At 62.7% G+C, this 54553-nt stretch carries 55 protein-coding genes and 1 riboswitch (2 of these 56 cut by a window edge); of the genes, 33 read left to right on the forward strand and 22 right to left on the reverse strand.

Features of this window, described 5'->3' with window-relative positions:
- The 6 genes from BLL38_RS14505 to gshB form a co-directional block, all read right to left on the reverse strand.
- Positions 1–928 carry the 5' portion of an aspartate carbamoyltransferase catalytic subunit gene (locus tag BLL38_RS14505; protein WP_076963164.1) on the reverse strand. Its footprint begins 77 nt before the window's first position, so only the first 928 of its 1005 coding nucleotides appear in the window; it begins with the start codon at positions 926–928; its stop codon lies off the left edge, out of view.
- 24 nt (positions 929–952) lie between these two features.
- Positions 953–1459, reverse strand: coding sequence for a bifunctional pyr operon transcriptional regulator/uracil phosphoribosyltransferase PyrR (gene pyrR, locus BLL38_RS14510; RefSeq protein ID WP_076963165.1), 507 nt, complete (start codon positions 1457–1459; stop codon positions 953–955).
- Positions 1460–1541: 82 nt separating this feature from the next.
- Positions 1542–1979, reverse strand: coding sequence for a Holliday junction resolvase RuvX (gene ruvX, locus BLL38_RS14515; RefSeq protein ID WP_005792259.1), 438 nt, complete (start codon positions 1977–1979; stop codon positions 1542–1544).
- Positions 1979–2548, reverse strand: coding sequence for a YqgE/AlgH family protein (locus BLL38_RS14520; RefSeq protein WP_076963166.1), 570 nt, complete (start codon positions 2546–2548; stop codon positions 1979–1981). Before BLL38_RS14520 ends, ruvX begins: the two co-directional genes overlap by 1 nt.
- 98 nt (positions 2549–2646) lie before the next feature.
- Entirely contained in the window at positions 2647–3546 is a 900-nt protein-coding gene (locus tag BLL38_RS14525; protein WP_076963167.1) for an energy transducer TonB, read from the reverse strand.
- A 77-nt stretch (positions 3547–3623) separates the two neighbouring features.
- Positions 3624–4577: a glutathione synthase gene (gshB, locus tag BLL38_RS14530; RefSeq protein ID WP_076963168.1), complete on the reverse strand. Its 954-nt coding sequence runs from the start codon at positions 4575–4577 to the stop codon at positions 3624–3626.
- A gap of 238 nt (positions 4578–4815) precedes the next feature.
- Here gshB and pilG point away from each other — a divergent pair, with 238 nt between their 5' ends.
- The 6 genes from pilG (at position 4816) to BLL38_RS14560 (ending at position 14690) form a co-directional block, all read left to right on the forward strand.
- Positions 4816–5223 carry a twitching motility response regulator PilG gene (gene pilG / locus BLL38_RS14535; protein WP_076963169.1) on the forward strand — a complete coding sequence of 136 codons (408 nt, stop codon included), beginning with the start codon at positions 4816–4818 and terminating at the stop codon, positions 5221–5223.
- Positions 5224–5268: 45 nt separating this feature from the next.
- Entirely contained in the window at positions 5269–5634 is a 366-nt protein-coding gene (pilH, locus tag BLL38_RS14540) for a twitching motility response regulator PilH (protein ID WP_029300454.1), read from the forward strand.
- A gap of 12 nt (positions 5635–5646) precedes the next feature.
- The gene (locus tag BLL38_RS14545) at positions 5647–6183 is read left to right on the forward strand and encodes a chemotaxis protein CheW (RefSeq protein WP_076963170.1); all 537 of its coding nucleotides are present in this window, start codon (positions 5647–5649) and stop codon (positions 6181–6183) included.
- Positions 6180–8231 carry a methyl-accepting chemotaxis protein gene (locus BLL38_RS14550; RefSeq protein ID WP_076963171.1) on the forward strand — a complete coding sequence of 684 codons (2052 nt, stop codon included), beginning with the start codon at positions 6180–6182 and terminating at the stop codon, positions 8229–8231. Before BLL38_RS14545 ends, BLL38_RS14550 begins: the two co-directional genes overlap by 4 nt.
- 155 nt (positions 8232–8386) lie before the next feature.
- Entirely contained in the window at positions 8387–14242 is a 5856-nt protein-coding gene (locus BLL38_RS14555) for a hybrid sensor histidine kinase/response regulator (protein ID WP_076963172.1), read from the forward strand.
- Positions 14235–14690, forward strand: a complete 456-nt coding sequence (locus tag BLL38_RS14560; protein ID WP_057440365.1) for a chemotaxis protein CheW — start codon at positions 14235–14237, stop codon at positions 14688–14690. The genes BLL38_RS14555 and BLL38_RS14560 overlap by 8 nt, the downstream gene beginning before the upstream one ends.
- A gap of 158 nt (positions 14691–14848) precedes the next feature.
- Here BLL38_RS14560 and BLL38_RS14565 read toward each other — a convergent pair whose 3' ends face one another.
- Together BLL38_RS14565 and BLL38_RS14570 are read right to left on the reverse strand one after the other, a co-directional pair.
- Positions 14849–15136 (reverse strand): HigA family addiction module antitoxin, encoded by a 288-nt coding sequence (locus BLL38_RS14565; protein WP_029300442.1) that lies wholly within the window; start codon positions 15134–15136, stop codon positions 14849–14851.
- A gap of 14 nt (positions 15137–15150) precedes the next feature.
- A complete protein-coding gene (locus tag BLL38_RS14570; protein ID WP_076963173.1) occupies positions 15151–15429 on the reverse strand; it encodes a type II toxin-antitoxin system RelE/ParE family toxin in 279 nt (92 codons plus the stop codon).
- Positions 15430–15914: 485 nt separating this feature from the next.
- Between BLL38_RS14570 and BLL38_RS14575 the strand changes: the two genes are divergently transcribed.
- The 11 genes from BLL38_RS14575 (at position 15915) to madM (ending at position 24265) form a co-directional block, all read left to right on the forward strand.
- Positions 15915–16166 (forward strand): DUF6124 family protein, encoded by a 252-nt coding sequence (locus BLL38_RS14575; protein ID WP_076963214.1) that lies wholly within the window; start codon positions 15915–15917, stop codon positions 16164–16166.
- Between the two features lie 121 nt (positions 16167–16287).
- The gene (locus BLL38_RS14580; RefSeq protein ID WP_076963174.1) at positions 16288–17004 is read left to right on the forward strand and encodes a hypothetical protein; all 717 of its coding nucleotides are present in this window, start codon (positions 16288–16290) and stop codon (positions 17002–17004) included.
- A gap of 101 nt (positions 17005–17105) precedes the next feature.
- Complete coding sequence (mdcA, locus tag BLL38_RS14585) at positions 17106–18776, forward strand: malonate decarboxylase subunit alpha (RefSeq protein WP_076963175.1); 1671 nt, start codon at positions 17106–17108, stop codon at positions 18774–18776.
- On the forward strand, positions 18777–19634 hold the full coding sequence (locus BLL38_RS14590) for a triphosphoribosyl-dephospho-CoA synthase (RefSeq protein WP_076963176.1): 858 nt from the start codon (positions 18777–18779) through the stop codon (positions 19632–19634). It begins immediately after the preceding gene.
- Positions 19634–19933: a malonate decarboxylase subunit delta gene (locus tag BLL38_RS14595; protein ID WP_076963177.1), complete on the forward strand. Its 300-nt coding sequence runs from the start codon at positions 19634–19636 to the stop codon at positions 19931–19933. The genes BLL38_RS14590 and BLL38_RS14595 overlap by 1 nt, the downstream gene beginning before the upstream one ends.
- Entirely contained in the window at positions 19926–20768 is an 843-nt protein-coding gene (locus BLL38_RS14600; protein WP_076963178.1) for a biotin-independent malonate decarboxylase subunit beta, read from the forward strand. The genes BLL38_RS14595 and BLL38_RS14600 overlap by 8 nt, the downstream gene beginning before the upstream one ends.
- The gene (gene mdcE / locus BLL38_RS14605; RefSeq protein ID WP_076963179.1) at positions 20765–21544 is read left to right on the forward strand and encodes a biotin-independent malonate decarboxylase subunit gamma; all 780 of its coding nucleotides are present in this window, start codon (positions 20765–20767) and stop codon (positions 21542–21544) included. The genes BLL38_RS14600 and mdcE overlap by 4 nt, the downstream gene beginning before the upstream one ends.
- Complete coding sequence (locus BLL38_RS14610) at positions 21538–22134, forward strand: malonate decarboxylase holo-ACP synthase (RefSeq protein ID WP_076963180.1); 597 nt, start codon at positions 21538–21540, stop codon at positions 22132–22134. Before mdcE ends, BLL38_RS14610 begins: the two co-directional genes overlap by 7 nt.
- Positions 22131–23036 carry a malonate decarboxylase subunit epsilon gene (gene mdcH / locus BLL38_RS14615; RefSeq protein ID WP_076963181.1) on the forward strand — a complete coding sequence of 302 codons (906 nt, stop codon included), beginning with the start codon at positions 22131–22133 and terminating at the stop codon, positions 23034–23036. The genes BLL38_RS14610 and mdcH overlap by 4 nt, the downstream gene beginning before the upstream one ends.
- Positions 23037–23102: 66 nt before the next feature.
- Entirely contained in the window at positions 23103–23495 is a 393-nt protein-coding gene (madL, locus tag BLL38_RS14620) for a malonate transporter subunit MadL (RefSeq protein WP_076963182.1), read from the forward strand.
- Positions 23496–23500: 5 nt separating this feature from the next.
- The gene (madM, locus tag BLL38_RS14625) at positions 23501–24265 is read left to right on the forward strand and encodes a malonate transporter subunit MadM (RefSeq protein ID WP_076963183.1); all 765 of its coding nucleotides are present in this window, start codon (positions 23501–23503) and stop codon (positions 24263–24265) included.
- 646 nt (positions 24266–24911) lie between these two features.
- On the opposite strand, the gene BLL38_RS14630 is transcribed toward madM, so the two are convergent.
- Positions 24912–25826 (reverse strand): LysR family transcriptional regulator, encoded by a 915-nt coding sequence (locus tag BLL38_RS14630; RefSeq protein WP_076963184.1) that lies wholly within the window; start codon positions 25824–25826, stop codon positions 24912–24914.
- Positions 25827–25957: 131 nt separating this feature from the next.
- Between BLL38_RS14630 and trhA the strand changes: the two genes are divergently transcribed.
- Complete coding sequence (gene trhA / locus BLL38_RS14635; RefSeq protein WP_076963185.1) at positions 25958–26575, forward strand: PAQR family membrane homeostasis protein TrhA; 618 nt, start codon at positions 25958–25960, stop codon at positions 26573–26575.
- 140 nt (positions 26576–26715) lie between these two features.
- Here trhA and BLL38_RS14640 read toward each other — a convergent pair whose 3' ends face one another.
- Positions 26716–27618, reverse strand: coding sequence for a LysR family transcriptional regulator (locus BLL38_RS14640; RefSeq protein ID WP_057960866.1), 903 nt, complete (start codon positions 27616–27618; stop codon positions 26716–26718).
- A gap of 105 nt (positions 27619–27723) precedes the next feature.
- Here BLL38_RS14640 and BLL38_RS14645 point away from each other — a divergent pair, with 105 nt between their 5' ends.
- Genes BLL38_RS14645 through BLL38_RS14655 form a run of 3 tightly spaced genes read left to right on the forward strand, consistent with a single transcriptional unit; the run spans position 27724 to position 30255 of the window.
- Positions 27724–28965, forward strand: coding sequence for a D-amino acid dehydrogenase (locus BLL38_RS14645; RefSeq protein ID WP_076963186.1), 1242 nt, complete (start codon positions 27724–27726; stop codon positions 28963–28965).
- Positions 28966–28974: 9 nt separating this feature from the next.
- Entirely contained in the window at positions 28975–29328 is a 354-nt protein-coding gene (locus tag BLL38_RS14650; protein ID WP_076963187.1) for a RidA family protein, read from the forward strand.
- Between the two features lie 24 nt (positions 29329–29352).
- A complete protein-coding gene (locus BLL38_RS14655; protein ID WP_076963188.1) occupies positions 29353–30255 on the forward strand; it encodes a transporter substrate-binding domain-containing protein in 903 nt (300 codons plus the stop codon).
- A gap of 68 nt (positions 30256–30323) precedes the next feature.
- On the opposite strand, the gene BLL38_RS14660 is transcribed toward BLL38_RS14655, so the two are convergent.
- Positions 30324–31043, reverse strand: a complete 720-nt coding sequence (locus BLL38_RS14660; protein ID WP_076963189.1) for a 16S rRNA (uracil(1498)-N(3))-methyltransferase — start codon at positions 31041–31043, stop codon at positions 30324–30326.
- Between the two features lie 89 nt (positions 31044–31132).
- Positions 31133–32539, reverse strand: a complete 1407-nt coding sequence (locus tag BLL38_RS14665; RefSeq protein WP_076963190.1) for an adenosylmethionine--8-amino-7-oxononanoate transaminase — start codon at positions 32537–32539, stop codon at positions 31133–31135.
- A 284-nt stretch (positions 32540–32823) separates the two neighbouring features.
- On the opposite strand from BLL38_RS14665, the gene BLL38_RS14670 reads away from it, so the two are divergent.
- Together BLL38_RS14670 and BLL38_RS14675 are read left to right on the forward strand one after the other, a co-directional pair.
- On the forward strand, positions 32824–33375 hold the full coding sequence (locus BLL38_RS14670; protein ID WP_076963191.1) for a cytochrome b: 552 nt from the start codon (positions 32824–32826) through the stop codon (positions 33373–33375).
- 32 nt (positions 33376–33407) lie between these two features.
- Positions 33408–34007 (forward strand): YceI family protein, encoded by a 600-nt coding sequence (locus tag BLL38_RS14675; protein WP_076963192.1) that lies wholly within the window; start codon positions 33408–33410, stop codon positions 34005–34007.
- A gap of 102 nt (positions 34008–34109) precedes the next feature.
- On the opposite strand, the gene rhlE2 is transcribed toward BLL38_RS14675, so the two are convergent.
- The 4 genes from rhlE2 to ahcY all read right to left on the reverse strand — a co-directional run bounded on the left by rhlE2 (position 34110) and on the right by ahcY (position 39574).
- A complete protein-coding gene (rhlE2, locus tag BLL38_RS14680; RefSeq protein ID WP_076963193.1) occupies positions 34110–35984 on the reverse strand; it encodes an RNA helicase RhlE2 in 1875 nt (624 codons plus the stop codon).
- Positions 35985–36207: 223 nt separating this feature from the next.
- A complete protein-coding gene (locus BLL38_RS14685; protein ID WP_076963194.1) occupies positions 36208–37011 on the reverse strand; it encodes a substrate-binding periplasmic protein in 804 nt (267 codons plus the stop codon).
- Between the two features lie 129 nt (positions 37012–37140).
- On the reverse strand, positions 37141–37986 hold the full coding sequence (gene metF, locus BLL38_RS14690; protein ID WP_076963195.1) for a methylenetetrahydrofolate reductase [NAD(P)H]: 846 nt from the start codon (positions 37984–37986) through the stop codon (positions 37141–37143).
- A 178-nt stretch (positions 37987–38164) separates the two neighbouring features.
- Positions 38165–39574, reverse strand: coding sequence for an adenosylhomocysteinase (gene ahcY / locus BLL38_RS14700; protein ID WP_076963197.1), 1410 nt, complete (start codon positions 39572–39574; stop codon positions 38165–38167).
- A gap of 21 nt (positions 39575–39595) precedes the next feature.
- A riboswitch (S-adenosyl-L-homocysteine riboswitch) is annotated at positions 39596–39703 on the reverse strand.
- Positions 39704–39900: 197 nt separating this feature from the next.
- Here ahcY and BLL38_RS14705 point away from each other — a divergent pair.
- The 4 genes from BLL38_RS14705 to BLL38_RS14720 all read left to right on the forward strand — a co-directional run bounded on the left by BLL38_RS14705 (position 39901) and on the right by BLL38_RS14720 (position 42600).
- The gene (locus tag BLL38_RS14705) at positions 39901–40299 is read left to right on the forward strand and encodes an acyl-CoA thioesterase (protein ID WP_076963198.1); all 399 of its coding nucleotides are present in this window, start codon (positions 39901–39903) and stop codon (positions 40297–40299) included.
- An 87-nt stretch (positions 40300–40386) separates the two neighbouring features.
- Entirely contained in the window at positions 40387–41274 is an 888-nt protein-coding gene (locus tag BLL38_RS14710) for a formate/nitrite transporter family protein (protein ID WP_076963199.1), read from the forward strand.
- A gap of 74 nt (positions 41275–41348) precedes the next feature.
- Positions 41349–42182, forward strand: coding sequence for an EamA family transporter (locus BLL38_RS14715; protein WP_076963200.1), 834 nt, complete (start codon positions 41349–41351; stop codon positions 42180–42182).
- A 31-nt stretch (positions 42183–42213) separates the two neighbouring features.
- Positions 42214–42600, forward strand: coding sequence for an MAPEG family protein (locus tag BLL38_RS14720; RefSeq protein WP_076963201.1), 387 nt, complete (start codon positions 42214–42216; stop codon positions 42598–42600).
- Positions 42601–42731: 131 nt separating this feature from the next.
- Here the strand turns inward: BLL38_RS14720 and mltA are convergent, their stop codons facing one another.
- The gene (gene mltA, locus BLL38_RS14725; protein ID WP_076963202.1) at positions 42732–43919 is read right to left on the reverse strand and encodes a murein transglycosylase A; all 1188 of its coding nucleotides are present in this window, start codon (positions 43917–43919) and stop codon (positions 42732–42734) included.
- A 127-nt stretch (positions 43920–44046) separates the two neighbouring features.
- Here mltA and BLL38_RS14730 point away from each other — a divergent pair, with 127 nt between their 5' ends.
- Positions 44047–44496: a c-type cytochrome gene (locus tag BLL38_RS14730; RefSeq protein ID WP_076963203.1), complete on the forward strand. Its 450-nt coding sequence runs from the start codon at positions 44047–44049 to the stop codon at positions 44494–44496.
- Positions 44497–44514: 18 nt separating this feature from the next.
- On the opposite strand, the gene BLL38_RS14735 is transcribed toward BLL38_RS14730, so the two are convergent.
- The 5 genes from BLL38_RS14735 to BLL38_RS14755 form a co-directional block, all read right to left on the reverse strand.
- Complete coding sequence (locus BLL38_RS14735; RefSeq protein ID WP_076963204.1) at positions 44515–44910, reverse strand: DUF1090 domain-containing protein; 396 nt, start codon at positions 44908–44910, stop codon at positions 44515–44517.
- A gap of 80 nt (positions 44911–44990) precedes the next feature.
- On the reverse strand, positions 44991–46670 hold the full coding sequence (ligB, locus tag BLL38_RS14740) for an NAD-dependent DNA ligase LigB (protein WP_415640250.1): 1680 nt from the start codon (positions 46668–46670) through the stop codon (positions 44991–44993).
- A gap of 98 nt (positions 46671–46768) precedes the next feature.
- Positions 46769–47116, reverse strand: a complete 348-nt coding sequence (locus BLL38_RS14745; RefSeq protein ID WP_076963206.1) for a DUF1090 family protein — start codon at positions 47114–47116, stop codon at positions 46769–46771.
- 250 nt (positions 47117–47366) lie between these two features.
- Positions 47367–48557: a methionine adenosyltransferase gene (gene metK, locus BLL38_RS14750; RefSeq protein WP_029297363.1), complete on the reverse strand. Its 1191-nt coding sequence runs from the start codon at positions 48555–48557 to the stop codon at positions 47367–47369.
- A gap of 19 nt (positions 48558–48576) precedes the next feature.
- A complete protein-coding gene (locus tag BLL38_RS14755; protein ID WP_076963207.1) occupies positions 48577–49572 on the reverse strand; it encodes an ArsR/SmtB family transcription factor in 996 nt (331 codons plus the stop codon).
- Positions 49573–49832: 260 nt separating this feature from the next.
- Between BLL38_RS14755 and tkt the strand changes: the two genes are divergently transcribed.
- The 5 genes from tkt to BLL38_RS14780 all read left to right on the forward strand — a co-directional run.
- Entirely contained in the window at positions 49833–51830 is a 1998-nt protein-coding gene (tkt, locus tag BLL38_RS14760; protein ID WP_076963208.1) for a transketolase, read from the forward strand.
- A gap of 122 nt (positions 51831–51952) precedes the next feature.
- Positions 51953–53008, forward strand: coding sequence for an erythrose-4-phosphate dehydrogenase (epd, locus tag BLL38_RS14765; RefSeq protein WP_076963209.1), 1056 nt, complete (start codon positions 51953–51955; stop codon positions 53006–53008).
- Positions 53009–53025: 17 nt separating this feature from the next.
- Positions 53026–54189 carry a phosphoglycerate kinase gene (locus BLL38_RS14770; protein WP_076963210.1) on the forward strand — a complete coding sequence of 388 codons (1164 nt, stop codon included), beginning with the start codon at positions 53026–53028 and terminating at the stop codon, positions 54187–54189.
- 29 nt (positions 54190–54218) lie between these two features.
- A complete protein-coding gene (locus BLL38_RS14775) occupies positions 54219–54440 on the forward strand; it encodes a hypothetical protein (RefSeq protein WP_076963211.1) in 222 nt (73 codons plus the stop codon).
- 60 nt (positions 54441–54500) lie between these two features.
- A protein-coding gene (locus tag BLL38_RS14780; RefSeq protein WP_076963212.1) for an MliC family protein crosses the window boundary here: on the forward strand, positions 54501–54553 show its start. It continues 283 nt past the right edge of the window; the window shows 53 of its 336 coding nt (coding positions 1–53); its start codon is at positions 54501–54503; its stop codon lies off the right edge, out of view.

Below are 54553 nucleotides of genomic sequence, written 5' to 3' on the forward strand. Positions count from 1 at the left end.
CGGCGATACCGTAGGTGACCTGGTTGAGAATCACCGAATGCGGCCCGTCGGCCACCGCCGACTCAATCTCCACCCCCCGGTTGATCGGGCCTGGGTGCATGACAATCGCATCCGGCTTGGCGCCGGCCAGGCGCGCGGTGGTCAGGCCGAACAGGCGGTAGAACTCGCCTTCGCTGGGCAGCAGGCCACCGGCCATGCGCTCGCGTTGCAGGCGCAGCATGATCACCACGTCGACATCCTTCAGGCCTTGGGCCATGTCGGTGTAGACCTTCACCCCGTATTGCTCGATGCCCACCGGCAGCAGGGTTTTTGGCGCAATCACGCGGATATCCGGGCAGCCCAGGGTTTTCAGGGCCAGCATGTTCGAGCGCGCTACCCGCGAATGCAGGATATCGCCGACGATGGCCACCGAGAGGTTTTCAAAGCCACCCTTGTGCCGGCGGATGGTGAGCATGTCGAGCATGCCCTGGGTCGGGTGGGCGTGGCGGCCATCGCCGCCGTTGATGATCGCCACCTGCGGGCACACGTGCTCGGCGATAAAGTGCGCCGCGCCCGAGTCGCCATGGCGCACCACGAACATGTCGGCGGCCATGGCCTCCAGGTTGCGCAGGGTGTCGAGCAGGGTTTCGCCCTTGCTCGCCGATGAGGTGGAGACGTTCAGGGTGATCACGTCGGCTGACAGGCGCTGAGCCGCCAGCTCGAAGGTGGTGCGGGTGCGCGTCGAGTTCTCGAAGAACACGTTGCAAATGGTTTTGCCGCGCAGCAGCGGGACTTTTTTCACCGCCCGGCCGCCGACTTCAAGGAACGAGTCGGCCGTGTCGAGGATTTCGGTGAGCAATTCGCGGGGCAGGCCGTCGAGGGACAGGAAGTGTTGCAGCTGGCCCTGAGCGTTGAGCTGCAGCGGGCGCTTGGCATCTAGAGGCGTCATCGCGGGGACTCTTTACAAGGCGGTTTAAAGGGCGAGGTCTTGCAGTTCGAGTTCGAGCGGCGTGGGACCGGACAATTTTACCCGCTGTTGGGCTGAAAGCGACAGGGTGGCACCCACCACATCCGGGCTGATCGGCAGTTCGCCCGCCTCAAGGTCGAGCAAACAGACCAGGGTGATGCTGGCCGGGCGGCCGTAGTCGAACAGTTCGTTCATGGCGGCACGGATGGTGCGGCCGCTCATCAGCACGTCATCGATCAGCACCAGGTGCTGGCCTTCGATCTCGAAGGGCAGGGCAGATGGGCGAACTTGCGGGTGCAGGCCGTTCTGGCTGAAGTCATCGCGGTAGAAGGACACGTCCAGGGTGCCCAGGGGCGAGTCACTGCCCAGCTCTTGCAGCAACGCCTGGGCGACCCACACGCCACCGGTGCGGATGCCGATGAAACGCGGTTCGCTGATGGCGCGCTGTTGCAGGTGGGTCGTGAGGCTTGTCGCCATCTGACGGATCAGTTCGGCGGGATTGGGCAGGCTCATGGTGGCTCCTTCAGGGGCTTGGGCAGCGTGGTGCCGACAAAGTCCGGGCTCAAACGTAAGAAGACGCGGCAAGCCGCGTCAGTCAGGATTCAAATAAAGCGGTGTTTTCATCCAGCCAGCCCTGCAGCAGCAAGGCGGCGGCAATGGCGTCGACTGGGTTGTCGCGGTAGCTGCCTTTTTGCCCGCCACGGTCGCGACGCTCACCCTTGGCCTCGAAGGTGGTCAGGCGTTCATCGTGGGTATAGAAGGGCAGGTTGTAGCGGCCATTGAGGCGGCGGGCGAACTTTTCGGCGCGCAGGCACATGTCGCTGGGGGTGCCGTCCATGTTCAGCGGCAGGCCGACCACTACCGCGTCGGGCTTCCATTCCTTGATCAGGGCTTCGACCTGATTCCAGTCCGGGATGCCGTTCTGCGCCTTCAAGGTACACAGCTCGCGGGCCTGGCCGGTGATGACCTGGCCCACGGCCACGCCGATCTGTTTGGTGCCGTAGTCAAACCCGAGGATCAGTCGCAAGGCCATCAGGCGTGCCCCGCCTGGCTGGTCAGCAGGTTGAGGTTGACCCCCAACTGCTTGGCCGCGGCGTTAAGACGCAGCTCGCTGGCGGTATTGAACAGAATGTCGGCATCGAACGGGCAAGTCAGCCACGCGTTGTTGGCCAGCTCTTCTTCCAGTTGCCCGGCGTCCCAGCCCGCGTAGCCCAGGGTAATCAGGCTCTGCTGCGGGCCGACGCCATCGGCGATGGCAAATAGCACGTCCTGGGAGGTGGACAGGGACACGCCCTCCAGGTCGACAGTGGCCTGGAACGTCGGGCCGCTGGGATGCAGTACGAAGCCCCGGTCAGTCTGCACCGGGCCGCCGAAATAGATCGGCACCGCCTGGCAACTAGCCGGTGGCTCGATCTCCGGGCGCAGTTGCTCAAGGATATCCGCCAGGTTCAGGTCCTGCGGACGGTTGACCACCAGCCCCATGGCGCCATTGGCCGTGTGCTCGACGATATAGGTCAAGGTGTGCGCAAAGTTCGGGTCGGCCATATGGGGCATGGCGATCAGGAATTGGTGCTTTAGGTAAGTCGGGCTGACATTTTTCATGTCCGCTAGTGTGGCGTTGGAGGGGCGAACTGACAAGCTGGGGATGTGTAGGAATACGGTTAGCGGATATGTTCCCCATGTAGGAGCGAGGGCGCGGGTCAGTTGCTGGAAAGCCGGTCGCCCTTGGCAAAACGCCAGGTGCGGATGATTTCCAGGCGGTCGATATCGGCCAGGTCGCCAGTAAACGGGGCAAACGGGGCGGCCAGGCGCACGATGCGTTGCGCCGCCTGGTCCAGCAACGGCTGGCCGGACGACTCCAGCACCAACACTTCATACAGGGAACCGTCGCGGTTGATCGACACCAGCAGGCGCAAATTGCCGTAGATCTGCTGGCGCCGGGCCTCGTCCGGGTAGTTCAGGTTGCCGATGCGTTCGACCTTCTTGCGCCATTCGTCCTTATACCAGGCGCCTTTGTCGCGCATGGTGGAGGCGGCGTTGAGCCGGTAGATGCGCGGACGCTTGGCGTACAGCTGTTGCTCGTTGGCCAGTTCGGCCTCCAGGCTGGAGATTTCGCTGGAAAGCTGCGAGCTGTCAAATGTGGGGGCGGGTTTGCTTGGCGCAGGCTCAGTCTTCACGGCTTCGCGCTGGGTCACGGCCTTCTGGGGTTTTGGCGCGACGGTGGCGACGGCGGCCTTGGGCGCGGCCTGCTTGATCTCGGGCCTGGCCACTGGGGGCGGGGTGACCTTATTGATCTTGTTGTCCTGGAAGGGCGCCACTTCGGTGGTCTTGGGCACCGCCTTTTTATCCAGGGTGCCGCTGCCCTGCTGATTGTCCTGCGCCAGAAAGTCGGCCTTTTCGGGCTTTTTCTCACTTTTGAAGGTGGCGAGGGTGATTTCCAGGGTTTTGCTGATTTGCTGGGGTTCGACGAAGGTGAAGCCCAGGCCGAGGATCAACGCCAAGTGAATCAGCGCTGCCAGGAACAGGGTAAACCCGAGCCGATCAGCCGGGCGTACGCTGCTGTGGCGGAATTCGGGGGGCAGGTCGGACGGAAGCGTCATAACAGGAAAACCAACATCGCGCGTTTCACAGGTGGCGCATGATAGCGCAATGTTGGTTTACATCCGGCTGTTCTATGTCACTTGGCTTGTAGCTTGTCGGCAATCGCCGCCATGAGCATTTCGCCGATATTGGTGCCGAACGCGTTGTCTATTTCGCGGATACAGGTGGGACTGGTCACGTTGATTTCGGTCAGGTGCTCGCCAATTACGTCAAGGCCTACAAACAGCAGGCCTTTTTCCCGCAGGGTCGGGCCAACCTGGGCGGCGATCCAGCGGTCCTTGTCGCTCAGCGGGCGGGCTTCGCCACGGCCACCGGCCGCGAGGTTGCCACGGGTCTCGCCGGCCGCCGGGATACGCGCCAGGCAGTAGTCCACCGGCTCGCCGTCGATCATCAGGATGCGCTTGTCGCCGTCCTTGATCGCCGGCAAGTAGGCCTGGCCCATGATCTGCTGGGTGCCCAGGGCGGTCAGGGTCTCCAGGATCACCGACAGGTTCGGGTCGCCCGCACGGTGACGGAAGATCGAGGTGCCGCCCATGCCGTCCAGTGGCTTGAGGATCACATCGCCGTGCTTGGCGGCAAATTCACGCAGCACGTCGGCGCGGCGGCTGACCACGGTGGGCGGCGTGCACTGTGGGAACAGCGTGGCGAACAGCTTTTCGTTGCAGTCGCGCAGGCTCTGCGGCTTGTTGACGATCAGCACGCCGGCGCGCTCGGCCTGCTCCAGCAGGTAGGTGGAGTAGACGAACTCCATGTCGAACGGCGGATCCTTGCGCATCAGGATCACGTCCAGGTCGCTCAAGGGGCTGTCGACCTCGTCTTGCAGCTCGAACCACTTCTCTGGGTTGGCGAATACCTGCAAGGGGCGCATCCGCGCCCGCGCCTCGCCGTCGCCCTGGTACAGGTCGCGCTGTTCCATATAGAACAGGGTCCAGCCACGGGCCTGGGCGGCCAGCAGCATGGCCAGGGAGCTGTCCTTTTTATAGGAGATGCTGGCGATAGGGTCCATGACAATGCCGACGCGAACGCTCATGGGGAATTCCTCTAGCAAATAAGGGCGCATAAAAGTGGCGTCAGAGTGGCGCTGTGGCTGTTGTGGGTCAAGGAAAAACCACCTTGCCGGTCGGCCGATAGATTGCCTCCCCAGTCTGTGCTAAAAAGGCTGCCATGGCGTGTCGGCCCTTGCACGGCAAGGGTTTTGGCGCTCGTCCCAGGCAGTGCCCGGCAGTACACACCGAAAACCGATTCGCTGTGGCGATGGTAGAGCAGATATGGAACAGCATTCCAACGCCTTGAAAGTGATGGTGATCGACGACTCGAAGACGATTCGCCGCACCGCTGAAACGCTGTTGAAGAACGTAGGGTGCGACGTCATCACGGCCATCGACGGTTTTGATGCCCTGGCCAGGATCGTTGACCATCACCCGCACATTATCTTTGTCGACATCATGATGCCGCGCCTGGATGGCTATCAGACCTGCGCCCTGGTCAAGAACAACCCGGCGTTCAAGGCCATCCCGGTGATCATGCTGTCGTCCAGGGACGGTCTGTTCGACAAGGCCAAGGGGCGCATTGTCGGCGTCGATCAATTTTTGACCAAGCCTTTCAGCAAGGAAGAACTGCTGAGTGCGATCAAGGCCTATGTGCCGGGTTTCGCCGCAGTAGAACAAGCACATTGACCCAGCCCCCCGGGGCTTGCGTCGACCAATGTAGTGGGGAAAACCATGGCACGTGTTCTGATCGTCGACGATTCGCCGACTGAAATGTACAAACTGACCGGCATGCTGGAAAAGCACGGCCACCAGGTCCTCAAGGCCGAGAATGGCGCCGATGGCGTGGCCCTGGCCCGCCAGGAAAAGCCCGATGCCGTCCTGATGGATATCGTCATGCCCGGCCTCAATGGCTTCCAGGCCACGCGCCAGTTGTCCAAGGAGCCCGAAACCAACGGTATCCCGATCATCATCGTCACCACCAAGGACCAGGAAACCGACAAGATCTGGGGCGCACGCCAGGGCGCCAAGGCGTACCTGACCAAGCCGGTGGAAGAAGACAAGCTGATCGAAGTCCTGAACTCGGTGCTCAAGCCCTGACGGCACGTTCCCATGACCGAGTCGCAAACCGCCTTTGAGCTGCTGCTGGACATCGACCGCCGCTGCCGTCTGCTGGCCGCTGATTTGCCGTCCCAGGAAACCCGCTCGCACAGTTGGAGCGGCATCGGCTTTCGCCTGGGCGGGCATTGGTATGTGGCGCCCATGGGCGAAGTCGCCGAAGTGCTGCACGAGCCGCGCTGCACCCTGATGCCCGGGGTCAAGCCCTGGGTCAGGGGCGTGGCCAACCTGCGCGGGCGCTTGCTGCCAGTGATCAACCTGTGTGGGTTCTTCGGCTATGAGCTGTCGGCGGCGCGCAAGCAGCGCCGGGTGCTAGTGATCGAGCACGAAGACACCTTCGTCGGCTTGCTGGTGGATGAGGTGGTCGGCCTGCAGCACTTTGCCCAGGACCTGCTGCACCCGGTGTCCGCCAGCGTGCCCGCGGCCAGCGCCGCGTTTATCCAAGGCCAGTTCAGCGGCGACCCGCCGTGGCAGGTCTTCAGCCCTTTCGCCCTGGCCCAGGCCCCGGGCTTTCTGGATGTTGCCGCATGAGCACCGCCACCCCCGTCAAACCGCAGGAAGCCTCCCGTAGCCGTTCGCAGATCATCGTGCTGTTTATCGCGCTGATCATCTTCATCATGCTGCTGTTCGCCAACTTCGCGTACCTCAACACCCAGTCCACCTACGACAAGCAGTACATCGGCCACGCCGGCGAGCTGCGGGTGCTGTCCCAGCGCATTGCCAAGAACGCCACCGAGGCCGCCGCCGGCAAGGCCGCCGCGTTCAAGCTGCTGAGCGAGGCGCGCAATGATTTTGCCCAGCGCTGGAGCTACCTGAAAAAAGGCGACCCGGCCACCGGCCTGCCCGCCGCGCCCAGCGCGGTGCGTAGCGAAATGCGTGCGGTGCAGCATGACTGGGAAGCCTTGCTCAAGAACACCGACGTGATCCTGGCCAGCGAGCAGACGGTATTGTCCCTGCACCAAGTGGCGGCGACCCTGGCCGAAACCGTGCCGCAATTGCAGCTGGAGTCGGAGAAAGTCGTCGAGATCCTGCTGCAACGCGGCGCACCCGCCAGCCAGGTGGCAGTGGCCCAGCGTCAGTCGTTGTTGGCCGAGCGCATCCTGGGGGCGGTCAATACCGTGCTGGCGGGGGATGACACGGCGGTCAAGGCCGCCGACGCCTTTGGCCGCGATGCCAACCGCTTTGGCCAGGTCCTGGCCGGCATGCTCCAGGGCAGCGCTGGCTTGACGATCAGCGAGGTGCAAGACCCGGACGCCCGCGCGCGCCTGGCGGAGATTGCCGAGCTGTTCGAGTTTGTTTCCGGCTCCGTGGATGAGATTCTCGAAACCTCACCGCAACTGTTCCAGGTGCGCGCCTCGGCGAGCCATATCTTCAGCCTGTCGCAAACCCTGCTCGATGAAGCCTCGCACCTGGCCACTGGTTTTGAAAACCTGGCCGGCGGGCGCACCCTCGACACCATCGGCGGCTATGTCCTGGGCTTGCTGGCGCTGGCGTCAATCATCCTGATCGGCCTGGTGATGGTGCGCGAGACCAATCGCCAGTTGCGCGAAACCGCCGAGAAAAACGAACGCAACCAGAACGCGATCATGCGCTTGCTCGACGAGATCGAAGACCTGGCCGACGGCGACCTCACCGTGACCGCCTCGGTGACCGAAGACTTTACCGGCACCATCGCCGACTCCATCAACTATTCGGTGGACCAGTTGCGCGACCTGGTGGCGACCATCAACCTGACTGCCGGTGAAGTGGCCGGCGCCGTACAGGAGACCCAGGCCACCGCCATGCACCTGGCTCAGGCCTCGGAGCACCAGGCCCAGCAGATCGCCGAAGCCTCGACGGCGATCAACCAGATGGCGCAGTCCATCGACCAGGTTTCGGCCAACGCCGCCGAGTCTTCGGCGGTGGCCGAGCGCTCGGTGGAAATCGCCAACAAGGGCAACGAGGTGGTGCACAACACCATCCACGGCATGGATAACATCCGCGAGCAGATCCAGGACACTGCCAAGCGCATCAAGCGCCTGGGGGAGTCGTCCCAGGAAATTGGCGATATTGTCAGCCTGATCGACGACATTGCCGAGCAGACCAACATCCTCGCCCTCAACGCGGCGATCCAGGCGAGCATGGCCGGTGATGCCGGGCGCGGGTTTGCGGTGGTGGCCGACGAAGTGCAGCGCCTGGCCGAACGCTCATCGGCCGCCACCCGGCAGATCGAGAACCTGGTGCGGGCGATCCAGACCGACACCAACGAAGCCGTGATCTCCATGGAGCAGACCACCACCGAAGTGGTGCGTGGCGCACGCCTGGCCCAGGACGCCGGGGTGGCCCTGGAAGAAATCGAGGGGGTGTCCAAGACCCTGGCCGCGCTGATCCAGAGCATCTCCAACGCGGCGCAGCAGCAAACCTCGTCGGCGGGGCAGATCTCCCTGACCATGAACGTGATCCAGCAGATCACCAGCCAGACCTCATCGGGCTCCACGGCCACCGCCGAGAGCATTGGCAACCTGGCCAAAATGGCCAGCCAGTTGCGCCGCTCGGTATCGGGCTTCACCTTGCCGGCCGTGCGCAAGACCAATGAATGACATGCCCCCCCAAAACCTGCACAAACCCCCTGTGGGAGCTGGCTTGCCTGCGATAGCGGTGGGGCAGTCGCAATGTATATCGACTGACCCACCGCTATCGCAGGCAAGCCAGCTCCCACCTTTCCATTGCGGTGTTAACTCACTCGGGAGTCGTTATGGTTGACCGGCACGACTACGTCGCCCTCGAATGGGTCAAGGGCGAGATCGCCGAAACCCTGAAGCAGGCCCGTGCGGCGCTGGACGCCTTTGCCGACGACGCCCGCGAGCAAGCCCTGGCGCAGTGCCTGGAAGGCATTCACCAGGTCCATGGCGCCCTGCAAATGGTCGAATTCTACGGCGCGGCACTGCTCGCAGAAGAAATGGAGCACCTGGCCCAGGCCCTGCAGGCCGGGCAGGTCAGCCAGCGCGAAGAAGGCATCCGCCTGCTGCAACAGGCCCTCGGGCAACTGCCGTTGTACCTGGAGCGTGTGCACAGCGCGCGGCGCGACCTGCCCCTGGTGGTGTTGCCGCTGCTCAACGACCTGCGCAGCGTGCATGGCAAAAGCCTGCTCTCGGAAACCAGCCTGTTCAGCCCGCAACTGCTGGTGATCGCACCGCTGCCCGAGGACGCCCTGGCCCAACGAGCGCCGGCCGATTTTGCCGAGCAACTGCAGCAATGGCGGCAAATGCTGCAACAGGGCTTGGCCGGGCTACTGCGTGAAGACCACGGCCCGAGCAACCTCGAAGACATGGCGCGGGTCTTCGCGCAACTGGAAGCGCTGTGCCATGGCGCGCCGTTGCTGGCGTTGTGGCAAGTCACCTCGGCACTGGCCGAAGGCATGCTCACCGGCGTCATCGCCAATAGCCCGGCGTTACGCAGCCTGCTCAAGAGCTGCGACAAGGTGCTCAAGCGCCTGCAAATCCAGGGCATCGAGGGGATCAATACCCCGGCGCCGGACCAGTTGCTCAAGAGCCTGCTGTTCTACATCGCCAAAGTCACCCGGCCGACGCCGCGCATGCAAAGCCTCAAGGAACGCTACGGCCTGGATGAAGCCTTGCCCGACAGCACCGTGGTCGATGCCGAGCGCGCGCGCCTGGCCGGGCCGGACCGCAACGCCATGGGCTCGGTGCTCGGTGCGTTGTGTGAGGAGTTGGTGCGGGTCAAGGAGCGCCTGGACCTGTTTGTGCGCAGCGACCGCCAGCACATCGGCGGCCTGGACAGCCTGCTGGCGCCGTTGCGGCAGATCGCCGATACCCTGGCGGTATTGGGCTTTGGCCAGCCGCGCAAAGTGATCATCGACCAGTTGGCGGTGGTCCAGGGCCTGGCCCAGGGGCAGCGCGAGCCCAATGATGCGGTGTTGATGGATGTGGCCGGGGCGTTGCTGTATGTCGAAGCGACCCTGGCCGGGATGGTCGGCACCGTCGAACCGCAAAACCGTGAAGACAGCCGCCTGCCCACCACCGACCTGACCCAGATCCACCAGTTGGTGATCAAGGAGTCATGCCAGTGCCTCAAGCAGGCGCGGGAGCTGGTGATTGACTGCCTTGAGGCGCAATGGGATACGCAGCGCCTGGAGTCCCTGCCGCAATTGCTGACCCAGGTGCGTGGCGCCCTGGCGATGATCCCGCTGCCGCGCGCGGCGAGCCTGGTGCGGGGCTTCAAGATTTACGTCGATGAACAGTGGATGGGCCATGACACCGCGCCGCCGGCGGCGCAGCTGGAGCATTGCGCCGATGTGCTCACCAGCCTGGAACACTACCTGGAGCGCATGCTGCAGGACCCGGATGCACCGGGCGAGCGGGTGTTGGATATCGCTTTTGAAGGGCTCGCGGCGCTAGGTTATGCGCCAGTGCCCGCGCAGCAAGCCTGGCGCCAGGAACCCTCGGCACCGCACGATGAATTGCCGGTCGATTCCCAGACCCTGGCACAGGCCCTGGCCAGCCCGACCCCACGTCTCAACCCACCGGCCCTGCAACGCCCGGGCAGCCTGCTGCCGCCGCCAGCCGATGAAGAGTCGGTGGATGATGAACTGCGCGAAGTGTTCCTGGAGGAAACCGCCGAAGTGCTGGAAGTGTTGCAGCGCCTGGTGCCCCAAGGTGCCGCCAGCCTTGAAGATAAAGCCGCCCTGAGCGACATGCGCCGCGCCTTCCATACCCTCAAGGGCAGCGGGCGCATGGTGCGTGCCCTGGTGTTGGCGGAGCTGGCATGGGCCGTGGAAAACCTGCTCAACCGCGTGCTGGAGCGGGTGGTCGCGCCGGGCGCCGAGGTCCAGGCGGTGCTGGATGACGTGCTGGTGCTGCTGCCGGCCTTGATCGCCGAATTCGCCGCCGACACCCAGCGCCAGCGCGATGATGTCGACCACCTTGCCGCACGTGCCCATGCCCTGGCCAGTGGCGCGTCGTTACCGCCGGCCGCGGCCCAGGATGACAGCGCGCTTGACCCGCTGCTGCTGGAGATCTTCCGCAACGAAGCGCTGAGCCACCTGGACAGCCTCAATCGCTTTTTGCACCAGGCCACCGAACAGATACCGCTGCCGGTCAGCGATGAACTGCAACGTGCCCTGCATACCCTCAAGGGCAGTGCCTACATGGCGGGCGTCTTGCCCATCGCCGAACTGGCGCGGCCGCTGGACCACCTGACCCGCGAGTACAAGGCCCATCGCCTGGCCCTGGACCTGGAGGAAATCGACCTGCTGCTGGAGGGCGAAGCCCTGTTCCAGCGCGGCCTGCGCCAGTTGGACAATGACCCCCTGGCGCCCATCGACGGCGCGCCGTCCTTGATCGAGCGCACCCAGGCGCGTCTCGACAGCCAGCTCGAAGCCTTCCTCAATGCGCCGAGCACGGGTCTGCGGGTCAAGCGCGATCCACAGTTGATCAGCAACTTCCTGGCCCAGGGCATGGACATCCTGCTCGACGCCGAAAGCCTCTTGCGCCGCTGGCAGCAACACCCGGGCGAGCGCCAGGAACTCAGTGCGTTGCTGGATGAACTGACCACCCTGGGCGAGGACGCGCACCTGGCCGACCTGCACCCGATGGATGAGCTGTGCGAAGCCTTGCTTGACCTGTATGGCGCGGTGGAAGAGAGCAGCCTGGCGGTCGGCGAGCGGTTTTTCCAGGAGGCCGAACAGGCCCATGAAGCCCTGATCAACATGCTCGACCAACTGGCTGCCGGCCAGGAAGTCAGCCCGGCGCCGGCGCGCATGAGGGCCTTGCGCGAGTTGCTCGATGAAGGGCTCGACCCCAGCGCCACCGGCCTGATCAAGACCGATGGCAGCCGCGCCCTGAGCATTGGCGAACTGGGCGCGGCCACCACCCAGTTGCAACAGGACTGGGCGGTGGACGATGAGATTGTCGAGATCTTCCTTGAGGAAGCGGTGGATATCCTCGACAGCGCCGGGCAGGCCCTCAAGCGCTGGTTGCTGGAGCCCGACAGTGTGGCGCCACTGTCGTCCCTGCAACGCGACCTGCACACCCTGCGCGGGGGCGCGCGCATGGCCGAAATCGGCCCGGTGGGCGACCTGGCCCAGGAACTGGAAAACCTTTACGAAGGCCTGGTGGACCGACGCTACAGCTACTGCGCTGAAATCGCCCAAGTGTTGATGGACAGCCATGAACACCTGGCCCTGCAGTTGGAACAGTTGCAAGAGCAGCAACCGTTGAGCGACTCCAGCACCCTGATCAGCCGCTTGCGCGAAGTGCGCCAGAACGCCGTGCCCCTGGCGGCGCCTGCGCCGCCCGAGGTGCAGGGGGCCGGCAGTGATCCCGAGCTGCTGGATATCTTCCTTGAAGAAGCCGCCGACATCCTCGACAGCTCCGGCGCCGCGCTGTTGCGCTGGCAGGCCGAGCCCCAGGGCCGCCAGGAAGTCGAGACCCTGCTGCGCGACCTGCACACCCTCAAGGGCGGCGCGCGCATGGTCGAAATCGGCCCCATCGGCGACCTGGCCCATGAGCTGGAGTTTCTCTACGAAGGCTTGTCGGCGGGCTTGTTGGCGCCCACCAGCGAACTGTTTGCGCTGCTACAGGGCTGTCACGACCGCCTGGCGCAGATGGTCGAGGCGGTGGCGGCGGGGTTGCCGGTCGGTTCGGTGGAACGCCTGATCGAGCGCATCAAAAGCCTGGTCCAGCCTAGCGAAGAGCAGGCCGCACCGGTCGCCATGGCCACCGGCAAACCCGAAGCGCCGGCCGCCAGCGAGCCGGGCGCGGACATGGTGAAGATCTCTGCCGAGCTGCTGGATGACCTGGTCAACCTTGCCGGCGAAACCTCGATTTTCCGTGGGCGCATCGAGCAGCAGGTCAACGATGCCCGCGCCGCCCTCAGCGAGGTGGAAACCACCATCGAGCGCATGCGCGACCAACTGCGGCGCCTCGATACCGAAACCCAGGGGCGCATCCTCAGCCGCCAGCACGCCGAGACCGAGCGCCTGGGCTACGAAGAATTCGACCCGCTGGAAATGGATCGCCATTCCCAGTTGCAACAGCTGTCCCGCGCGTTGTCCGAGTCGGCCTCGGACCTGTTGGACCTCAAGGAAACCCTCGACCAGCGCAACCAGGACGCGCAAAACCTGTTGCAGCAACAGGCGCGAATCAACACCGAGCTGCAAGAAGGCCTGATGCGCACGCGCATGGTGCCCTTCGAGCGCATGCTGCCGCGCCTCAAGCGTATCGTGCGGCAAGTGGCCGGTGAGCTGGGCAAGGATGTGGAATTCGTGGTCGGCAATGCCGAGGGCGAGATGGACCGCAACGTGCTGGAGCGCATGGCCGCGCCCCTGGAACATATGCTGCGCAACGCCGTCGACCACGGCCTGGAATCGCGGGATGCACGGCTGTTGGCGGGCAAGCCGGAGAAAGGTCGGATCACCCTGGACCTGAGCCACGAAGGCGGCGACATCATCTTCGACATGCGCGACGACGGCGCCGGCGTGCCATTGGATGCGGTGCGGCGTAAGGCGATCAAGCGTGGCCTGTTGGACCCGGCTACGGAGATCAGCGACCGCGACGTGTTGCAGTTCATCTTGCAGCCGGGTTTTTCCACCGCCGAAAAAATCACCCAGATCTCCGGGCGCGGCGTGGGCATGGACGTGGTGCATGAAGAAGTGCGCCAGTTGGGCGGCAGCATGGTGATCGACTCCATGCCGGGGCTGGGCGTGCACTTTCGCATTCGCCTGCCGTTTACCGTGTCGGTCAACCGGGCATTGATGGTGCAGTGTTTTGATGACCAATACGCGATTCCGCTGAACACCATCCAGGGTCTGGTGCGCGTATTGCCCAACGAGCTGGAAGGGCATTACCAACTGGATCCGCCGGTGTATGAATACGCCGGTCAGCGCTACGAGTTGTATTACCTGGGCGAGCTGCTGCACACCGTGGCCCGGCCCAAGCTGCTGGGGCAGAACCAGCCGCTGCCGGTGCTGCTGATGCAGTGCAACGACCGGCATATTGCGGTGCAGGTGGATGACATGGCCGGCACCCGGGAAATCGTGGTCAAGGGCCTGGGCCCGCAGTTTGCGGCGGTGCAGGGGCTGTCGGGGGCGACCATCCTCGGCGATGGCCGCGTGGTGTTGATCATCGACCTGCTGGCGCAGATCCGCGCCCTGGCCCCGGCCTTGCCGGCCCAAGCGGCGGACACGGCATTGGCGGTCAACGAACCGCAGAAAAAACAGCGGTTGCTGGTGCTGGTGGTGGACGACTCGGTGACCGTGCGCAAAGTCACCAGCCGCCTGCTGGAACGCAACGGCATGAACGTGCTGACCGCCAAGGACGGCATCGACGCCATCACCTTGCTGGAAGAACACACCCCCGACCTGATGTTGCTGGATATCGAAATGCCGCGCATGGATGGCTTTGAAGTGGCGATCCAGGTGCGCAACGACCCACGGCTTGCGCGCCTGCCGATCATCATGATCACTTCGCGCACCGGCCAGAAACACCGCGACCGGGCCATGGCGATTGGCGTCAACGACTACCTTGGCAAGCCCTATCAAGAGTCGGTGTTGCTCGAAAGCATCGCCTACTGGAGCCCGAAACATGCTTGACCACCGCACCAGCCAACTCACCGGCTTGCTGCTGCCCTTGGCCGATCGTCACCTGCTGCTGCCCAACGTGGCGGTGGCCGAACTGATCGACTTCCAGCGCGGCGAACCGGCCAGCGACGCCCCGCCGTGGTACCTGCGGCCCGTGACCTGGCGCGACCAGCAACTGCCCCTGATCAGCTTTGAAGCCGCCTGCGGTGGCACCAGCGTTGTCAGCGAACGTGCACGGATCGTCGTGCTCAACGCCCTGGGCGGGCGGCCGACGTTGAAATTTATCGCGCTGGTGATCCAGGGCATTCCCCGCTCGTACAAACTCGACAGCCAGTTGAGCTATGTGGACGTCCCCCTATCACCGCTGGAACTGGCGGCGGTACAGGTCGGCGAGCATGTGGCGAAAGTGCCGGACCTGATGGGGCTGGAAGCGCTACTGGTCGAGGCTGGGTTGGCCTGAACACCCGTACTCAGCATCTCTGAAGACCCAATGTGGGAGCTGGCTTGTGTGGGAGCTGGCTTGCCTGCGATAGCATCCCCTCGGTTTAACTGACACACCGAAGCGTCTGCATCGCAGGCAAGCCAGCTCCCACATTGGATTGCGCTTGGCGCCAAACCTTACTCAATCTGCGCAAAACGCTCAATGACCGGTTGTTCACGGTGCTCTGCTTGCCAAAGATCGTAGGTACTTTGCATCGACAACCATAACCGCGCTTTGCTGATGCCTGCCCGCTCCAACCTCACGGCAAGGTCTGGGCTGACTGGCGCGTGACCATGCAGGATCCTGGAGAATGTTTCCCTGGCAAAGCCGAGCCGCCGGGCCATTTCGGTAATGGTGATGCCCAAGCTGGGCATCACATCCTCAAGCAGGATTTCGCCGGGATGTGGCGGGTTGTGCATACCCATGTACGTGCCCCTGTTCAATGGTAGTCAAGGTAATCAACCAGTTCGACGTGATCATCAAGCATACGAAAAATGATGCGCCAGTTACCGCTAATGCTGACGGAGCAGTAGTCGAGCAGATCGCCTTTGAGTCGATGAAAACGCCATCCTGGGAGATTCAATTCGCCCGGGTGTCCTGCGCTATCCAGAATCAGCAGCACACGACGCAAGCGTTTCGCATGACCCGCGTTGATGCCTTTGGTTGATCCTGTTTCATAAAAGCTCTGGAGCCCCTTGTGTTTCCAACTGACGATCATGGATGGATTGTGATGTGAGACATCACGCTCTGCAATGGCCTTGTATCGGGTTTTAGGGCCAGATTCATAATGTTCTGCTGGTGAGATGATTCAAATTCCAAAGGCTAGAGAGGTGCCATCCGAGCAACAACCCTAAAAATCTGTAGGAATGATCGTGCGGCATGATGCCTTCAGATTTTTCCCGCACGTTTTCGCGCCGCCCATGAACTTGTCGCTCGCCGCCTTCGCCCCTAGGCTTGGTCGGTCATCGCAAAAAACGGTGACACGGACGTGCAAGTCCGGTTACATATCGGCGCACCAACGCCCATAGCCATTCAACGGGCGTTTTTTATGCCTGCTGTGTTTGTTATGGCGGCTGTGCGTGGGAGACCTTCGGGTCTGCCGGGGTCCGATATGCCCGGTCTTGCACACCTGCGCACAGCTGCCACCCGATTTGCGTGCAAGCAAGCGGTGTCAGTCTCCTTCACATATCGGAGATGTTCACCATGATCAAACCCACCCCCAACCCGCCTACCTCATCCAGTATCTTCACCGTCAACCCGCACCAGAACACCGAAACCCTGCTGGTCAACGCCAGCGAAACCCTCGCCTCCCTCAACGCCCTGACCTGCGGCCTGGCCTTTGAGCTGAACGGCGCCCAGCGCGGTGTACTCCTGGCCATCCAACAAATGACCGAACTGGGCCAACTGCTGGTCGAACGCGCGCTGGAGCAGATATCGCCTGCGGTCGCTGCGTAAAACTTGATCAGTCCCAGAAAGGGACCGTTCGTTCCCTTTTTGGGACTGATGCCTGCTCGGGTAAAGCCTCACGTAAACCCGCCGATAACCCGAGGAGTCTTTCGGTGGAAGCAACAACCCAATGTGGCTATTTGACGTATTTGCCCGGCTGTATAACCTCAACCCGTTTACCTTCGCTTTAATGATGTGGTTTGTGGTGCTGGTAATCACCGCCAGCGTGACGATGCAATACCCGACCAGGCGCGGCAAGCTCGTGGGGTTCGGGATCACGTCGGTGGGCGCGATGCTGATTCTGGGGTTTCTGCAACTGCTGACGCTCAGCGACACCGGCAAGGAAATCAAAGAGATCGTGACCAATTTTGTGGTCATGACCCTGGGAGGCCTGGGCTCGGGCCTGCTTGCGGTGGCGATCTCGGAAGGTCCGACCAAGGACGAAAGCGAGCAGGCACGCAGCTTCGTCCGTGGCCTGGGCCTGACGATCTTTGAATATGTGTTTGTGTTTATTCTGGTGTGCGCCCTCAGCCTGTCGGTCGTCTGCCTGCCCTTGTGGTCTCTGGGCTGGCCGGTGATGACAGGATATGCAGTGACGAGCCTGCTGGTTGTGTTCCTGGGCGCCGCGTTGGGCTGTGCCATCGTCGCCTACCTGCGTAGGTTGAAGAAGTGGGAGCAGCGTGGTGCGTGCCTGTTGTTTGGATGGATGCTGCTGCTTGTGCCGATCTATGTGCAGGCGATTGCCGGGCTGGTGAGCTGGAGCCTGGCGGCGGTGCTGGGGTTTCATACTGTGGCAGGCATTGCCATGGGCTGGACCGTATGGCGCCAGCGTATGGAATGGTTGTAGGACCGTTACTCCAACCGTAACAGTCCACCACCGAGCTTGATTGATACCCCCCCGATTCACTCCTATGGTGAGCCCCACGACAGCGAACCCGTGGAGCGACCATGACAACAACCATAACCCCCGACTCGCGCTGGACGCGGCGCCGCGACGAGAAGCAGCGGCGGCTTGGGCTGGTCCAGGCGTTTGCCGACGGGGCCGTGCTGCCCAGCGACCGGATCGTCGAGGCCCTGCAAGCCCTGATCCTGCCCGGCGACCGTGTGGTGCTGGAAGGCAATAACCAGAAGCAGGCCGACTTTCTCTCGCGCTCCCTGGCCAAGGCCGACCCGGCCGTGCTCCACGACTTGCACATGATCATGCCCAGCGTCGGGCGCGCCGAGCACCTGGACCTGTTTGAAAAGGGCATCGCGCGCAAGCTCGATTTTTCGTTTGCTGGCACCCAATCCCTGCGCATCAGCCAGTTGCTCGAAGACGGCCTGCTGGAAGTCGGCGCGATCCACACCTACATCGAACTCTATGCACGGCTGGTGGTGGACCTGATCCCCAACGTGGTGCTGTCCGCCGGCTTTATGGCCGACCGCGCCGGCAATATCTACACCGGCCCCAGTACCGAAGACACCCCGGCGCTGATCGAGCCGGCGGCCTTCAGCGATGGCATCGTCATCGTGCAGGTCAACCAATTGGTGGACGACGTCAGCGACTTGCCCCGGGTGGATATCCCGGCCAGTTGGGTGGATTTCGTGGTGGTGGCTGATAAGCCTTTCTATATCGAGCCGCTGTTCACCCGCGACCCCCGGCATATCAAGCCGGTGCATGTGTTGATGGCGATGATGGCGATCCGTGGCATTTACGAAAAACACAACGTGCAGTCGCTGAACCATGGCATTGGTTTCAATACCGCCGCGATTGAACTGATCCTGCCGACCTACGGTGAGTCCCTGGGCCTTAAAGGCAAGATCTGCCGCAACTGGACCCTCAACCCGCACCCCACGCTGATCCCCGCCATCGAAAGCGGCTGGGTTGAAAGCGTGCATTGTTTCGGCACCGAACTGGGCATGGAAAACTACATCGCCGCGCGCCCGGATGTGTTCTTCACCGGCCGCGACGGCTCGTTGCGTTCCAACCGGATGTTCTGCCAACTGGCGGGGCAATACGCGGTGGACCTGTTTATCGGCGCCACGTTGCAGGTGGATGGCGACGGTCATTCGTCCACCGTGACCCGTGGCCGGCTCGCCGGGTTTGGCGGCGCGCCGAACATGGGCCACGACCCACGCGGGCGCCGCCACGGCACCCCGGCCTGGCTCGATATGCGCCATGACGATGCCCCCGAAGCCCTGCTGGAACGCGGTAAAAAACTCGTCGTGCAAATGGTCGAGACCTTCCAGGAGGGCGGCAAACCGACCTTCGTCGAGACCCTGGATGCGGTGGAAGTGGCGCGCAAAAGCGGGATGCCCCTGGCGCCGATCATGATCTACGGCGACGACGTGACCCACCTGCTCACCGAAGAAGGCATTGCCTACCTGTACAAGGCGCGCTCCCTGGAAGAGCGCCAGGCGATGATCGCCGCAGTGGCCGGGGTGACCGCCATCGGCCTGCGCCACAACCCCAAGGACACCGCGCGCATGCGCCGCGAAGGCCTGATCGCCTGGCCCGAAGACCTCGGGATCCGCCGCACCGACGCCACCCGCGAACTGCTGGCGGCCAAAAGCGTGGCCGACCTGGTGGACTGGTCCGGTGGCCTGTACAACCCGCCTGCCAAGTTCAGGAGCTGGTAAATGCACGCACTCAAACGGCACACACTGACCCTGGCCGAGCAACTGGCGGACCTGGCGGTCGATGCACTGATCGACGAAGCGGACCTGTCGCCCAAGCCGGCGCTGGTGGATCGGCGCGGCAATGGCGCCCATCAGGATTTGCACCTGGGCCTGATGCACGCCTCGGCGCTGTCCTTGTGGCCGGCCTTCAAGGAAATGGCCGAAGCGGCGATTGCCCTGGGCGAGATCGGCCTGCCGCTGCGCGAAGCCCTGGGCCGGATCGGCCGCGAAGGCGAGCAGGCGATGCTCGCCACTACCCAGGGCGTGAATACCCACCGTGGTGCGATCTGGGCCCTTGGCCTGCTGGTGGCCGCCGCCGCGCTGGCGCCTGCTTCGCGCACGGCCAATGCGCTGACTTTAAGGGCTGCGCGCCTGGCCCTGCTCAATGACCGTTTTGCCCCGCAACCGTTGAGCCATGGCGCGCAGGTCGCGCAACGCTATGGCGTACGTGGCGCCCGCGAAGAGGCGCAACTGGGCTTCCCCGCGGTGTTGCAACGGGGCCTGCCGCAACTGCGCGCAAGCCGTTTGCAACAACACGGCGAGCAGAACGCGCGCCTCGATGCGCTGCTGGCGATCATGACCCAACTGGCCGACACCTGCGTGCTCTACCGCGCCGGCACCGATGGCTTGCAGGCCATGCAACGGGGCGCCCAGGCCGTGCTGGATGCGGGCGGCAGCGCGAGCCTGGCCGGGCGGCGTCGCCTCAATGAGCTGGACCAGCAACTGCTGGCGCTGAATGCCTCCCCCGGTGGCGCCGCCGACCTGTTGGCCGCCTGCCTGTTTATCGACCGCATCGAGTCTTGCGACGGAGCGTTTTGATGGAAATCCTATCCTTTGAATTCCCCGCCGGGCAGCCGCCCAAAGGTCGTGCGCTGGTGGGTTGCGTCGGTTCCGGCGACCTTGAAGTGCTGCTGGAGCCGGGCATGGCGGGCACCTTGAGCATCCAGGTGCACACCTCGGTCAATGGCGCCGAGCAACGCTGGCAGCATCTGTTCCAGCGGCTCTTCCAGGAGCAGACGCCACCGGCGCTGAACATCCAGATCCACGATTTTGGCGCCACCCCCGGCGTGGTGCGTTTGCGCCTGGAGCAAGGTTTCGAGGAGCTTGGCCATGACTGATTTACTCAACCGGCACAGCTTCGTCGAACTCGGCGCCCGCCAGCGGGCCAAGGCCTTGCTCGATGCCGGCAGCTACCGCGAACTGATCGACCCGTTCCAGCGTGTGATGTCGCCGTGGTTGAGCCGCCAGGGCGTGGTGCCGCAGGCCGACGATGGGGTGGTGATTGCCAAGGGCACGCTCGACGGCCTGGCGCTGGTGATCGCCGCCATCGAAGGCAATTTCCAGGGCGGCAGCCTCGGTGAAGTGGGCGGGGCGAAAATCGCCGGTGCCCTGGAACTGGCCGCCGAGGACAACCGCAACGGCATCCCGACGCGTGCGGTGCTGCTGCTGGAAACCGGCGGCGTGCGCTTGCAGGAAGCCAACCTCGGGCTGGCGGCGATTGCCGATATCCACGCGGCGATTGTCGACCTGCGCCAGTACCAGCCGGTGATCGGCGTGGTGGCCGGTAGCGTTGGCTGTTTTGGCGGCATGTCGATTGCCGCAGGCCTGTGCAGCTACCTGTTGGTGACCCGCGAAGCGCGCCTGGGCCTGAACGGTCCGCAAGTGATCGAGCAGGAAGCCGGCCTGGAAGAATACGACTCCCGCGACCGGCCCTTTATCTGGAGCCTGACCGGCGGCGAGCAGCGCTTCAACACGGGTTTGGCCGACCGCTATGTGGCGGACGATGTGGCGCAGATCCGCCAGCAGATCAGTGAACTGTTGCAGCAAGGTTTGCCGGCCTCGCAACGCAGCCGCCAGGCCGACTATTACCTGGCGCGCCTGGCTGCGCTGGACACCGAGCCGCAGATCGAGCCGGCTACGGTTCGTGACCTGTATCAGGGAGAACGCCCATGAGAGGCTTGCAGTGGTTCAACGCATTAAGCGCCGGCACAGCGCCTGTGGCGGGTTTGCCGGCATCGTTGAAAGTCGCCGATGGCCTGCTCGGCGAGCAGGCCGTGCGCTTTATCGCGGTGGTGCCGGATGCCGCCAACCGCTTCCCCCGTGCTCGCCAGGGCGAAGTCGGCCTGCTGGAAGGCTGGGGCCTGGCCAAGGCGGTGGATGAAGCCATCGCCTGCGGCGATCAGCGCCCGATCATTGCCATCGTCGACGTGCCGAGCCAGGCCTATGGGCGCCGCGAAGAAGCCCTGGGCATTCATCAGGCCCTGGCGGCGGCGGCGGACAGTTATGCCCGTGCGCGCCTGGCCGGGCACCCGGTGATCGGGTTGCTGGTGGGCAAGGCCATGTCCGGGGCGTTTCTCGCCCATGGCTACCAGGCCAATCGCCTGATTGCCCTGCGCGACCCTGGGGTGATGGTGCACGCCATGGGCAAGGCCTCGGCGGCGCGAGTCACCCTGCGCAGCGTCGAAGAGCTGGAAGCCCTGGCCGCCAGCGTGCCGCCCATGGCCTATGACATCGACAGCTATGCCAGCCTCGGCTTGCTCTGGGAAACCCTGACGGTCAGCCAGATTGAACAACCAACCGCCGCCGACCTGGCGCAGGTCAGGGGTTGCCTGGTGCATGCGATCGAGGAGGTGCAGAACAGCGGCGTGCGGGATTTGCGCGGGCGCCTGGGCGCCGCCAACCGTGCCGCGTCCAGCCATGTACGCCAGCTGCTGCGGGAACAATGGTGAACGCCCACGACTTGCTCTGGGGCATGACCCTGGCGCACCTGCCGGCTGACGCACCGGTCTGGGTACGGGCGGTGATCGCTGCGGGACACCCGGTGGTGGTGCGCCGGGCGCTGGCCGAACCGGGCTATGTGGCGGTGGGTGTGCGCGGGCGTTTGCGTGAGCAGCGTTTTGCGGCCGTGATGCCCCAGGCGGCAGTGCAAAGGCGGGTGACGCCGGAGGCGCTGCGCGGGGTGATTTCGCCCCGGGATTTACCGGCATTGTGCGCCCTCGATCAATTGCGCCCGGTGCTGGCGTGCAAGGTTTGGGGGGTTACCGGCAGCGCGGGTTTCGAGTTGGCCACGGGCATTGAGGCACTGCATGCCCAGAGCGACCTGGATTTGCTGCTGCGCACTCCCGAGCGTCTTGAGCGTGGCGAGGCCGAGGCTCTGCTGGCGATTCTGGACACCGCGCCGTGTGCCGTGGACCTGCAATTGCAAACCCCTTACGGCGCGGTCGCCTTGCGTGAATGGGCCGGCCCAGCGCGGCGGGTGCTGCTGAAAACCGCCAGCGGTGCGCAACTGGTCAGCGACCCTTGGCAGGCCGTGGCATGAGCAGCCTCCTGGTGTTTCCGGGGCAGGGCGCCCAACGCCCGGGCATGCTCCAGCAACTGCCTGCGGGCGTTCTGGATGAGGCCAGTGACGCGTTGGCCGAAGATGTGCGCCAGCTCGATTCGGCGCAGGCCCTGGCCAGCACCCGCGCTGTGCAACTGTGCCTGCTGATCACCGGCGTGGCCCATGCCCGTCAGTTGCAACACACGCCGGACTACGTGGCGGGCCTGTCCATCGGCGCGTATCCGGCGGCGGTGATTGCCGGCGCCCTGGCGTTTGCCGATGCGCTGCGGCTGGTCAGCCTGCGCGGCGAGCTGATGCAGCGCGCTTATCCACAGGGCTATGGCATGACCGCGCTGATCGGCGTGGAGTTATCCACCGTCGAAAATGTGCTGGCCGAAGTCCATGCCCCCGGTTCACCGGTGTACCTGGCCAATATCAATGCCGACAACCAGTGCGTGATTGCCGGCAGCGACGCAGCCATGCAACGGGTCGCGGATCGCGTCAAAGGCCAGGGCGTGGCCAAGCGCCTGGCCGTCAGCGTGCCGTCCCATTGCGCGTTGCTGGATACGCCTGCGCAAACACTGGCCGAGGCGTTCGCCAAGGTCACGCTCAAGGCGCCGGCCATTACCTACCTGAGCAGCACCCGGGCGCGGCCAATTCGTGATCCCGCGCAGTTGCGCGACGACCTGGCGTTCAACATGTGTCGCCTCGTCGATTGGCGCGGCACCGTGCAAAGCGCTTATGAGCGCGGCGTGCGCCTGCATATCGAACTGCCCCCGGGTGCGGTCCTCACCGGCCTTGCGCGGCGGGTATTTGAGCAAGGCACGGTGATCGCCTTCGAGGGCGCGCGCCTGGACACCTTGCAGGCCTTGCTGGAACAGGAGGGCCGCCACCATCGATAAAGCATGACCTTGGCTTTCGAAGCACAAAAACAACAATTTCGATCAAGCATCAAGAGGACTACCAGCATGATTATTTACGGTGTGGCGTTTCTGGCCCTGTGTACCCTGGCAGGCCTGTTTGTCGGCGAGCTGCTGGGCCAATGGATGGGCATCCCGGCCAACGTCGGTGGGGTGGGGATCGCGATGTTGCTGCTGATCGGCCTGGGCAGCTACCTGGGCAAGCGTGGCCTGTTTACCGGCAAGTCGGAGCAGGGTGTGAGCTTCTGGGCGGCGGTGTATATCCCGATTGTGGTGGCCATGGCCGCCCAGCAAAACGTGTATGGCGCCATCAGTGGCGGCCCCATGGCGATCCTTGCCGGCACCTGCGCGGTGCTGGTGGCATTTGCCCTGGTGCCGGTGCTGGTACGCATCGGCAAGCGTGAGCCGGATGCGGTCGTCACTCCCAAGTCGGCAGGGTGAGCGCCATGTACGAATCCTTGATGAAAGTCATCACCGGCTACGGCCTGATCAGTGGTTTTGCGGTGATCGGCCTGACCATGTGGGTGTCCTACTGGATCAGCGACACCTTCACCAAAGGCCGCCTGCATGGTTCGGCCATCGCAATCCTGCTGGGGCTGCTCCTGTCCTATGTGGGCGGTGCGTTTACCGGCGGGGCCAAGGGCGTGGTGGATATCCCGCTGCTGTCGGGCATCGGCCTGCTGGGCGGTGCGATGCTGCGCGACTTTGCCATCGTCGCCACCGCGTTCGGGGTGAGTGTCGATGAGCTCAAGCGCGCCGGGTATGTGGGGGTGCTGGCATTGTTTGTCGGCGTCGGCTCGTCATTTATCGCCGGCGTCGGGGTGGCCATGGCGTTTGGTTATACCGATGCAGTGAGCCTGACCACCATCGGCGCCGGGGCTGTGACCTACATCGTCGGGCCAGTGACCGGCGCGGCGATTGGCGCCAGTTCCGAGGTGATGGCGCTGTCGATTGCGGCGGGGTTGATCAAGGCCATTTTGGTGATGGTCATGACCCCGTTCGTCGCGCCGCTGATCGGCCTGAACAGCCCGCGCAGTGCGGTGATCTTTGGCGGGTTGATGGGCACGTCCAGTGGTGTGGCGGGCGGGTTGGCGGCGACTGACCCGAAGCTGGTGCCTTATGGTTGCCTGACAGCGGCGTTTTATACGGCGCTGGGGTGTTTGTTGGGGCCTTCGTTGTTGTTTTTGGTGATGCGGGGGTTGGTGGGTTGATTCGCTAATTTCGAGTGAATGGTCGGGCCTCATCGCGGCATAAGTATCTACACAACTCTCTTTTGGGTATGAGTACATATCCATTGCTGCGGTAACGGCCACTTAGGGTTCCGCCCTGACGGCGGCTCACTTTTGAAAAGCCGGAGTGCCGGCCCAGTCAAAAGTAAGCAAAACGCTCTTGCCCCACCACTCGGCACCTCGCCTAGGCTCGGTGTGCCCGTCATCCGACATTGATTTGGGGGGCCGCCGCGATGGGCCATCCATGGCCCAGCGCGGCTAAACCGGCGTCCTGCCGGTTTACCCCCCAAATCAATATCGGATGACGGCCAGCGTGGTTTAACGGGGCGCCTAAGATCAAAATCACAAGCAAAGCGAGGCGGCCTGACAGCCGACCTGATCCTTGAAGCGTGCGCGTACCCCTGTGGGAGCGGGCTTGCCCGCGATGGCGGTGTATCAGTCGATAAATACGTTGGCTGACTGGCCGCCATCGCAATAATGGATATGTACACAGACCGAGAAGAGAGTTGTGTAGATACCTATGCTCATCGCGGGCAAGTCGAATCGTCGCACCGCCGCTCCCACAGTGGACTGCATTTCAAATGTGGGAGCGGCGGTGCGACGATTCGACTTGCCTGCGATGGCGGTTTCAAACCTGCCGATTGGCATACATCCGACACTCCGCCAACAACGCCAGCAAATTCGGATCGCGCTCCTTGGCTTTCAAGAACACCACGCCTATGTGCTGCTGCAACCGGTAGCGTGGCTGCAACGGGATCAGCTTGACCCGGTTCTCATACACCGCCGCAATCCGCCCTGGCAGCAAGGCATAGCCCACCCCCGAGCTGACCATGCTCAGCAGGGTAAAGATGTCGTTGACCTGCATCGCCACCTTCGGCTCGAAACCCGCCTGTTTGAACACCCGTGCGCCGTCCTGGTGGGTGGCGAAGCCTTGGGTCAGGGTGATGAAGGTGGCGTCGCGCACCTGGGCCAGGTCGATTTCCTGTTCGCGGTCCAGGGGCGAGTCGGCGGGGGTGGCGAGGAAGATGTCGTCGCAAAACAGCTGGATCTGCGCGCAGTCCGGCTCGACGGCCTGGTCGTCGAGGGAGATCAGGATCGCATCCACTTCCATGTTCTTGAGCTTGTACATCAGGTCGACGTTGGAGCCCAGGATCAGGTCGATATTGAGCTCGCTACGCCTGATTTTCAGGCCCATGATCAGTTGCGGCACGGTCTTGACCGTCAGTGAATACAGGGCGCCGAGCTTGAAGCGCTCGGCGGAGAACCCGGCGGCTTCGCGGGTCAGGCGCACGCTGTCGACCACGTCTTGCACCAGCTTTTGCGCGCGTTCTTCGAGCACGTAGGCGCTTTCCAGCGGGGTGAGGTTGCGCCCTTCGTGCTTGAACAGCGGGCAGCGCAGGGCGTTTTCCAGGGAGTGGATGGCGCGGTGCACGCTGACATTGCTGGTGTGCAACTCGGCGGCGGCGCGGGCCAGGTTGCCGGTGCGCATGAAGGCCAGGAAGATTTCCAGTTTCTTGAGGGTGAATTCTTCGTCGATCAGCATGGCGGTGGCTCTTATTGGAATGCGCTCGATTGTGCCCTTAAAGCGCCGCAACCGTCATAACGGTCTTGCACTCTCGCCTGTCAGGCATGAGCCTTACGGGGACGTGCAGCCGTTTTGGAGGTGGATGAGGTATGTATCACGGCGAACGATTCAACGCCTGGAGCCATTTGCTCGGCGCCGTGGCGGCCTTTATCGGCGCGGTGTGGATGCTGGTGGTGGCGAGCCTGGACGGCAGCCCGTGGAAGATCGTCAGCGTGGCGATCTATGGTTTTACCCTGCTGGTGCTGTACAGCGCCTCGACGGTGTATCACAGCGTGCGCGGGCGCAAGAAAGCGATCATGCAGAAGGTCGACCACTTTTCGATCTACCTGCTGATCGCCGGCAGCTATACGCCGTTTTGCCTGGTGACCCTGAACGGGGCGTGGGGCTGGACGCTGTTCGGGATTGTCTGGGGGCTGGCGGTGATCGGCATCTTGCAGGAGATCAAGCCGCGCTCGGAGGCGCGGATTTTGTCGATTGTGATTTATGCGGTGATGGGCTGGATTGTGTTGGTGGCGGTCAAGCCGCTGATCGCGGCGCTGGGTACGCATGGGTTTATCTGGTTGGCGTCGGGTGGGGTGTTGTACACGGTGGGGATTATCTTTTTTGCCCTGGAGCACCGGTTAAGGCATTCCCATGGGATCTGGCACTTGTTTGTGATTGGCGGCAGCCTGCTGCATTTTGTGGCGATCATGCGTTATGTGCTCTGAAACTGTAGGAGGAGCTGGCTTGTGTGGGAGCTGGCTTGCCTGCGATCGCATCACTGCGGTGTAACTGATAAACCGAGGCGCCTGCATCGCAGGCAAGCCAGCTCCCACACAAGCCAGTCCCACATGGGTTTTGTGGTGTTTTAGAGACGGTCTAACTGCTCTTGGGCACGACTGCCAAAGATCTCCAGCAGGCTCGCCAACATATGCGGCGGTGGCTCGTCGGCACGGGTCAGGGCATATAAGGTGATGGGCAGCGGCGGGGCCAGGGGGCGGATGCAGGTGCTGTCGGTGGACGCGCCCAGCGCCGTGAAGGGGTCGATCACCGCCAGGCCGGCGCCGGATTCCACCATGGCGCGGGCCAGGGAATAGGTCTGCACCGAGATCCGCACGCGCGGCGGCGGCTCGACCGCTTCCAGGTAGCTGTCGAGCCGCGCCGACAGTGGGTCGGCACTCGACAGGCCAATCAACGGCGCGCCCGCCAGGGCCATCAACGGCAAAGGTTTGCCCAGCTCCGCCGCCGGCCAGAAACCCCGTGGCGCCAGGGCCACCAGCACGCCGTGGGCCAATGCCTGGGCCTTGAGCCCGGGATGGTCCGGGGACTTGAGGGTCAGCGCCACATCCATCTCGCGCATCAACAGGTTTTGCACCAGCTCACGGCTGTGGGCGCTGGACAGTTCGCAGGCGATGTCCGGGTAGCGCTGGGTCCATTCGCCAATCGCCGGCGGCAGCAGCGACAAGGCCAGGGCTGGCGTGGCGCCGATACGCAGGCTTTGGCCGGGTGCGCGCCGTAGGTTCTGGGCCAGGCGCCGCACGCCTTGCAGGCTTTCGCTGACCTTATCGACTTCGCGCTCCAGGGCCAGGGCTTCCGGGGTGGGCTGCAGCTTGCCGCGGATGCGCAGGAACAGCGGGAAGCCCAGTTGCAGCTCGGCATGTTGCAGCACCTTGGTCACCGCCGGTTGTGAGACATGCAGCAACTGCGCGGCGGCGCTGACCGAGCCGGTCTGGCGAATGGCCTGGAAGATTTCGATATGACGCAAGCGCATGACGAGTCCATAACCTTTGTTTATAGGTGGCCCATCTTTATTCATTGTCCGGCGCCTGTCACCTGGCCCTAATCTTGGTGTTCATTACAACGCTCGGGAATCGACATGGCTCAGCAGGTTTGCATCATTGGCGGTGGGGTCATCGGTCTGGCGAGCGCCTATGCCCTGGTGCGCGCCGGCATGGACGTGACGGTGGTCGAAGCCCGCGACAGCCTGGGCAGCGAGACCAGTTTTGCCAATGGCGGCCAGTTGTCCTATCGCTACGTTGCGCCGCTGGCGGACAAAGGCGTGCCGTTGCAAGCCATTGGCTGGCTGTTGCGCGGCGACTCGCCGTTAAAGCTGCGCCCGCGCCTGGACCCGGCGCAATGGCGCTGGATGGCCGCGTTCCTCGGTGCCTGCCGGGCCTCCGTCAACAAGCGTAATGCCGGCCACTTGTTGCGCCTGGCCACCTTGAGCCAGGGCACCTTGCAGCGGTGGCGTGAAGAAGACGGGCTGGACGGCTTCGACTGGAAACGCAACGGCAAGCTGGTGACGTTTCGCAGCCACCACAGCTTTGAACACGCTCGCAATAAGGTGCTCGATCGCCTGCAACAGCAAGTGCTGTCGGCGGCCGACTGCACACGCCTGGAGCCGACCCTGGGGGCCACGGATTTTGTCGGGGGCATCTACACACCCAATGAAGAAGTGGCGGATTGTCATGGCTTCTGCCAGCAATTGGCGGCACGCCTTACCGCGTCGGGCCGTTGCCGGTTTGTGCTGGGGCGCAAGGTCACGGGTATCCGCCAGGCCAACGGCACGGTGCAGGGGATTGAGTTGGGCGGCGAGGTGATGCCGGTGCAGCATCTGGTGCTGGCGGCCGGAGTCCGCAGCCCCGAGCTGGCCTTGCCGGGCATCGTGCTGCCGCTGTACCCGCTCAAGGGCTACAGCCTGAGCGTGCCGATTGGCGCGCAGCACGCCGCGCCAAAAATCAGCATCACCGACTATGACCGCAAGATCGTTTACGCACGGATCGGCGAGCAATTGCGGGTGGCGGCGATGGTCGACATCGTCGGCTTTGATACCGGCCTTGAGCCCAAGCGCCTGGCCCTGATCAAGCGCCAGGCCAGTGAGACCTTCCCCCTGGCCGGCGACTACAGCCAGGCCATCGAATGGGCCGGCATGCGCCCGGCCACCCCCAGTGGTGTGCCGTTGATTGGCGCCAGTGTGTACCGCAACCTGTGGCTCAACCTTGGCCACGGCGCCCTGGGCTTTACCCTGGCCTGTGGCAGCGGCCAGCTGTTGGCGGAGTTGATCGGCCAGCACACCACTTCCATTGATATGCAGGGCCTTGCGCCCCGCGCCGCTTAGGACACTGCAATGACCATCACCCGGATCAACAGCAATAATCGCCTGTCGGGCGCCGTGACCTTCCAGGAGCTGGTCTTCCTGTCTGGCCAGGTGCCGGGCGACGGCCAGGACGTCACCACCCAGACCCAAGAGGTGCTGGCCAAAATTGATGCGCTGCTGGCCGAAGCCGGCAGCGACAAGGATCATCTGCTCAACGCGACCATTTACCTGAAGAATATCCAGGAGGGCTTTGCGCCGATGAATGATGTCTGGTCCGCCTGGCTCACGCCCGGCCAGGCACCGACCCGCACCACCCTGCAGGCGGAACTGGCACGCCCCGGTGTGCTGGTGGAAATCAGCGTTATCGCTGTACGCCGCCCATAACAAGAAAACCAACGGAGAATAACAATGCAAAAAATCACGTTGATCGGCACGGCCCTCGGGCTGTTACTGGCGGCCCAGGCCCAGGCCAATGAAGCGCCGCTGACAGGCACCCTGGCCAAGATCGCGAATGCCAAGAGCATCACCCTGGGCTATCGCGATGCATCGGTGCCGTTTTCCTATGTCGGTGACCACACTGGCAAACCCATGGGCTATTCGGTGGACCTGGCGAGCAAGATAGTCGAGCGCATCCAGCAGAAGACCGGCGTGCCCCAGCTCAACGTGAAGTACAACCTGGTCACCTCGCAGACGCGCATCCCGTTGGTGATCAACGGCACCGTGGACCTGGAGTGCGGCTCCACCGGGGTGACGGCCGAGCGGCAGAAGCAGGTGGCGTTTTCCTATGGCTTTATCTATGTGAAGGGCCAGTTGCTTACCGCCAACGACAGCGGCATCCAGCGCTTCGCCGACCTGCGCGGCAAGAACGTGGTGACCACCGCCGGCACCACCAACGAACGGTTCCTCAAGAGCTACAACCATGAGCACAAGCTGGATATGTCGGTGATCAGCGCCAAGGATCACGGCGAGGCGTTCCAGATGCTGCAATCGGGCCGGGCCGTGGCGTTCTATATGGACGACGCATTGCTCTACGGCGAGCGCGCCAAGGCCCAAGACCCGCACAAGTGGGTGGTGGTGGGCGAGGAGCAGTCGCGGGAAATCTACAGCTGCATGGTGCGCAAGGACGACCCGCAGTTTCTGGCGGTGGTCAACGAGACCCTGGGCGAGCTGTACAGCTCGGGGGAAATCAACGGGATCTACCAGCGCTGGTTTGAACAGCCGATCCCGCCGAAGGGCTTGAACCTGGAATTCCCCATGACCAGCGAGCTGAAGGCGATTATTGCCAAGCCGGTGAGTGATCCGGTGGAGTAACCCACCCATCCCGATGTGGGAGCAGGCAAGCCAGTTCCCACATTTTTGATTGGGTTTGCAAGGTGGGGTTAGAAGTCGCCCCATAGCTGTTGTGCGACGGCCAGTGCCACCACCGGCGCCGTCTCGGTGCGCAACACCCGCGGCCCCAGCCGTGCGGCGTGGAAGCCTGCGCCTTGCGCGGTCTGGATTTCGCCATCGGTCAAGCCTCCCTCCGGGCCGATCAAAAACGCCAGGCTCGACGGTTTGGCATGGCTCACCAGTGGCTCGGCCACCGGGTGCAGCACCAGCTTCAAATCCGCCTCGGCCTGTTGCAACCAATCGGCCAGCAACAACGGTGGGTGAATCACCGGCACCGTGGAGCGCCCGCATTGCTCGCAGGCGCTGATTGCGACCTGGCGCCAGTGCAGCAGGCGCTTGTCGGCGCGTTCGTCCTTGAGGCGTACTTCGCAACGCTCGCTGAAGATCGGCGTGATGGCGTTGACCCCAAGCTCGGTGGCTTTCTGGATGGCCCAGTCCATACGCTCGCCCCGGGACAGGCCCTGGCCCAGATGAATGTGCAGCGGTGATTCGACCTGGCCGGCGAAGGCTTCGGTGAGCTGCACCGTCACGCGTTTTTTCCCGACTTCCAGCAGGCTGCCGCGAAATTCCTGGCCAGAACCGTCGAACAGTTGCACGGCATCGCCTTCATTCATGCGCAGCACGCGGCTGATGTAATGCGCCTGGGCTTCGGGCAGTTCGTGGTCGCCAAGGCTCAGCGGGGTATCGGTGAAAAAACGCGACAGTCTCATTTCTGTTCTCGGGAAAATGCAAAACCTGTGGGAGCCGGGCTTGCCCGCGATGCGGCAGGCCAGGCGCCAGATTAATAGGCTGGGTTCAATCAGCCGGGGTCGCGAAAGCCTGGGTGGAAGTCCTTGGGCACGGCCACGCTGACTGTGCTGTTAGTGGCGATATCAATGCCTTCAGTGGCCACTTCGGCCAAAAAGTCGATCTGCTCCGGGGTGATCACATACGGCGGCAGGAAATACACCACGCTGCCCAAGGGCCGCAACAACGCGCCGCGCTCCAGGGCATGCTCGAACACTTTCAGGCCGCGCCGTTCCTGCCACGGGTAGGCGGCCTTGGTGGCCTTGTCCTGGACCATCTCGATGGCCAGCACCATGCCAGTCTGGCGCACTTCCGACACATGGGGATGGTCCACCAGGTGTGCGGTGGCGGTGGCCATGCGCTGGGCCAGGGCCTTGTTGTGTTCGATGACGTTGTCTTCTTCAAAGATATCCAGGGTCGCCAGGGCCGCCGCACACGCCAGCGGGTTGCCGGTGTAGCTGTGGGAATGCAGGAAGGCACGCAGGGTTGGGTAGTCGTCGTAGAAGGCGCTGTACACATCCTCGGTGGTGACCACGGCGGCCAGGGGCAGGTAGCCGCCGGTCAGGGCCTTGGACAGGCACAGGAAGTCCGGGCGGATACCCGCCTGTTCACAGGCGAACATGCTGCCGGTGCGGCCGAAGCCCACGGCGATTTCGTCGTGGATCAGGTGCACGCCATACCGGTCGCAGGCTTCGCGCAGCAGCTTGAGGTACACCGGGTGATACATGCGCATGCCACCGGCGCCCTGGATCAGCGGCTCGACGATCACGGCGGCGACGCTGGCGTGGTTATCCGCCAGGGTTTGTTCCATGGCCTGGAACATGTTGCGCGAATGTTCTTCCCAACTCATGCCATCGGGGCGCAGGTAGCAGTCCGGGCTTGGCACCTTGAGGGTGTCCAGCAGCAAGGCCTTGTAGGTCTCGGTGAACAGCGGCACATCGCCAACCGACATCGCGGCGATGGTTTCGCCGTGGTAGCTGTTGGTCAGGGTGACAAAGCGATTTTTGTTCGGCTGGCCGCGGTTGAGCCAATAGTGAAAGCTCATTTTCAGCGCGACTTCGATGCATGACGAGCCATTGTCGGCGTAGAAGCAGCGGGTCAGGCCTTCGGGGGTGAGCTTGACCAGGCGCTCGGACAGCTCGATCACCGGCTGGTGGCTGAAGCCGGCGAGGATCACGTGCTCCAGTTGGTCCACCTGATCCTTGATACGCTGGTTGATACGCGGGTTGGCGTGGCCGAACACGTTGACCCACCAGGAGCTGACAGCATCGAGGTAGCGCTTGCCTTCAAAGTCTTCCAGCCACACGCCTTCACCGCGCTTGATTGGCACCAGCGGCAGCTGCTGGTGGTCTTTCATCTGGGTGCAGGGATGCCACAGCACCGCCAGGTCGCGTTGCATCCACTGGTTATTCAAGCCCATCTTTTCGTCTCCTCGAAGCGCTGCCGTGACCCGCGCAGGCAAAACAATCGCGCAAGCCTATGCAATGGCGGGCGGTGTCACAACCCAATTGAGCGTTTGTAGGATAATTCGCGATAAATGCAGGACGGTCTGTCACGTATCTTAGGAATAGTCGTTAATCCATCGTTAACTTAATCTGTGTACTCTTTAAGATCGTTTTTTTCGATGTTTCATAGCGAAATTTTCCGCTTTATATCGATAAGTAAAACGCTAGTCTTGAGCACGGCTCTTACGGGATTTGGTTAATGCAACTACGAAACTCATCGACCCGCTACGGCTGGGTCAGCATTGTGATTCATTGGGGCGTGGCACTGGTGGTGTTCGGTCTGTTTGCGCTGGGCTTGTGGATGGTCGGTCTCGACTATTACAGCGCCTGGCGTAAAGACGCGCCGGATTTGCACAAAAGCATTGGCCTTACGTTGTTTGCGGTCATGTTGGTGCGCATTGTCTGGCGCCTGCTCAGCCCGCCGCCGCCAGCGCTGGCCAGCTATAGCCGCCTGACCCGTATCGGTGCCGCATTCGGCCACGGGTTCCTGTATCTGGGGCTGTTTGCGGTGATGATTGCCGGCTATCTGATTTCCACCGCAGACGGTGTCGGGATCCCGGTGTTTGGTTTGTTTGAAATTCCTGCCGTGGTTTCCGGTCTACCGGACCAGGCAGATGTAGCCGGGCTGGTGCATTTGTACCTGGCCTGGGTGCTGGTGGTCTTTGCCGGCCTGCATGGCGTGGCGGCCTTGAAACACCACTTCATTGATCGTGATGCAACCCTGGTCCGTATGCTGGGGCGCAAAGCCTGATGTTCAACCTCGACTCACAAGGAATAGAAAGCATGTTGAAAAAAACTCTCGCCGCTCTGGCAATTGGTTCTGCTCTGCTGTCTGCTGGTTCGGCGATGGCGGCTGACTACGTGATCGACAAAGAAGGCCAGCACGCCTTCGTCGATTTCAAGATCAGCCACTTGGGCTACAGCTTCATCACCGGTACTTTCAAGGACCTGGACGGCAAGTTCAGCTTTGACGCTGCCAAGCCTGAAGATGCCAAGATCGAAGTGAATGTGCGCACCGCCAGTATCTTCAGCAACCATGCCGAGCGCGACAAGCACGTTAACAGCAAGGACTTCCTGGAGTCGGGCAAATTCCCGGATGCCAAGTTTGTCTCCACCAGCGTCAAGCCAACCGGCAAGAATGCCGATGGCAAGCTGACTGCCGATGTCACTGGCGACCTGACTTTCCACGGGGTCACCAAGCCAATCGTGGTCAAGGCTACGTTCCTGGGTGAAGGCAAGGATCCATGGGGTGGCTACCGTGCCGGCTTTGAAGGCACCACCAGCATCAGCCGCAAAGAGTTCAACAAGGATGGTATGGATGTAGGTCCACAGTCCGACAAGGTTGAGCTGTACATCACCTTTGAAGGTGTAAAAGCGAAGTAATGCTTTGTCTGTAGGAGCGAGCAAGCTTGCTCCTACAGTAGTTTGAAGGCATAAAAAAACGCCCCGTATCGCAAGATACGGGGCGTTTTTTATGCCAGCAACTTAGCGGTTGCGGGTCAGCAACGCTGGTTTTTCACCACGAGGGCGGCCTGGCAGTTGATCCAACTGCTCAGGTGTCGGGAAGCGATCGCTTTTCGACTCCTTGTGGATGATCTTCGGCGTGGTTCCGCTGCGCGGGTTCTGCACGGCTGGCTCGGAGGAGCGTGGCTGCTCATCACGGGCGGGGCGGCGGTTGCGCGACTCTTCGCGACGAGCCTGGCCGTCACGTGGTGCGCCGTTACGCGGACCATTGCGCTTGGCCGGTGGGGTGCCGGTGGTGGCGCCGTTGCTGCTGCGCGGAGCGTTCTGGCGACCCTGTGGCTGGCCGCCGGTGCGCGGAGCACCTGCACCCGGTGCCGGGGCACCCGGGCGACGACCACGACCCTGGGCCGGTTTGGCCTGGGGCACGTAGTCTACGCGGTTACCGAAGTTATCCACGTCATCGTCGAGGAACTCATCCGGTGCGCGGTCGGCTGCGGCGCGTGGCGGCTGGCTCGGCTGGCGCTGTTCGCGGGCCGGGGTGCCTTCGCGGGGCTTTTGCTCACGGGCTGGGCGTTCGCCACGGCCGTTGGTGGGCGCCTTGTCTTTGCCGCCCTTGTCCTTGCCTTTGTCGCGACGACCACCGCCACCGCCGCCGCCGTTCGGGCCATCGCCCTTGGGCCCACGTGGGTTGCGCGGGTTACGCACGTCCGGGCGCTCGCGCACTTCCGGTTTCTCGGCTTCCACGGTGCTGGCATCGAAGCCCATCAGGTCGCCGTCGGCGATTTTCTGCTTGGTCATGCGCTCGATGCTTTTCAGCAGTTTTTCTTCATCCGGGGCGACCAGGGAAATGGCCTCACCCGAACGACCGGCCCGGCCCGTACGGCCGATACGGTGCACGTAGTCTTCATCGACATTTGGCAGCTCGAAGTTGACCACGTGCGGCAGTTGGTCGATATCCAGGCCGCGGGCGGCGATATCGGTGGCGACCAGGATCCGTACGGAGCCGGCCTTGAAGTCGGCCAGGGCCTTGGTCCGCGCGTTCTGGCTCTTGTTGCCGTGGATGGCGACGGCGGTCAGGCCGTGCTTGTCCAGGTACTCGGCCAGGCGGTTGGCGCCGTGCTTGGTGCGGGTGAACACCAGGACCTGTTCCCAGGCACCGGCGGTGATCAGGTGGGCCAACAGCGAGCGCTTGTGGCTGGCTGGCAGGCGGAACACCCGTTGCTCGATACGCTCGACCGTGGTGTTGGGCGGCGTGACTTCGATGCGCTCGGGGTTGTGCAGCAGTTTGCCGGCCAGGGCGGTGATGTCGTTGGAGAACGTTGCCGAGAACAGCAGGTTCTGGCGTTTGGCCGGCAGGCGCGCGAGGACTTTCTTCACGTCATGCACAAAGCCCATGTCGAGCATGCGGTCGGCTTCGTCCAGCACGAGGATTTCCACGTGGGACAGATCGACGCTGCCTTGGCCGCACAGGTCGAGCAAGCGACCTGGGCAGGCGACCAGCACGTCAACCCCGCGGGACATGGCCTGAACCTGAGGATTCATGCCGACGCCGCCGAAGATGCAGGCGCTGACGAACTTCAGGTCGCGGGCATAGAGCTTGAAGCTGTCATGCACTTGGGCGGCGAGTTCGCGGGTGGGGGTCAGGACCAGTACGCGGGGTTGGCGCGGGCCGTGACGTTGGGATTTGTCCGGGTGACCGTTGGGGAACAACCGCTCCAGAATCGGGAGGGCGAAGCCGCCGGTTTTACCAGTACCTGTCTGAGCCGCGACCATCAGGTCGCGACCTTGCAACACGGCGGGAATAGCCCGCTGTTGCACCGGAGTAGGCTCGGTATAGCCCGCTGCCTCGATGGCGCGGACTAAAGCCTCGGAGAGACCGAGGGAAGCAAAGGACATGAGTAATCCTGTTTGTAGTTAGGGCTTGGCCCAAAGGGATAATCTTGCCGGGCGCGAATCGCGTTTAGAGGAACGCAACCCCGTCCGGTCCTGCTGGGGCTGGCACGCACTCCAACAGCTCGCGCGGGCTGCAAAGCTGCGCAGTAGCGGGGTTGGATGCCTGTTAGACGACCACAGCGGCCGGGCGTAAGCCTGGCGGAAAGGCCGGAGTATAACAGAGCAATCACTGCGCGCTGCTTTCCTGCTGCTCAACGGTGTCGTCCAGCCGCGGCGAGGGCGCTATTTTCGCATGGATACCGGCATATTTCGCACTCAGGGCTGCGTAGGCCGGCTCTTGCTTGAAGCGCTTGAGTTCGGCAGCGAAGCGCTGCACCAGCAGGTCCATGCCCGCGCCACGGCGCACGGCGAGGAATTGCTTCTGGCTGCTGATCACCGGTGGCGCCTGTGTGACCTGGTGCTCCAGGCCCAACGCCTTGAGCACATGCTGGCCAACCCGGCGGTCGGTGATCACCAGGTCAATCCGACCACGGGCCAGCTTGCCGAAGTTGGCCTCATGGCTGGGCGCCGGTTCCCGGGTAAACAGGGTGGATTCGCTGAACCCGGCGCTATACAGGTAGCCAGGGGAGGTGCCGATGGTCAGCCCCTTGAGGTCCTCCAGGGTCTGGAACGGATGCGGGCGTTCGTTGGCGTAGAACATCACAAATTCAACCTTGGACAGCGGTTCGCTGGGGTAAAGCAGCGCAGCGTCGCGTTCGTGGCTGTGGAAAATATCCAGCGCGCCATCGGCCAGGCCCTGGTCGAGCATGGCCAGGCAACGTTTCCAGGGCAGGAACTGCCATTGCACCTCGATCCCCAGGCGCTGGAACACGATGACGGTGGTCTCGTAGTCGAGCCCGCGCATCTGGCCGTTTTCTTCGTAGACGTAAGGTGCCCAGGGCTCGGTGACAATGCGTAGTTTCTCGCCGTGGGCGGCCAGGCTCAGGCAAGTGAAAAGGACAGCGGTCAACAACTGGAGAATGACGGGCATACCCTGAGGTTACGACTGTCTCAGGGTAAAGAGAAGCTCTGGATCGGGGATCTTCAGGCCGCAAACCTGAACTTTTATTGTGCCGCCGAGCCGGGAAGGAGTCCGGGTCGGCGGTACGGGAGGGCAGCCTCAGCGTGGCAGCTTGAGGTTGTTCCAGATCGCCAGGCTCGGGTCGGCCTGGTTCAGGGTGTAGAAGTGCAGCCCCGGTGCGCCACCTTGCAGCAAGGTCTCGCACATGTCACTGATGACCTGCTCGCCAAAGGCCTGGATGCTCTTGACGTCATCGCCATAGGCTTCCAGCTGCTTGCGTACCCAGCGTGGGATTTCTGCACCGCAGGCGTCAGAGAAGCGCGCCAGCTTGCTGTAGTTGGTGATCGGCATGATGCCCGGCACGATCGGGATATTCACACCCATGGCCTGCACGCGCTCGACAAAGTAGAAGTAGCTGTCGGCGTTGAAGAAGTACTGGGTGATCGCACTGTTGGCGCCGGCATTGGCCTTGCGCACGAAGTTGTTGAGATCGTCCTCAAAGTTGCGTGCCTGCGGGTGCATTTCCGGGTAGGCGGCCACTTCGATATGGAAGTGATCACCGGTTTCCTCACGAATGAAGCTCACCAGGTCATTGGCGTAGCGCAATTCGCCGCTGGCCATGCCCATGCCGGACGGCAGGTCGCCACGCAGGGCAACGATACGCTTGATGCCGGCGGCCTTGTATTGGCTCAGCAGGCCACGCAGGTCGGCCTTGCTGTCGCCCACGCACGACAGGTGCGGCGCGGCGGGCACCTTGGCTTCGCTTTCCAGTTGCAGCACGGTGTTGATCGTGCGATCACGGGTCGAGCCGCCTGCGCCGTAGGTGCAGGAGAAAAAATCGGGGTTGTAGCTGGCCAACTGCTTGGCAGTCGCCATTAGTTTTTCATGCCCAGCATCGGTCTTGGTCGGGAAGAACTCGAAGCTGTAGCGACGGTCTTGGGACATGGTAATACCCTTGGAAACTCAAAAACCTGGAAGGCATACACAATCGATGCGGGTGCCGGGCTTTCTGTGGGAGCTGGCTTGCCTGCGATAGCATCAGCGCGGTATTGCTGGAATACCGTGGTGCCTGCATCGCGGGCAAGCCCGGCTCCCACAGAGGAGCCGGCGCCGGCAGGGCCGATCAGTAGCGGTAGGCGTGCGGCTTGAACGGGCCTTCAACCGTCACGCCGATGTAGTCGGCCTGGGTCTTGGTCAGTTGCGTCACCACGCCGCCGAAGCCGCGGACCATTTCCAGGGCCACTTCTTCGTCGAGTTTCTTCGGCAGTACTTCCACGGTCAGGCGCTCGGCTTTCTGGGCAGGCGACAGGTCGGCGTATTTTTGGCCGAACAGGAAGATCTGCGCCAGTACCTGATTGGCGAACGAGCCATCCATGATGCGGCTTGGGTGGCCGGTGGCGTTGCCCAGGTTAACCAGGCGGCCTTCGGCCAGCAGGATCAGGTAGTCGTCGTTCTGCGGATCAAAGCTGCCAGCACCGGTACGGTGAACCTTGTGCACCTGAGGTTTGACTTCTTCCCATGCCCAGTGCTTGCGCATGAAAGCGGTGTCGATTTCGTTGTCGAAGTGACCGATGTTGCACACCACGGCGCGTTTTTTCAGGGCCTTGAGCATGTTGGCATCGCAGACATTGACGTTACCGGTGGTGGTCACGATCAGGTCGATCTTGCCCAGCAGGGCCTTGTCGATGCTGGCTTCGGTGCCGTCGTTCTGGCCGTCGATGAACGGCGAGACCACTTCAAAACCGTCCATGCACGCTTGCATGGCGCAGATCGGGTCGACTTCGGAAACCTTGACGATCATGCCTTCCTGGCGCAGGGACTGGGACGAACCCTTGCCCACGTCACCGTAACCGATCACCAGGGCTTGCTTGCCCGACAGCAGGTGGTCGGTGCCGCGCTTGATCGCATCGTTGAGGCTGTGACGGCAGCCGTACTTGTTGTCGTTCTTGCTCTTGGTCACCGAGTCGTTGACGTTGATGGCCGGGATTTTCAGCTCGCCCTTGGCCAGCATGTCCAGCAGGCGGTGCACGCCGGTGGTGGTTTCTTCGGTCACGCCGTGGACACGGTCGAGGATGGCCGGGTACTTCTTGTGCAGCAGCTCGGTCAGGTCGCCGCCGTCGTCGAGGATCATGTTGGCATCCCAAGGCGCGCCATCCTTGAGGATGGTTTGCTCCAGGCACCACTCGTACTCTTCTTCGGTCTCGCCTTTCCAGGCGAACACCGGGATACCGGCAGCGGCGATGGCGGCAGCGGCCTGGTCCTGGGTCGAGAAGATGTTGCAGGACGACCAGCGCACTTCGGCACCCAGGGCAACCAGGGTCTCGATCAGCACGGCAGTCTGGATGGTCATGTGGATACAGCCGAGGATCTTCGCGCCCTTGAGCGGCTGCTCGGCGGCGTACTTGCGGCGCAGACCCATCAGGGCAGGCATTTCGGATTCGGCGATAAAGGTTTCGCGACGGCCCCAGGCAGCGAGGGACATATCGGCGACTTTGTAGTCGGTAAAACCTGCAGGCGTGATTACAGCGCTCATGAAGAGCCTCCATTCGTAGTGTGCGAATGGGCGCCGTTGTGCGTTTAGTATCCAGCCAGGACAACCCGGCGGGGCAACGCCCCATCCGAGCCTGACAGGCCAGGGCCTGCTGCAGCGCCCCTCGGACAGGTGGCGGGAGAACGGTATCGATCACCGATGACCGTTTGAAGCGGTGGCGATTATAGCTGCCTGCGCCTGACTTCCCAAGCCTTTCTGTCGGGCTCATGAAGATCGCTCATGGCGCTGATAGGTAATGGCTCGTAGAGCTTGGGCCGGCGCTCTGCCATGATGTCGGCCATCATTCGGCAAGACGCTTTGGAGTGAACATGAACTTCCACACCCGCAAATGGGTAAAACCCGAAGACCTCAACCCCAACGGCACCCTGTTCGGTGGCAGCCTGCTGCGCTGGATCGACGAAGAGGCCGCGATCTACGCCATCGTTCAACTGGGCAACCAGCGGGTGGTGACCAAGTACATCTCCGAGATCAACTTTGTCAGCGCTTCGCGCCAGGGCGACATCATCGAACTGGGCATCACCGCCACCGAGTTTGGCCGCACCTCCATCACCCTGACCTGTGAAGTGCGCAACAAGATCACGCGCAAGAGCATCCTGACTGTGGAAAAAATGGTCTTCGTCAACCTCGGCGAAGACGGCCTGCCGGCCCCCCATGGTCGTACCGAGATCAAGTACGTCAAAGACCAGTTCAAGGACGACAGCGAGTAACCTTCCTTGTCAGTAAGTGGCCATTGAACGCTGGTGATGGCTGGTAGGTCGTACCTGAACATCGTCACCCAACGTTCAGGTACGCCCATGGCCACGCAAGAAGACGGCAAGACTCCCAACCTGTCGCAGGCAGAGCAGCAGGATGTGGACAAGAACCAGCCACCCCGGGCGGCGGTGTTGCATGAAATCATCCGCACCCAGGGCGACCAGGAGCTGGAGCGCAGCGTCGCGGCGCTATGGTGGTCGGCGCTGGCCGCCGGCCTGACCATGGGCCTGTCATTGATGGCCATGGGGTTGCTCAATTCCCGTCTGCCCGACGGCGAAGCCTTCAAGGTGATCGCCAGCTTTGGCTACTGCGCGGGCTTTCTCGCGGTGATCCTCGCACGCCAGCAACTGTTCACCGAAAACACCCTGACCGCCGTGCTGCCGGTGATGAGCAAGCCGACCCTGGGCAATGCCGGGCGCTTGGTGCGGCTGTGGACGGTGGTGCTGGTGGGCAACCTGTGCGGCACGTTGCTGGTGGCCTATGTGATGTTGCACCTGCCGATCTTCGACACCAGGACCGACCAGGCCTTCCTCGAAATCGGGCGTAAGATCATGGAAAACGACACGGGCCAGATGTTCGCCAAGGGCATCGTTTCCGGCTGGATGATCGCCACCATGGTGTGGATGATCCCGTCCATGGAAAGCGCCAAGATGTGGATCATTATCCTGATCACCTACCTGATGGCGCTGGGCGACTTTACCCACATCGTCGTCGGTTCGGCAGAGGTGTCCTACCTGGTATTTGCCGGCGAACTGCCGTGGAAGGACTTCTGGCTGGTGTTTGCCGGGCCGACCCTGGCCGGCAATATCATCGGCGGCAGTTTTATCTTCGCGCTGATCAGCCATGCGCAGATTCGCAGCGAATGCAGCCTGCCGGGCAAAAAGGCGGCGGCCCCCAGGCATCCGCAGCGGACCGACAAGGATCAGTGAGGCCAGGGTGCGCCAGCGCGGTATTTGGTATATGTATGTGCTGACACATCACGAATCACTTACAGGAGGTTCCATTGCTTGCGACAGTCCTGGTACTGATAGCCGCACTGTTGCATGCGACGTGGAACACCTTGATCAAATTCAGCGGCGAACGCCTGTTGGTGATCGCCTGCATGGACAGCGTTGCGCTGCTGTTTGTGCTATTGGCGGTAGGGTTTGTGACGCTGCCGCCCCTGGAAATCTGGCCGTGGATCATCGCGTCGGCCCTGTTCGAGTTGCTCTACCGTTACCTGCTGATCCAGGCCTACCGCGTCGGCGACCTGGGCTTGGTGTATCCACTGATGCGTGGTTTGTCGCCGCTGGTGGTGCTGGCGTTGACCCTGGTGTTTGCCGGGGAAGTCCTCAGTACCCAGCAGATTGTCGGCATCCTGCTGATCCCGTTCGGCATGTTGTGCCTGTTGTGGCAAGGCGGTGGCGGGGATCGGTTGCCCTGGTCGATGTTACCGGTGGTGGCGCTGATCGGCCTGTGCATTGGCTGCTATACCTTCCTTGATGGGCAGGCGCTGCGACGCTGGTCGCACCCGTTGGACTACCTGGTCTGGCTGACCCTGATTAGCGCCTGGCCCTTTCCCTTGCTGGCCATGGTGCGCAAGCGCGCGGCGTTCAGCCTGTTCTGGCGCACCCAGTGGCGGTTGGGGTTGAGCGTGGGATTGTGCGTGTTGTTGAGCTACGCTCTGGTACTTTGGGCCATGCAGTTGGGCTCGATTGCCGAGGCCGCCGCGCTGCGGGAAGTCAGCGTGATCCTGGTGGTGTTGTTCGGTATGCGTTACCTGAAAGAACCTTTCGGCCGCTCCCGGCTCTTAGCCTGTGGGTTGGTGCTGATCGGCATGTTCGTGATGAAACTCTAACCAGCGGATAAAACTAAAAAAGGAATGAGTGATGACTGTCGCTTTCTGGTGTGTGTTGATCGCAATTTTTCTGCCTTACCTGTGTACCGGCGTGGCCAAGTTCAGTGGTGGCAAGTTCGGCCCCCGGCAGAACCATGACCCCCGGGCCTTCCTCGAAACCCTCGAAGGCTTCGCCAAACGCGCCCATAGTGCACAGCTCAACAGCTTTGAAGTGACCCCGGCGTTTGCCGCTGCGGTGATCATTGCCCACCTGGCCGGCAACGCGGAACTGGTGACCATCAACGTACTGGCGGTGCTGTTTATCACCAGCCGCCTGCTGTACATCATCTGCTACCTGGCGGACTGGGCGATCTTGCGTTCGCTGGTGTGGTTCGTGGGCATGGCGTTGATTGCGAGCTTCTTCTTCGTCTCGATGTAAAGCCCACCGTAGATCCCGTGTGGGAGCGGGCTTGCTCGCGATAGCGGAGTATCAGCGACAGATTGGTTGGCTGACCCACTGCAATCGCGGGCAAGCCCGCTCCCACACAGGCCCGCTCCTACATTTGCATCTTAGCTTCCTGTCGGGGCGTCCGGCACTTTAGGCAGTGCCGCGCCCTTGGGCCACAGCATCCAGATCTGGCCTTGCTGCTTCATATTCCCGGCCAACTCGCCCGCTGCATCACCCGTGCCCCAGAACAAGTCCGCACGCACCTCACCGACAATCGCCCCCCCTGTATCCTGGGCCGCTACCGGTCGTACGATCGGCGCGCCATCGGGACGGGTCGTCGACAACCACAACAGGCTGCCCAGTGGGATGACCTTGCGGTCCACGGCCACGCTGTAGCCGGCGGTCAGCGGCACGTTCAGCGAGCCGCGCGGGCCTTCATTGCTGTCGGGGCGGGTGCTGAAGAAGACGTAGCTTGGGTTGCTCGCCAACAGTTCCGGGATCCGTTCAGGATGGGCCTTGGCCCAGGCACTGATCGCGCCCATGCTCACTTCGTCTTTCTTCAACTCGCCTTGCTCCACCAGCCAGCGGCCGATAGGGCGATAAGGGAAGCCGTTCTGGTCGGCATAGCCCACGCGCAGTTGGCGCCCGTTCGCCAGTTGGATACGGCCCGAACCCTGGATCTGCAGGAATTGCAGGTCCATCGGCTGGGTCAGCCAGGCGATGGGCTTGGCACTGGAGCCTTGCTGGTTGATGGTGCCCGCATCGTCATAGGGTTTGAGCACCCGGCCTTCCAGGCGCCCGCGCAGGCGTTTGCCCTTGAGTTCGGGGTAGATGCTTTCCAGGTTGACGATGATCAGGTCGTCCGGCACGCCAAACACGGGCACATGGGCGGTCTTGGTCTCGGTGAGGCTGCCCGGGTAGACCGGTTCGTAGTAGCCGGTGATCAGGCCATTGGGGGTATTGTCCGCCGAGCGCAAGCCATACACGTCCAGCTGTTGCTTGAGGAAGCCACGGATATCGCTGGCGTTGCCCGGCACATTGGCGGCTGCAGCGCAGGTGGTGCCCCATACCGGGTCGTTTTTCAGGCGTTGGCAGGCACTGCGCCAGGACTCGAAGCCGGCTAGCAGGTCGTTGTCCGAGACCGTCGGCAGGGCTTCCCAGGTGGCGCTGACATAGGTCGCTACGGCGTGGGGTTTTTCCGGCTCGGGCTTGGGGGCCGGAGCATTGCCGCCGTCGCATCCGGCCAGCAGCGCGATCATCGGCAGAGCCCAGGCCAGCCGGCGGCTCCAGGGGTTGAACAGGTTATTCATGCAAGTAATTCCCAAGGCGATTGCCCACGCACGTTACCGCGCAAGCATCCATATTATTAATAGGGCTATTGGCCTTTACGGGTGGGGCGAGGATACTGGCCGCCGTTTCCCGTGACCCTGAGCCACCATGACTTTTAAAAAACTGACTGTTGTATTGCTGGCCTGCCTGACGCTGACCGCCTGCGGTGGCGTGGACCCGAACTCGCCGCTGGGCCAGCGCAAGGCCATTTTCAAGCAGATGCTCAAGACCGGCGAAGACCTGGGTGGCATGCTGCGTGGTCGCATCCCGTTCGACGGGGCGAAATTTGCCGAGGGTGCGGTCAAGCTCGACGCCCTGTCCCATGAGCCGTGGCAGCACTTTCCAACGGTGCGCGAAGAAGACCACACCAGCGCCAAGGACGACGTATGGCAGAAACAGGCCCAGTTCCAGGAACTGGCGCGCAACCTTGAGGCGGCCACCGGTGAATTGGTGATCGCCAGCCAGGTGCAGCCTTACAAGGCCAGTAACCTGGGGCCGGCCGTGCAGAAAGTCGAAGATGCCTGCAGCGCCTGTCATAAGCAGTTTCGCGACCATTGAGGTTCGGTCTTATGGGTCTTACTTGTCCAGATCGTCGAGGGCTTGCTGCAGTTCTTTGCGCGATTCGGCGAGCTTGTCCTTACGCTTGTTGATCTTCTCGGAGTCGCCCTTTTTCATGGCTTTATCGAGGTCGGCCTGACGGCGGCTGACTTCGTGCTTGGCATCCAGCACCTTGTTCTCGCGTTCCTTTTTCAGGGCGGCGTCGGTGCAGTGCTCGGTGACTTCGCTCAAGGCTTTTTCCAGGCCGGCTTGTTGCTCGCTGTTGCCGTGGGCCTTGGCTTGTTCGATCTGCTGGCTGATGGCCTGGCGCTTGGCGGCGCAACCGGTCAGTTGCGCGGCTGTCTCGGTCGCCAGCAATGGCGTGGCCAGGAAACTGGTGAGGGTCAGCAGGGCAAGCGGTGCAAGAAACTTCATAAAAACTCCAAAATCAACAAGATCGTTGTCAGGTGGGCAGGGTGATTTCTGCCAGCACCGGTTAATGTCGCGGGTTGGGACTAAAAGCCGTCTATCCCGGCCGCCCGCAGTGTTTCGCTCATGGCCACCACCTGGGGGTCGCGAAAAAAAGCGCTCAACTGCGCCGCTCGCCCCGGGCCGATTCCCGCCTCGGCCTGCCATGCTTGCGTGTCTCGGGCGGCCAGGGCATGCCAACCGCCGGCCAGGTTGTTGCGCGCAGTGGGTGGAACGCCCAGCGCCGTCAGCCACTGGGCGAACGGCCGCTGGCGCGCACTGCGCAGGCTCGCAAGCAGGCGTGCACTGCTGCGGTCGCCGAATCCGTCAATGGTAGCAAGCTCTGTCTCATCAAGGTTCAACCAATCCACCAAACCGTTGATTTGCCCGGCCTGGATCAAGTTGCTCCAGGTCTCGCGGCCAATGTGTGGCAGATCCAGGCCCTGCTTGCCACTGAGCCAGGTCAGCCGGGCCAGCAGTTGTTCCTCGCAGGCCGGGGCCAGCCGCCAGCAGCTCAGGTGATGGAAATCGCTGGCTAGCGGTACCGCGACATCGACCCGTGGATAGCTGCGCAGGATGACCTGGTCGAGCCGTGGGATCACCTGGCCGGCAAGGCTGATGGACACCTGGTCGCCGGGGCGGATATCCAGGGCTTGCCAGCGTTTCAACGAGCCGAGGCTGACGCGTTTGATCTGGCGATCGTCGAGCAGCACCGGGTCCAGTTCCAGGATCGGTGTGATACGACCGGTGCGGCCGATCTTGAACCGCACCTGGCGAACATGGGCCAGGGCTTTGATGACCGGGTATTTCCAGGCGACGGCCCAGTACGGCGCACTGGCTTGCCAGCGACTGGCCGGGGCACGTTGGCTTTGGTGCAGCACCACGCCATCCGTGGCGAAGGGCAATGGATGCCCAAGCCAGAAAGCGCGCCAGTGACGCGCCTGTTCAAAGGTGCCGATAGGTTGGCTGTAGCGCCGGCTGTCGACAAAGCCCCAGTGAGCGAGGCTGTCCAATTGCTGCCTGATGTCCGCCGGCCCTTGTGGCCAGGCCCAGATGAACAGGCCGATACCGGCGGCGTCGGCATCACTCAGTTGTTGGCGGTTCATCAGCCCGGAGATTTTGCTGCGGGCATTCAGGCCGCCCGTTTCCCCTTGGATATGGGCCTCCAGGCGCCAGTACAACTCGCCTTGCAAGAGCAGGTCGATGGCCTCGGGCAGTTGTTGCACGATGCCGGGGATCTTGCGGGCCGAGGCGGTCCAGTCCTGGCCGAACAGGCCATCGCCGCGGCTGATGACCTGGGCCAGGCGCCCCGCGCGATAGACCAGGGTCACGGCCACGCCATCGACCTTGGGTTGTATCCACAGGTCGCTGCGGGCCTGGATCCAGTCTGCCACGGCGCGGTCATTGACCCGCTTCTCAAGCCCCGTGTGCGGGACTGGATGGGCGACGCTGCCCCGTGCGCTGGACAGGGGATTGCCGGCCGCTGACGGCGCCTGGGCAAAACAGCCCCGCCATTGCTCCAGGCGCCAGCGGGCCTGGTCGTAGAGTTCGTCGCTGATCAGGGATTGGCCGAGGCGATGGTAGCTGTCGTCCCACAGGCTGATTTGCCGTTGCAGGGCGCTGATTTCGTCCCTGGCCTTGTCGGCTGGCCAGTCCGGGCAGCCCTGCGCCCAAGGGGCGAGGGGAAAGAGCATCAACAGCAGGTAGGTCAGCAGGCGTGGCGTCATCATGAGCATCCTTGCTCTGAAGGGGCGCCCAGCCTAAAACAAGCAAACGCCCATAAAAAAGCCCCGCAGGCGCGAGGCTTTTTACTGGGTGTTTCTGCTTACTTGAACAGACCGCCCAGGGCTTTCACGGTGTCATTGCTGTCAGCCTTGGCTTGCTGCTTTTGCGAGGCTTCGTCGAGCTTGCCCTGGGACTCGCCGACTTTTTTGCAACCTTTGTTTACCTGGTCCAGTGCAGCCTGCATGGCTTTCACTTTCAGGTCTTCGCCATTGGCTTTGGCCGCATCGACCTTGGCTTGCAGCTCCTGGCTCTGTTTTTCGCAGTTGCCGGTAGCACCGCCCAGTTGGGAGGTCAGGGCGCCAGTCAGGCCGCTCAGGTCAGCAGCTTGCGCGGACAGGGTGAACAGGCTGAGCAGCAGGGCGGCAGGGGCGAGCGTGGAAATACGCATGAAAAACCTCAATGTTCGATTGCCTGCGCACTTGGCTGTCCCGAGCAGGCGCAATGCAATATCCAGGTGGGGTGAATGCTCGGGAGGGCGCGGATTTTAGTGGGCCATCATTTGGCCTGCAAGGGTTGGATCCAATAAATGTGAACTATTTGCCAAGCCCGCCAGCGCGAGCCAATCGGGCCGGCAAAAAAGTGCAACAAAAAGCCCCGCCGGGAAAACCCGGCAGGGCCTTGGGTGTTGCATACAGCGATTACAGGCCGGCGGCGGTACGCAGGTCGTCGGCGCGGTCGGTTTTTTCCCAGGTGAACGTGGTGAAGGTGTCGTCGCCGACGGTCTTCTGTTCAGGGGTACGACCGAAGTGGCCGTAGGCCGCGGTTTCCTGGTACATCGGGTGCAGCAGGTCGAGCATGGTGGTGATTGCGTACGGACGCAGGTCGAAGATCTCACGCACCAGCTTGACGATCTTGTCATCGCTGATCTTGCCGGTACCGAAGGTGTTCAGCGAGATCGATGTAGGCTGGGCCACACCAATGGCGTAGGACACCTGGATCTCGCAACGCTCGGCCAGGCCGGCCGCGACGATGTTCTTGGCCACATAGCGACCGGCGTAGGCGGCCGAACGGTCAACCTTGGATGGATCCTTGCCGGAGAACGCGCCACCGCCGTGACGGGCCATGCCGCCGTAGCTGTCGACGATGATCTTGCGCCCGGTCAGGCCGCAGTCGCCCACCGGGCCACCAATGATGAACTGGCCGGTCGGGTTGATGTGGAACTGGGTGTCCTTGGTCAGCAGCTCGGCAGGCAGCACGTGCTTGACGATCAGCTCCATCACGCCTTCGCGCAGGTCTTTGTAGGAGACTTCCGGGTTGTGCTGGGTCGACAGCACCACGGCGTCGATCCCCACCACTTTGCCGCCTTCGTAACGGCAGGTGACCTGGGACTTGGCATCCGGGCGCAGCCAAGGCAGCAGGCCGGATTTGCGGGCCTCGGCCTGGCGCTTGACCAACTGGTGCGAGAAGGTGATCGGCGCCGGCATCAGCACGTCGGTTTCGTTGCTGGCGTAGCCGAACATCAGGCCCTGGTCGCCGGCGCCCTGGTCTTCCGGCTTGGCGCGGTCGACCCCCTGGTTGATGTCGGGCGACTGCTTGCCGATGATGTTCATCACGCCGCAGGTCGCGCCGTCGAAGCCGACGTCGGAGCTGGTGTAGCCGATGTCGGTGATCACGTCACGGACGATCTGCTCCAGGTCGACCCAGGCCGAGGTGGTGACTTCACCGGCGATGATCGCTACGCCCGTTTTCACCAGCGTCTCGCACGCCACGCGGGCGAACTTGTCTTCAGCAATGATGGCGTCCAGCACCGCATCAGAAATCTGGTCGGCGATTTTGTCCGGATGCCCTTCAGACACGGACTCGGAGGTGAAAAGGGAATATTCGCTCATCTCGATGTTTTCCTGATATTTACCGATGGTGAGTGTCGCCAGTTGGCCGCTGAAAGTGGCGGACCTGAATCTGGAAACCATTACGTAAGCCTACATACAGGCTTTCCCCGGGAACGAGTCCCGCAGCAGTGGCCCAACGGGCCAGATCGTCCTGTTCAAACCCCAACCAGAGATCACCGCAGGCCTCCCTGGCCCAACTCTGGTTGTGGCTGCATAAATCAGTTACCAAAAGACTGCCGCCCGGTTGCAGCAAACCGGCCATTTGTTTGAGGGCGTCGGCCGGAGCGGCGAAATGGTGCAAGACCATGTTCAACACCACGCAATCGGCTTGTAGCCCTACATCATTCAAGGCATCGGCCAGCCGCAGGCTGACGTTGCCCAAGTGCTCGCGCTCGCACAGCTGGCGCGCCAGTTCCAGCATGGCCGGGCTGTTGTCCAGCGCCGTCACCTGGTGGAAACGGCGGGCCAGGTCCGGTAGGAACCCGCCGTCGCCCGGGCCGACTTCCAGCGCCGTGGCGCCTTGGTCGAAGCCCAGTTTGTCGAGCAGCGCCAGCACGCTTTCGCGGTATTGGGGCAGCCCGGCAATCAGGTCCTGCTGGGCGCGGAACTTGTCCGCCACCCGTGAGAAAAAATCCTGGCTGGCTGCGGCGCGTTGCCCGTGGACCTGAGCGATCCGCGACTGCACGTCAGCTGGCAGGGCCAGGTTGTCTACTTCTTCCAGCAAGGCCGCGTGCAGCTTGCCACCCAGCAAATCGGTGTGGGGCAGGGCGCGACGGTAAAAAATCGCATTGCCTTCACGGCGGGTGGCCACCAGGTCGGCCTGGGCCAGCACTTTCAAGTGGTGGCTCATGCCGGACTGGCCAATGGCAAAGATCCGCGCCAGTTCCAGCACGCCAAACGAATCGTTGGCCAGGGCGCGCAGTACATTCAGGCGTAGCGGATCGCCGCCGGCCTTGCACAGGGCGGCCAGCTCATCGCAATCGTCGGGGCGAATGGAAGGCGCAGGTAAGTTCATAAGGCCAGCAGTCTAGTGATGAGGTCAAATCCTCGCAAGACCAATATCAAAAAGTTTTGATATTGGTCGATAATCGGTGGTTATAAGCAGGCGCTATAACCTTTAGACGAACGGCGGGAAGTGTTCTGGCCGCCAATGCAGTCCAAACCACAGGAAAAACCTACATAAGTCGGTATCTGTCATTGCCCCGAAGGCGTTGGCTGAGGGAAAATGCCGGTCCTTTTTTCCGTTTCTTTTATTCAACCCTCAGGAGAACAGCGATGCCCAGCCGTCGTGAGCGTGCCAACGCCATTCGTGCCCTCAGCATGGATGCCGTGCAAAAAGCCAACAGCGGCCATCCCGGTGCCCCGATGGGCATGGCGGATATCGCCGAGGTACTTTGGCGTGACTACCTGAAACACAACCCGAGCAACCCATCGTTCGCCGACCGCGACCGCTTCGTGCTGTCCAACGGCCATGGCTCGATGTTGATCTATTCGTTGCTGCACCTGACCGGCTACGACCTGTCCATCGACGATCTCAAGCAGTTCCGCCAACTGCACAGCCGCACCCCGGGCCACCCGGAATTCGGCTACACCCCAGGCGTGGAGACCACCACCGGTCCCCTGGGCCAGGGTCTGGCCAATGCCGTGGGCTTTGCCCTGGCGGAAAAAGTCCTGGCGGCGCAGTTCAACCGTCCCGGCCACAACGTTGTCGATCACCACACCTACGTGTTCCTGGGTGATGGCTGCATGATGGAAGGCATTTCCCACGAAGTCAGCTCCCTGGCCGGCACCCTGGGCCTGGGCAAGCTGATCGCTTTCTACGATGACAACGGCATCTCCATCGACGGCGAAGTCGAAGGCTGGTTCACCGACGATACGCCCAAGCGTTTCGAGGCCTATAACTGGCAGGTGATCCGCAATGTCGACGGCCACGATCCAGAAGAGATCAAGACTGCTATTGAAACGGCGCGTAAAAGCGAGCAGCCGACCCTGATCTGCTGCAAGACCACCATCGGCTTCGGTTCGCCGAACAAGCAAGGCAAGGAAGACAGCCACGGCGCCCCGTTGGGTGACGCGGAAATCGCCCTGACCCGCGAAGCGCTGAAGTGGAACCATGGCCCGTTTGAAATCCCGGCGGATATCTACGCCGAGTGGGACGCCAAGGAAGCCGGCCGCGCCGCTGAAGCCGAGTGGGACCAGCGTTTTGAAGCCTACGCCGCCCAATTCCCGGCATTGGCCAATGAGCTGATGAGCCGCCTCAATGGCGATCTGCCGCTGGACTTCTCGGCCAAGGCTGACGAGTACATCGCCGAAGTGGCCGCCAAAGGCGAAACCATTGCCAGCCGCAAAGCCAGCCAGAATGCGCTGAATGCCTACGGCCCACTGCTGCCTGAGTTGCTCGGTGGTTCGGCTGACCTGGCCGGTTCCAACCTGACCCTGTGGAAAGGGTGCAAAGGTGTCTCGGCTGAAGACGCCAGCGGCAACTACATGTACTACGGCGTGCGCGAGTTCGGCATGAGCGCCATCATGAACGGTGTTGCCCTGCACGGCGGCCTGGTGCCTTACGGTGCGACCTTCCTGATGTTTATGGAATACGCGCGCAATGCCGTGCGCATGGCCGCGCTGATGAAGAAGCGCGTGATCCACGTGTACACCCACGACTCCATCGGCCTGGGCGAAGACGGCCCGACGCACCAGCCGGTCGAGCAACTGACCAGCCTGCGCACCACGCCGAACCTGGACTGCTGGCGCCCAGCGGACGCGGTCGAATCGGCCGTGGCCTGGAAGCACGCGATCGAGCGCAAGGATGGCCCATCGGCGCTGATCTTCTCCCGCCAGAACCTGCAACACCAGGTGCGTACCGACGCGCAGATCGCCGCGATCAGCCGTGGTGGCTACGTGCTCAAGGACTGCATCGGCGAGCCGGAGCTGATCCTGATCTCCACCGGTTCCGAAGTGGGCCTGACCGTCCAGGCCTACGACAAGCTGACCGCCCAAGGCCGTAACGTGCGCGTTGTGTCCATGCCGTGCACTAGCGTGTTTGAAGCCCAGGACGCGGACTACAAGCAATCGGTCCTGCCGTTGCAGGTCAGTGCGCGTATCGCCATCGAAGCGGCTCACGCCGACTACTGGTACAAGTACGTGGGCCTGGAAGGCCGCGTGATCGGCATGACCACCTACGGTGAGTCGGCGCCAGCGCCAGCGTTGTTCGAAGAGTTCGGTTTCACCCTGGAAAACATCCTGGGTCAGGCTGAAGAGCTGCTGGAAGACTAAGTCAGTCTGCGTTGTCTGTACTGGCGCCATCGCGGGCAAGCCCGCTCCCACATTTGGATCGCGGTCTAATGTGGGAGCGGGCTTGCCCGCGATAGCGATGGAACATATTGATCGAGAACCCCATGCCTGAACCCCGTCCCTACAAAGTTGCACTCAACGGCTACGGCCGGATTGGTCGTTGCGTCTTGCGTGCGCTGTTCGAGCGAGGGGCGGCGGCCGGGTTTGAAATCGTCGCCATCAACGATCTGGCCGACATGGCCAGCATCGAATACCTGACACGCTTCGACTCCACCCATGGCCGGTTCCCCGGCGAAGTGCGGATCGACGGCGATTGTCTGCATATCAATGGCAACTGCGTGAAGGTTTTGCGCAGTGCCACGCCCGAGGGCATCGACTGGGCGGCGCTGGGCGTCGACCTGGTGCTGGAATGCTCCGGTGCCTACCACACCCGTGCCGATGGCCAGCGCTTCCTCGACGCCGGTGCGCCGCGCGTGCTGTTTTCCCAGCCGATGGCCAGCGAGGCGGATGTGGATGCCACTATCGTCTATGGCGTCAACCAGGACTGCCTGACCGGTGACGAGTTGCTGGTGTCCAACGCCTCCTGCACCACCAACTGCGGCGTGCCGTTGTTGCGCCTGCTGGACCAGGCGATTGGCCTGGAGTATGTGTCGATCACCACCATTCACTCGGCGATGAACGACCAGCCGGTGATCGATGCCTACCACCATGAAGACCTGCGCCGCACCCGCTCGGCGTTCCAGTCGGTGATCCCGGTGTCCACCGGCCTGGCCCGTGGTATCGAACGCCTGTTGCCGGAACTTGCCGGGCGAATCCAGGCCAAAGCCGTGCGTGTGCCGACGGTGAACGTGTCGTGCCTGGATATCACCATGCAGACCGTCAGCGACACCGACGCCGGCGAGGTCAACCGGATCCTGCGCGACGCCGCCACCAGCGGCCCGCTCAAGGCCTTGCTGGCCTACACCGAGTTGCCGCACGCCAGTTGTGATTTCAACCACGACCCGCATTCGGCCATTGTGGATGCCAGCCAGACCCGTGTTTCCGGGCCAAGGCTGGTGAATATCCTGGCCTGGTTCGATAACGAATGGGGCTTTGCCAACCGCATGCTGGATGTGGCGGAACATTATCTGCACATCGCCTCTAAACAACCTCAACAGTAATTCAGGAACTGCGACCCATGACCGTGTTGAAGATGACCGACCTCGATCTGCAAGGTAAGCGCGTACTGATCCGCGAAGACCTCAACGTCCCAGTCAAGGACGGTGTAGTCACCAGCGATGCGCGAATCCTGGCCTCGCTGCCGACCATCAAGCTGGCCCTGGAAAAAGGCGCGGCCGTGATGGTCTGCTCCCACCTGGGTCGTCCGACCGAAGGTGAGTTCTCCGCCGAAAACAGCCTCAAGCCTGTAGCCGATTACCTAAGCAAGGCCCTGGGCCGCGAAGTGCCGCTGGTGGCTGACTACCTGGGCGGCGTCGACGTCAAGGCCGGCGACATCGTGCTGTTTGAAAACGTGCGCTTCAACAAGGGTGAGAAAAAGAACAGCGACGAACTGGCCCAGCAATATGCGGCGCTGTGCGACGTGTTCGTGATGGATGCCTTCGGCACCGCGCACCGCGCCGAGGGTTCGACCCATGGCGTGGCCAAGTTCGCCAAGGTGGCCGCTGCGGGCCCGTTGCTGGCTGCCGAGCTGGATGCCCTGGGCAAGGCCCTGGGTGCACCGGCCCAGCCAATGGCCGCCATTGTGGCTGGCTCCAAGGTGTCGACCAAGCTGGACGTGCTCAACAGCCTGAGCCAGATCTGCAACCAACTGATCGTTGGCGGCGGCATTGCCAACACCTTCCTGGCCGCTGCTGGCCACCCGGTAGGCAAGTCCCTGTACGAGCCGGACCTGCTGGATACCGCCCGGGCCATTGCGGCCAAGGTCAGCGTGCCGTTGCCGGTGGACGTGGTAGTGGCCAAGGAGTTTGCCGAAAGCGCCGAAGCCACCGTCAAGCTGATCGCCGATGTGGCGGTTGACGACATGATCCTGGATATCGGCCCGCAAACTGCAGCCAACTTCGCCGAACTGCTGAAAGCCTCCCGCACTATCCTGTGGAACGGCCCGGTCGGCGTGTTCGAGTTCGACCAGTTCGGCAACGGCACCCAAGTGCTGGCCAAGGCGATTGCCGAAAGCTCGGCATTCTCCATTGCCGGTGGTGGCGACACCCTGGCGGCCATCGATAAATATGGCGTTGCTGAGCAGATCTCCTACATTTCTACCGGTGGCGGCGCGTTCCTTGAGTTTGTCGAAGGCAAGGTGCTACCAGCCGTTGAAGTGCTGGAAAGTCGAGCCAAGGGCTGAGCCCCTCGGTCTGGAAAAGGAGCGTTCCCATGATCAAGCCATTCGCGCTGGTGATTGCCGCGGGCCTGTTGGCCGGCTGCGGCAGCGCGCCCAAGGCGTCGCCAGAGGCACCAGGGGCTGCGCCGCACACGGGCTGCTACCAGGCCGACTGGCAGGCTGAGACCATGCCGGTGATCAGCAAGCGCATAGGGCCTGACAGGCTGGAGAAATACGACTCCCCGCCCAAAGGTAAGGAACAGGGTTGCCCTTGATGGGTCTGACTCACTAACCGACAGCAATGGCGGCCCCAGGCCGCCGTTCGAGGATTGGCAATGAAAGGCGTTATCGCCCTGGCAGCACTGGCTCTATTGGCCGGTTGTGCCAA

The organism is Pseudomonas gessardii (assembly GCF_001983165.1).
Lineage (GTDB): Bacteria > Pseudomonadota > Gammaproteobacteria > Pseudomonadales > Pseudomonadaceae > Aquipseudomonas > Aquipseudomonas gessardii.

Excerpts from the sequence above, each read along its gene's own strand:
- pyrR (WP_076963165.1), bottom strand. The coding sequence starts at position 1,459 with ATGAGCCTGCCCAATCCCGCCGAACTGATCCGTCAGATGGCGACAAGC.
- ruvX (WP_005792259.1), bottom strand. The coding sequence starts at position 1,979 with ATGGCCTTGCGACTGATCCTCGGGTTTGACTACGGCACCAAACAGATC.
- BLL38_RS14520 (WP_076963166.1), bottom strand. The coding sequence starts at position 2,548 with ATGAAAAATGTCAGCCCGACTTACCTAAAGCACCAATTCCTGATCGCC.
- BLL38_RS14525 (WP_076963167.1), bottom strand. The coding sequence starts at position 3,546 with ATGACGCTTCCGTCCGACCTGCCCCCCGAATTCCGCCACAGCAGCGTA.
- gshB (WP_076963168.1), bottom strand. The coding sequence starts at position 4,577 with ATGAGCGTTCGCGTCGGCATTGTCATGGACCCTATCGCCAGCATCTCC.
- pilG (WP_076963169.1), top strand. The coding sequence starts at position 4,816 with ATGGAACAGCATTCCAACGCCTTGAAAGTGATGGTGATCGACGACTCG.
- pilH (WP_029300454.1), top strand. The coding sequence starts at position 5,269 with ATGGCACGTGTTCTGATCGTCGACGATTCGCCGACTGAAATGTACAAA.
- BLL38_RS14545 (WP_076963170.1), top strand. The coding sequence starts at position 5,647 with ATGACCGAGTCGCAAACCGCCTTTGAGCTGCTGCTGGACATCGACCGC.
- BLL38_RS14550 (WP_076963171.1), top strand. The coding sequence starts at position 6,180 with ATGAGCACCGCCACCCCCGTCAAACCGCAGGAAGCCTCCCGTAGCCGT.
- BLL38_RS14555 (WP_076963172.1), top strand. The coding sequence starts at position 8,387 with ATGGTTGACCGGCACGACTACGTCGCCCTCGAATGGGTCAAGGGCGAG.
- BLL38_RS14560 (WP_057440365.1), top strand. The coding sequence starts at position 14,235 with ATGCTTGACCACCGCACCAGCCAACTCACCGGCTTGCTGCTGCCCTTG.
- BLL38_RS14565 (WP_029300442.1), bottom strand. The coding sequence starts at position 15,136 with ATGGGTATGCACAACCCGCCACATCCCGGCGAAATCCTGCTTGAGGAT.
- BLL38_RS14570 (WP_076963173.1), bottom strand. The coding sequence starts at position 15,429 with ATGATCGTCAGTTGGAAACACAAGGGGCTCCAGAGCTTTTATGAAACA.
- BLL38_RS14575 (WP_076963214.1), top strand. The coding sequence starts at position 15,915 with ATGATCAAACCCACCCCCAACCCGCCTACCTCATCCAGTATCTTCACC.
- BLL38_RS14580 (WP_076963174.1), top strand. The coding sequence starts at position 16,288 with ATGTGGCTATTTGACGTATTTGCCCGGCTGTATAACCTCAACCCGTTT.
- mdcA (WP_076963175.1), top strand. The coding sequence starts at position 17,106 with ATGACAACAACCATAACCCCCGACTCGCGCTGGACGCGGCGCCGCGAC.
- BLL38_RS14590 (WP_076963176.1), top strand. The coding sequence starts at position 18,777 with ATGCACGCACTCAAACGGCACACACTGACCCTGGCCGAGCAACTGGCG.
- BLL38_RS14595 (WP_076963177.1), top strand. The coding sequence starts at position 19,634 with ATGGAAATCCTATCCTTTGAATTCCCCGCCGGGCAGCCGCCCAAAGGT.
- BLL38_RS14600 (WP_076963178.1), top strand. The coding sequence starts at position 19,926 with ATGACTGATTTACTCAACCGGCACAGCTTCGTCGAACTCGGCGCCCGC.
- mdcE (WP_076963179.1), top strand. The coding sequence starts at position 20,765 with ATGAGAGGCTTGCAGTGGTTCAACGCATTAAGCGCCGGCACAGCGCCT.
- BLL38_RS14610 (WP_076963180.1), top strand. The coding sequence starts at position 21,538 with ATGGTGAACGCCCACGACTTGCTCTGGGGCATGACCCTGGCGCACCTG.
- mdcH (WP_076963181.1), top strand. The coding sequence starts at position 22,131 with ATGAGCAGCCTCCTGGTGTTTCCGGGGCAGGGCGCCCAACGCCCGGGC.
- madL (WP_076963182.1), top strand. The coding sequence starts at position 23,103 with ATGATTATTTACGGTGTGGCGTTTCTGGCCCTGTGTACCCTGGCAGGC.
- madM (WP_076963183.1), top strand. The coding sequence starts at position 23,501 with ATGTACGAATCCTTGATGAAAGTCATCACCGGCTACGGCCTGATCAGT.
- BLL38_RS14630 (WP_076963184.1), bottom strand. The coding sequence starts at position 25,826 with ATGCTGATCGACGAAGAATTCACCCTCAAGAAACTGGAAATCTTCCTG.
- trhA (WP_076963185.1), top strand. The coding sequence starts at position 25,958 with ATGTATCACGGCGAACGATTCAACGCCTGGAGCCATTTGCTCGGCGCC.
- BLL38_RS14640 (WP_057960866.1), bottom strand. The coding sequence starts at position 27,618 with ATGCGCTTGCGTCATATCGAAATCTTCCAGGCCATTCGCCAGACCGGC.
- BLL38_RS14645 (WP_076963186.1), top strand. The coding sequence starts at position 27,724 with ATGGCTCAGCAGGTTTGCATCATTGGCGGTGGGGTCATCGGTCTGGCG.
- BLL38_RS14650 (WP_076963187.1), top strand. The coding sequence starts at position 28,975 with ATGACCATCACCCGGATCAACAGCAATAATCGCCTGTCGGGCGCCGTG.
- BLL38_RS14655 (WP_076963188.1), top strand. The coding sequence starts at position 29,353 with ATGCAAAAAATCACGTTGATCGGCACGGCCCTCGGGCTGTTACTGGCG.
- BLL38_RS14660 (WP_076963189.1), bottom strand. The coding sequence starts at position 31,043 with ATGAGACTGTCGCGTTTTTTCACCGATACCCCGCTGAGCCTTGGCGAC.
- BLL38_RS14665 (WP_076963190.1), bottom strand. The coding sequence starts at position 32,539 with ATGGGCTTGAATAACCAGTGGATGCAACGCGACCTGGCGGTGCTGTGG.
- BLL38_RS14670 (WP_076963191.1), top strand. The coding sequence starts at position 32,824 with ATGCAACTACGAAACTCATCGACCCGCTACGGCTGGGTCAGCATTGTG.
- BLL38_RS14675 (WP_076963192.1), top strand. The coding sequence starts at position 33,408 with ATGTTGAAAAAAACTCTCGCCGCTCTGGCAATTGGTTCTGCTCTGCTG.
- rhlE2 (WP_076963193.1), bottom strand. The coding sequence starts at position 35,984 with ATGTCCTTTGCTTCCCTCGGTCTCTCCGAGGCTTTAGTCCGCGCCATC.
- BLL38_RS14685 (WP_076963194.1), bottom strand. The coding sequence starts at position 37,011 with ATGCCCGTCATTCTCCAGTTGTTGACCGCTGTCCTTTTCACTTGCCTG.
- metF (WP_076963195.1), bottom strand. The coding sequence starts at position 37,986 with ATGTCCCAAGACCGTCGCTACAGCTTCGAGTTCTTCCCGACCAAGACC.
- ahcY (WP_076963197.1), bottom strand. The coding sequence starts at position 39,574 with ATGAGCGCTGTAATCACGCCTGCAGGTTTTACCGACTACAAAGTCGCC.
- BLL38_RS14705 (WP_076963198.1), top strand. The coding sequence starts at position 39,901 with ATGAACTTCCACACCCGCAAATGGGTAAAACCCGAAGACCTCAACCCC.
- BLL38_RS14710 (WP_076963199.1), top strand. The coding sequence starts at position 40,387 with ATGGCCACGCAAGAAGACGGCAAGACTCCCAACCTGTCGCAGGCAGAG.
- BLL38_RS14720 (WP_076963201.1), top strand. The coding sequence starts at position 42,214 with ATGACTGTCGCTTTCTGGTGTGTGTTGATCGCAATTTTTCTGCCTTAC.
- mltA (WP_076963202.1), bottom strand. The coding sequence starts at position 43,919 with ATGAATAACCTGTTCAACCCCTGGAGCCGCCGGCTGGCCTGGGCTCTG.
- BLL38_RS14730 (WP_076963203.1), top strand. The coding sequence starts at position 44,047 with ATGACTTTTAAAAAACTGACTGTTGTATTGCTGGCCTGCCTGACGCTG.
- BLL38_RS14735 (WP_076963204.1), bottom strand. The coding sequence starts at position 44,910 with ATGAAGTTTCTTGCACCGCTTGCCCTGCTGACCCTCACCAGTTTCCTG.
- ligB (WP_415640250.1), bottom strand. The coding sequence starts at position 46,670 with ATGACGCCACGCCTGCTGACCTACCTGCTGTTGATGCTCTTTCCCCTC.
- BLL38_RS14745 (WP_076963206.1), bottom strand. The coding sequence starts at position 47,116 with ATGCGTATTTCCACGCTCGCCCCTGCCGCCCTGCTGCTCAGCCTGTTC.
- metK (WP_029297363.1), bottom strand. The coding sequence starts at position 48,557 with ATGAGCGAATATTCCCTTTTCACCTCCGAGTCCGTGTCTGAAGGGCAT.
- BLL38_RS14755 (WP_076963207.1), bottom strand. The coding sequence starts at position 49,572 with ATGAACTTACCTGCGCCTTCCATTCGCCCCGACGATTGCGATGAGCTG.
- tkt (WP_076963208.1), top strand. The coding sequence starts at position 49,833 with ATGCCCAGCCGTCGTGAGCGTGCCAACGCCATTCGTGCCCTCAGCATG.
- epd (WP_076963209.1), top strand. The coding sequence starts at position 51,953 with ATGCCTGAACCCCGTCCCTACAAAGTTGCACTCAACGGCTACGGCCGG.
- BLL38_RS14770 (WP_076963210.1), top strand. The coding sequence starts at position 53,026 with ATGACCGTGTTGAAGATGACCGACCTCGATCTGCAAGGTAAGCGCGTA.
- BLL38_RS14775 (WP_076963211.1), top strand. The coding sequence starts at position 54,219 with ATGATCAAGCCATTCGCGCTGGTGATTGCCGCGGGCCTGTTGGCCGGC.